General features: G+C 51.4%; 53 protein-coding genes and 1 other annotated feature (2 of these 54 only partly in view). Of the genes, 45 read left to right on the top strand and 8 right to left on the bottom strand.

Annotation, left to right across the window (positions count from 1 at the left end; translation table 11 throughout):
* The 13 genes from ftsA to ileS form a co-directional block, all read left to right on the top strand.
* Positions 1 to 73, top strand: partial view of a cell division protein FtsA gene (ftsA, locus tag EDC32_RS11420; RefSeq protein WP_132222329.1) — the end only. 1,166 nt of this gene lie to the left of the window's left edge; only the last 73 of its 1,239 coding nucleotides appear in the window; its start codon lies off the left edge, out of view; its stop codon occupies positions 71 to 73.
* Between the two features lie 51 nt (positions 74 to 124).
* Positions 125 to 1,276 carry a cell division protein FtsZ gene (gene ftsZ / locus EDC32_RS11415; RefSeq protein WP_132222327.1) on the top strand — a complete coding sequence of 384 codons (1,152 nt, stop codon included), beginning with the start codon at positions 125 to 127 and terminating at the stop codon, positions 1,274 to 1,276.
* 334 nt (positions 1,277 to 1,610) lie between these two features.
* Entirely contained in the window at positions 1,611 to 2,555 is a 945-nt protein-coding gene (gene spoIIGA / locus EDC32_RS11410) for a sigma-E processing peptidase SpoIIGA (RefSeq protein WP_132222325.1), read from the top strand.
* Positions 2,556 to 2,557: 2 nt separating this feature from the next.
* Entirely contained in the window at positions 2,558 to 3,280 is a 723-nt protein-coding gene (gene sigE / locus EDC32_RS11405; protein WP_022736449.1) for an RNA polymerase sporulation sigma factor SigE, read from the top strand.
* A gap of 71 nt (positions 3,281 to 3,351) precedes the next feature.
* On the top strand, positions 3,352 to 4,128 hold the full coding sequence (sigG, locus tag EDC32_RS11400; RefSeq protein WP_022736448.1) for an RNA polymerase sporulation sigma factor SigG: 777 nt from the start codon (positions 3,352 to 3,354) through the stop codon (positions 4,126 to 4,128).
* Positions 4,129 to 4,270: 142 nt separating this feature from the next.
* A complete protein-coding gene (locus EDC32_RS11395) occupies positions 4,271 to 4,552 on the top strand; it encodes a YlmC/YmxH family sporulation protein (RefSeq protein ID WP_223247953.1) in 282 nt (93 codons plus the stop codon).
* Positions 4,553 to 4,652: 100 nt separating this feature from the next.
* Positions 4,653 to 5,474, top strand: a complete 822-nt coding sequence (gene pgeF / locus EDC32_RS11390; protein WP_132222323.1) for a peptidoglycan editing factor PgeF — start codon at positions 4,653 to 4,655, stop codon at positions 5,472 to 5,474.
* A gap of 5 nt (positions 5,475 to 5,479) precedes the next feature.
* Positions 5,480 to 6,181, top strand: coding sequence for a YggS family pyridoxal phosphate-dependent enzyme (locus tag EDC32_RS11385; RefSeq protein WP_132222321.1), 702 nt, complete (start codon positions 5,480 to 5,482; stop codon positions 6,179 to 6,181).
* Positions 6,182 to 6,202: 21 nt separating this feature from the next.
* Positions 6,203 to 6,625, top strand: a complete 423-nt coding sequence (locus tag EDC32_RS11380; protein ID WP_132222319.1) for a cell division protein SepF — start codon at positions 6,203 to 6,205, stop codon at positions 6,623 to 6,625.
* Positions 6,626 to 6,636: 11 nt separating this feature from the next.
* Complete coding sequence (locus EDC32_RS11375; RefSeq protein ID WP_022736443.1) at positions 6,637 to 6,897, top strand: YggT family protein; 261 nt, start codon at positions 6,637 to 6,639, stop codon at positions 6,895 to 6,897.
* 4 nt (positions 6,898 to 6,901) lie between these two features.
* The gene (locus EDC32_RS11370; protein ID WP_132222317.1) at positions 6,902 to 7,687 is read left to right on the top strand and encodes a YlmH family RNA-binding protein; all 786 of its coding nucleotides are present in this window, start codon (positions 6,902 to 6,904) and stop codon (positions 7,685 to 7,687) included.
* A 99-nt stretch (positions 7,688 to 7,786) separates the two neighbouring features.
* Positions 7,787 to 8,761, top strand: a complete 975-nt coding sequence (locus EDC32_RS11360) for a DivIVA domain-containing protein (protein ID WP_375163203.1) — start codon at positions 7,787 to 7,789, stop codon at positions 8,759 to 8,761.
* Between the two features lie 48 nt (positions 8,762 to 8,809).
* Positions 8,810 to 9,042: a binding site (T-box leader), on the top strand.
* A gap of 117 nt (positions 9,043 to 9,159) precedes the next feature.
* Entirely contained in the window at positions 9,160 to 11,934 is a 2,775-nt protein-coding gene (gene ileS / locus EDC32_RS11355) for an isoleucine--tRNA ligase (RefSeq protein WP_132222315.1), read from the top strand.
* 229 nt (positions 11,935 to 12,163) lie between these two features.
* On the opposite strand, the gene EDC32_RS11350 is transcribed toward ileS, so the two are convergent.
* The gene (locus EDC32_RS11350; RefSeq protein ID WP_132222313.1) at positions 12,164 to 13,513 is read right to left on the bottom strand and encodes an amino acid permease; all 1,350 of its coding nucleotides are present in this window, start codon (positions 13,511 to 13,513) and stop codon (positions 12,164 to 12,166) included.
* 242 nt (positions 13,514 to 13,755) lie between these two features.
* Between EDC32_RS11350 and EDC32_RS11345 the strand changes: the two genes are divergently transcribed.
* The 11 genes from EDC32_RS11345 (at position 13,756) to pyrE (ending at position 26,158) form a co-directional block, all read left to right on the top strand.
* On the top strand, positions 13,756 to 14,460 hold the full coding sequence (locus tag EDC32_RS11345; protein WP_158283346.1) for a TraR/DksA C4-type zinc finger protein: 705 nt from the start codon (positions 13,756 to 13,758) through the stop codon (positions 14,458 to 14,460).
* 93 nt (positions 14,461 to 14,553) lie between these two features.
* Positions 14,554 to 15,039, top strand: coding sequence for a signal peptidase II (lspA, locus tag EDC32_RS11340; RefSeq protein ID WP_022736437.1), 486 nt, complete (start codon positions 14,554 to 14,556; stop codon positions 15,037 to 15,039).
* The gene (locus EDC32_RS11335; RefSeq protein WP_246026933.1) at positions 15,040 to 15,978 is read left to right on the top strand and encodes an RluA family pseudouridine synthase; all 939 of its coding nucleotides are present in this window, start codon (positions 15,040 to 15,042) and stop codon (positions 15,976 to 15,978) included.
* 178 nt (positions 15,979 to 16,156) lie between these two features.
* Positions 16,157 to 16,714, top strand: a complete 558-nt coding sequence (gene pyrR / locus EDC32_RS11330; protein ID WP_375163150.1) for a bifunctional pyr operon transcriptional regulator/uracil phosphoribosyltransferase PyrR — start codon at positions 16,157 to 16,159, stop codon at positions 16,712 to 16,714.
* A gap of 140 nt (positions 16,715 to 16,854) precedes the next feature.
* Positions 16,855 to 18,222, top strand: coding sequence for a uracil permease (uraA, locus tag EDC32_RS11325; RefSeq protein ID WP_132222307.1), 1,368 nt, complete (start codon positions 16,855 to 16,857; stop codon positions 18,220 to 18,222).
* A gap of 62 nt (positions 18,223 to 18,284) precedes the next feature.
* Positions 18,285 to 19,214 (top strand): aspartate carbamoyltransferase catalytic subunit, encoded by a 930-nt coding sequence (locus tag EDC32_RS11320; protein WP_132222305.1) that lies wholly within the window; start codon positions 18,285 to 18,287, stop codon positions 19,212 to 19,214.
* A complete protein-coding gene (locus tag EDC32_RS11315; protein WP_132222303.1) occupies positions 19,211 to 20,488 on the top strand; it encodes a dihydroorotase in 1,278 nt (425 codons plus the stop codon). Before EDC32_RS11320 ends, EDC32_RS11315 begins: the two co-directional genes overlap by 4 nt.
* 34 nt (positions 20,489 to 20,522) lie before the next feature.
* Entirely contained in the window at positions 20,523 to 21,617 is a 1,095-nt protein-coding gene (gene carA / locus EDC32_RS11310; RefSeq protein ID WP_054096034.1) for a glutamine-hydrolyzing carbamoyl-phosphate synthase small subunit, read from the top strand.
* Complete coding sequence (carB, locus tag EDC32_RS11305) at positions 21,610 to 24,828, top strand: carbamoyl-phosphate synthase large subunit (protein ID WP_054096005.1); 3,219 nt, start codon at positions 21,610 to 21,612, stop codon at positions 24,826 to 24,828. The genes carA and carB overlap by 8 nt, the downstream gene beginning before the upstream one ends.
* Before the next feature lie 22 nt (positions 24,829 to 24,850).
* On the top strand, positions 24,851 to 25,567 hold the full coding sequence (gene pyrF / locus EDC32_RS11300) for an orotidine-5'-phosphate decarboxylase (RefSeq protein WP_132222301.1): 717 nt from the start codon (positions 24,851 to 24,853) through the stop codon (positions 25,565 to 25,567).
* Between the two features lie 12 nt (positions 25,568 to 25,579).
* Positions 25,580 to 26,158, top strand: a complete 579-nt coding sequence (gene pyrE / locus EDC32_RS11295; RefSeq protein ID WP_022736428.1) for an orotate phosphoribosyltransferase — start codon at positions 25,580 to 25,582, stop codon at positions 26,156 to 26,158.
* Positions 26,159 to 26,190: 32 nt separating this feature from the next.
* On the opposite strand, the gene EDC32_RS11290 is transcribed toward pyrE, so the two are convergent.
* The 4 genes from EDC32_RS11290 to EDC32_RS11275 all read right to left on the bottom strand — a co-directional run bounded on the left by EDC32_RS11290 (position 26,191) and on the right by EDC32_RS11275 (position 29,457).
* Positions 26,191 to 26,610: a GNAT family N-acetyltransferase gene (locus EDC32_RS11290; protein WP_022736427.1), complete on the bottom strand. Its 420-nt coding sequence runs from the start codon at positions 26,608 to 26,610 to the stop codon at positions 26,191 to 26,193.
* A 54-nt stretch (positions 26,611 to 26,664) separates the two neighbouring features.
* Positions 26,665 to 27,351 carry an SdpI family protein gene (locus EDC32_RS11285; protein ID WP_132222299.1) on the bottom strand — a complete coding sequence of 229 codons (687 nt, stop codon included), beginning with the start codon at positions 27,349 to 27,351 and terminating at the stop codon, positions 26,665 to 26,667.
* Complete coding sequence (locus EDC32_RS11280; RefSeq protein ID WP_022736425.1) at positions 27,309 to 27,581, bottom strand: autorepressor SdpR family transcription factor; 273 nt, start codon at positions 27,579 to 27,581, stop codon at positions 27,309 to 27,311. Before EDC32_RS11280 ends, EDC32_RS11285 begins: the two co-directional genes overlap by 43 nt.
* 139 nt (positions 27,582 to 27,720) lie before the next feature.
* The gene (locus EDC32_RS11275; RefSeq protein WP_132222297.1) at positions 27,721 to 29,457 is read right to left on the bottom strand and encodes an Rqc2 family fibronectin-binding protein; all 1,737 of its coding nucleotides are present in this window, start codon (positions 29,455 to 29,457) and stop codon (positions 27,721 to 27,723) included.
* A gap of 97 nt (positions 29,458 to 29,554) precedes the next feature.
* On the opposite strand from EDC32_RS11275, the gene EDC32_RS11270 reads away from it, so the two are divergent.
* Complete coding sequence (locus EDC32_RS11270; RefSeq protein WP_132222988.1) at positions 29,555 to 32,362, top strand: calcium-translocating P-type ATPase, SERCA-type; 2,808 nt, start codon at positions 29,555 to 29,557, stop codon at positions 32,360 to 32,362.
* Between the two features lie 18 nt (positions 32,363 to 32,380).
* Complete coding sequence (gene dapF / locus EDC32_RS11265; protein WP_132222295.1) at positions 32,381 to 33,217, top strand: diaminopimelate epimerase; 837 nt, start codon at positions 32,381 to 32,383, stop codon at positions 33,215 to 33,217.
* Between the two features lie 55 nt (positions 33,218 to 33,272).
* On the opposite strand, the gene EDC32_RS11260 is transcribed toward dapF, so the two are convergent.
* A complete protein-coding gene (locus EDC32_RS11260; RefSeq protein WP_132222293.1) occupies positions 33,273 to 33,956 on the bottom strand; it encodes a DUF3153 domain-containing protein in 684 nt (227 codons plus the stop codon).
* Between the two features lie 431 nt (positions 33,957 to 34,387).
* Between EDC32_RS11260 and EDC32_RS11255 the strand changes: the two genes are divergently transcribed.
* From EDC32_RS11255 to bcaP, 5 genes are all read left to right on the top strand, one after another.
* The gene (locus tag EDC32_RS11255; protein ID WP_132222291.1) at positions 34,388 to 34,900 is read left to right on the top strand and encodes a GNAT family N-acetyltransferase; all 513 of its coding nucleotides are present in this window, start codon (positions 34,388 to 34,390) and stop codon (positions 34,898 to 34,900) included.
* Between the two features lie 182 nt (positions 34,901 to 35,082).
* The gene (locus EDC32_RS11250; protein ID WP_132222289.1) at positions 35,083 to 36,435 is read left to right on the top strand and encodes a glucose-6-phosphate isomerase; all 1,353 of its coding nucleotides are present in this window, start codon (positions 35,083 to 35,085) and stop codon (positions 36,433 to 36,435) included.
* Between the two features lie 233 nt (positions 36,436 to 36,668).
* Positions 36,669 to 37,874: an ROK family transcriptional regulator gene (locus EDC32_RS11245; protein ID WP_132222287.1), complete on the top strand. Its 1,206-nt coding sequence runs from the start codon at positions 36,669 to 36,671 to the stop codon at positions 37,872 to 37,874.
* Positions 37,875 to 38,283: 409 nt separating this feature from the next.
* On the top strand, positions 38,284 to 39,357 hold the full coding sequence (locus EDC32_RS11240; protein ID WP_132222285.1) for a M42 family metallopeptidase: 1,074 nt from the start codon (positions 38,284 to 38,286) through the stop codon (positions 39,355 to 39,357).
* 365 nt (positions 39,358 to 39,722) lie between these two features.
* Positions 39,723 to 41,135 carry a branched-chain amino acid transporter BcaP gene (gene bcaP / locus EDC32_RS11235; protein WP_132222283.1) on the top strand — a complete coding sequence of 471 codons (1,413 nt, stop codon included), beginning with the start codon at positions 39,723 to 39,725 and terminating at the stop codon, positions 41,133 to 41,135.
* Positions 41,136 to 41,181: 46 nt separating this feature from the next.
* Here bcaP and EDC32_RS11230 read toward each other — a convergent pair whose 3' ends face one another.
* Together EDC32_RS11230 and EDC32_RS11225 are read right to left on the bottom strand one after the other, a co-directional pair.
* Entirely contained in the window at positions 41,182 to 41,640 is a 459-nt protein-coding gene (locus tag EDC32_RS11230) for an Hsp20/alpha crystallin family protein (RefSeq protein ID WP_132222281.1), read from the bottom strand.
* A gap of 135 nt (positions 41,641 to 41,775) precedes the next feature.
* The gene (locus EDC32_RS11225) at positions 41,776 to 43,407 is read right to left on the bottom strand and encodes a putative polysaccharide biosynthesis protein (protein WP_132222279.1); all 1,632 of its coding nucleotides are present in this window, start codon (positions 43,405 to 43,407) and stop codon (positions 41,776 to 41,778) included.
* Positions 43,408 to 43,573: 166 nt separating this feature from the next.
* Between EDC32_RS11225 and EDC32_RS11220 the strand changes: the two genes are divergently transcribed.
* The 14 genes from EDC32_RS11220 to EDC32_RS11155 all read left to right on the top strand — a co-directional run.
* A complete protein-coding gene (locus EDC32_RS11220) occupies positions 43,574 to 44,473 on the top strand; it encodes a YicC/YloC family endoribonuclease (RefSeq protein WP_022736413.1) in 900 nt (299 codons plus the stop codon).
* A 118-nt stretch (positions 44,474 to 44,591) separates the two neighbouring features.
* Positions 44,592 to 44,858 carry an extracellular matrix/biofilm regulator RemA gene (gene remA / locus EDC32_RS11215; RefSeq protein ID WP_029071822.1) on the top strand — a complete coding sequence of 89 codons (267 nt, stop codon included), beginning with the start codon at positions 44,592 to 44,594 and terminating at the stop codon, positions 44,856 to 44,858.
* A 12-nt stretch (positions 44,859 to 44,870) separates the two neighbouring features.
* Complete coding sequence (gene gmk, locus EDC32_RS11210) at positions 44,871 to 45,473, top strand: guanylate kinase (protein WP_022736411.1); 603 nt, start codon at positions 44,871 to 44,873, stop codon at positions 45,471 to 45,473.
* Between the two features lie 16 nt (positions 45,474 to 45,489).
* Positions 45,490 to 45,693 carry a DNA-directed RNA polymerase subunit omega gene (gene rpoZ, locus EDC32_RS11205; protein ID WP_022736410.1) on the top strand — a complete coding sequence of 68 codons (204 nt, stop codon included), beginning with the start codon at positions 45,490 to 45,492 and terminating at the stop codon, positions 45,691 to 45,693.
* Between the two features lie 149 nt (positions 45,694 to 45,842).
* Positions 45,843 to 47,051, top strand: coding sequence for a bifunctional phosphopantothenoylcysteine decarboxylase/phosphopantothenate--cysteine ligase CoaBC (coaBC, locus tag EDC32_RS11200; RefSeq protein ID WP_035951773.1), 1,209 nt, complete (start codon positions 45,843 to 45,845; stop codon positions 47,049 to 47,051).
* Positions 47,038 to 49,533 (top strand): primosomal protein N', encoded by a 2,496-nt coding sequence (priA, locus tag EDC32_RS11195; RefSeq protein ID WP_132222277.1) that lies wholly within the window; start codon positions 47,038 to 47,040, stop codon positions 49,531 to 49,533. Before coaBC ends, priA begins: the two co-directional genes overlap by 14 nt.
* An 84-nt stretch (positions 49,534 to 49,617) precedes the next feature.
* Positions 49,618 to 50,094, top strand: a complete 477-nt coding sequence (def, locus tag EDC32_RS11190; RefSeq protein WP_022736407.1) for a peptide deformylase — start codon at positions 49,618 to 49,620, stop codon at positions 50,092 to 50,094.
* A 23-nt stretch (positions 50,095 to 50,117) separates the two neighbouring features.
* On the top strand, positions 50,118 to 51,038 hold the full coding sequence (gene fmt, locus EDC32_RS11185; protein ID WP_035951855.1) for a methionyl-tRNA formyltransferase: 921 nt from the start codon (positions 50,118 to 50,120) through the stop codon (positions 51,036 to 51,038).
* The gene (rsmB, locus tag EDC32_RS11180; RefSeq protein WP_022736405.1) at positions 51,038 to 52,402 is read left to right on the top strand and encodes a 16S rRNA (cytosine(967)-C(5))-methyltransferase RsmB; all 1,365 of its coding nucleotides are present in this window, start codon (positions 51,038 to 51,040) and stop codon (positions 52,400 to 52,402) included. The genes fmt and rsmB overlap by 1 nt, the downstream gene beginning before the upstream one ends.
* Positions 52,403 to 52,583: 181 nt before the next feature.
* Positions 52,584 to 53,282, top strand: coding sequence for a pirin family protein (locus EDC32_RS11175; RefSeq protein WP_132222275.1), 699 nt, complete (start codon positions 52,584 to 52,586; stop codon positions 53,280 to 53,282).
* A 193-nt stretch (positions 53,283 to 53,475) separates the two neighbouring features.
* On the top strand, positions 53,476 to 53,724 hold the full coding sequence (locus EDC32_RS11170) for a hypothetical protein (RefSeq protein WP_022736403.1): 249 nt from the start codon (positions 53,476 to 53,478) through the stop codon (positions 53,722 to 53,724).
* Between the two features lie 111 nt (positions 53,725 to 53,835).
* Positions 53,836 to 55,410 (top strand): spore germination protein, encoded by a 1,575-nt coding sequence (locus EDC32_RS11165; RefSeq protein WP_132222273.1) that lies wholly within the window; start codon positions 53,836 to 53,838, stop codon positions 55,408 to 55,410.
* A complete protein-coding gene (locus EDC32_RS11160) occupies positions 55,407 to 56,570 on the top strand; it encodes a GerAB/ArcD/ProY family transporter (RefSeq protein WP_158283345.1) in 1,164 nt (387 codons plus the stop codon). Before EDC32_RS11165 ends, EDC32_RS11160 begins: the two co-directional genes overlap by 4 nt.
* Positions 56,551 to 57,671: the 5' portion of a Ger(x)C family spore germination protein gene (locus EDC32_RS11155; RefSeq protein WP_132222269.1), read on the top strand. The gene runs 1 nt beyond the window's last position; only the first 1,121 of its 1,122 coding nucleotides appear in the window; the start codon lies at positions 56,551 to 56,553; only part of the stop codon is in view: it crosses the right edge, with 2 bases visible at positions 57,670 to 57,671. Before EDC32_RS11160 ends, EDC32_RS11155 begins: the two co-directional genes overlap by 20 nt.

Raw genomic sequence — 57,671 nt, 5'->3', positions numbered from 1 at the left:
TCCGCGACAGAAAGGGAAACGGCCGCCTTCTGCGTTAGAGAGAGTGAAGAGTTGGTTAAGTGAATTCATCTAGGTCATTTGATTATTGTTACATCAGTAGAGATTGTATTGGAGGGACAAGATCATGTTAGATTTTGATCTGGAAATGGAACAAATCGCCCAGATTAAAGTGATCGGTGTGGGTGGTGGCGGTAGCAATGCGGTTAACCGCATGATCGAAGCGGGAGTGCAAGGAGTCGAATTCATCGCCGTTAACACTGACGCCCAAGCGCTCAGCCGTGCCAAAGCCCCTATCCGTTTGCAAATCGGGGAGAAGCTGACACGTGGCTTGGGGGCTGGTGCCAAGCCGGAGATTGGCAAAAAAGCGGCCGAAGAGAGCCGGGAGCAGCTTGAAAATGTATTGAAAGGCGCAGACATGGTGTTTGTTACTGCGGGTATGGGAGGCGGAACAGGAACGGGGGCTGCACCGGAAATCGCTTCGATCGCTCGGGAGTTGGGCGCACTTACCGTCGGCGTGGTCACCAAGCCGTTTACCTTTGAAGGAAGACGGCGGGCGAGCCAAGCTGAACAAGGGGTGGCCGCGTTGAAAGAGAACGTGGACACGTTGATCGTCATCCCCAACGACCGGTTGTTGGATATTGTCGACAAAAACACGCCCATGCTGGAGGCGTTCCGTGAAGCGGATAACGTCTTGCGGCAAGGTGTGCAAGGGATTTCCGATTTGATTGCCGTTCCTGGCTTGATTAACTTGGACTTCGCCGACGTGCGTACGATTATGACTGAACGTGGTTCCGCACTGATGGGTATCGGGTCGGCAACGGGCGAGAGCCGCGCAGCGGAAGCAGCCAAAAAGGCGATTTGCAGCCCATTGTTGGAAACATCTATCGATGGTGCACGCGGGGTACTGATGAATATTACCGGTGGAACCAACTTGAGTTTGTACGAAGTGTATGAAGCGGCCGATATCGTGACGCAAGCCTCTCATCCGGAAGTTAACATGATTTTCGGTGCGGTGATCAATGAAGACTTGAAAGATGAGATTTTGGTTACGGTGATCGCGACGGGCTTTGACCATGAGCAACAAGAGAAACACATTTCGATACAACCCCCCAAATCAAGCAAGCCGATGTTTGTCAATCAGCAATCGCAAAAAGAAGAGCCGACTTTCTCCCCATTTAGCCGTGTTGAAAAGGAAAAGCAAAACACAAATAATGATTTCATCGATCCTTACGGGCATTTGGAGGTACCGACATTCTTGCGCAACCGCAAAAAATAGCAGAGCGAGCCAAGACGGGAAGCTTTGCATCAAGTGGGAGTGTTGTTCCAGGAAACGACCACGGCTCGCCCGGAATCAGGCTGCTTGTCAATCAGCGAGGAGATACCTTAAACAGGTATCTCTTTTTTTGTTGGGCTTTTCCAATCTTGAGTGCAGGACGAAGCTGGCACGTTAGCAGAGGTTCCCAGCATGACATGAGCAGGGATGCCGGCAGGAGTTGGCGGTGAACCACAGCGTTCGACGAAACAAGTCAAAGAACCAATCCAAGAAGCGACAGACTTTGAACCAAAGCTTGGGATATACTGATTTCACTTCAATCTGAAGGGGGAAGGGCATGGTTGTTTACGCCGATATGATTTTCCTCCTCAACGGAACCATTGATTACTTGCTGTTGTGGTTGACGGCGGGTATTCGCAAACAACCGACCAAAGTTTGGCGGTTGTTGCTGGCCGCGTGCGTGGGTGGCGCCTATTCGATGTTGCACTTATGGCCGCAATTTGCGTTGGCGTATTTCTTTCCAGTCAAAATCTTGGTTTCTTTGGCGATGGTGGGGATCGCGTATGGATTTCATCACCCGTTGGCGTTTATTCGCAATCTCGGGGTTTTTTACTTGGTTTGCTTTATCGCCGGCGGAGCGATGATCGCTTTTCATTATGTCATTACAGGAGACAGCCAAGTGGCTGGTGGGCTGTTTTTGACCCACTCTGCTCAGGGCTGGGGTTCTCCTGTATCATGGGCCCTCATTTTGTGTGGATTTCCGCTTGTGTGGCTGTACACCAGGTTTTCGTTGCGTTCATTGAAGGAAAATCATCGGATTCAACAGTACATGACCGAAGTTCGCATCCATCTCAACCAGCACTGCTTGGAATGTGTCGGGCTTGTTGACACCGGAAACCAACTGCGTGATCCAATTACCCGGACGCCGGTGATGATTGTGGAACTGGATCGGTTGAAAGTTTGTTTTCCGGAAGAATTAGAACAGATGTTGCGCCAGTGGGATTGGGAAGCGGGCTGGTCCAATTTGCCGGCGGCTTGGATAAACCGGATTCGAGTCATCCCATATCGGGCCGCGGGGAAAGAACAGGAGATGATGATCGCCATCAAACCGGATGTTGTGGAAATTTTGCAGGGGAATCAGTGGCATAAAATCAAAAAAATTCTCATAGGTATAGATGTCGGGCGCCTTTCGTCTGATGGGACTTACCAAGCGATTATTCATCCGTCCTGTTATGATCTTGAGCCGCGGGAGCAGATAGAACAAATCGTTGGGGGGGTATGAGGATGTTTGTCAAATGGAGATTGGCGGTGCAATTGTTTTGGTACCGTCTACTTATGCAAATCGGCTTGAAAGGGGAAGAAGTTTATTATATCGGCGGGAGTGAGGCCCTGCCTCCGCCGTTGACCCGGGAGGAAGAAGAACATCTGTTGGAAAAGTTACCGAGCGGGGATTCCGCTGTTCGGGCTTTGCTCATTGAGCGCAATCTGCGGCTGGTGGTCTACATTGCACGCAAATTTGAAAACACCGGGATTCACATTGAAGATCTGGTCTCGATCGGCACGATTGGCCTGATTAAAGCCGTCAACACCTTTGATCCCACCAAGAAAATCAAGCTGGCTACCTATGCTTCCCGATGCATTGAGAATGAAATCCTCATGTTTTTGCGGCGCAACAACAAAATTCGTTCAGAAGTTTCTTTTGATGAGCCGCTTAATACAGACTATGACGGGAATGAATTGTTGTTGTCAGATGTGCTAGGCACAGAGAATGACACTATCTACCGCGACATTGAAGATGAAGTAGATCGCAAGATTTTGCGGACGGCGCTGTCGAATCTATCAGATCGGGAGCGTAAAATCATGGAGTTGCGTTTTGGGTTAAATGGCGGCGAAGAGAAGACCCAGAAGGATGTAGCTGACATGCTCGGGATATCGCAGTCTTACATTTCCCGTTTGGAGAAAAGAATTATTAAGAGATTGCGTAAAGAATTCAATAAAATGGTTTAATTTCCTTCTTATTATAAATCCCCTTCCTCAGGACATACTGAAAATTAGTTCCAGCCTGAGGAGGGGAATTCATGGCGCGAAACAAAGTGGAGATATGCGGCGTTGATACTTCTAAACTCCCCGTTCTTAAAAATCAGGAGATGCGGGTGCTGTTTCAACAGCTGCAAGCGGGTGACCGTTCCGCGCGCGAAAAACTGGTCAATGGGAATCTACGCTTGGTATTGAGTGTAATCCAACGCTTTAACAATAGAGGGGAATGCGTGGATGATCTGTTTCAGGTTGGTTGCATCGGATTGATGAAAGCGATTGACAACTTTGATCTCGGCCAGAACGTCAAATTTTCTACCTATGCCGTGCCCATGATTATTGGCGAGATCAGAAGATACTTGCGTGATAATAATCCGATCCGTGTGTCCCGATCGTTACGAGACATCGCTTACAAAGCGTTGCAAGTTCGGGATTCGTTGACAAATCTGCATTCGCGTGAACCCACGATTTTGGAAATTTCACGTGCGTTAAACGTGCCTAAGGAAGATGTGGTGTTCGCATTGGACGCCATCCAAGATCCGGTTTCTTTGTTTGAACCGGTGTATCAGGACGGTGGCGATCCCATTTTCGTCATGGATCAATTGAGCGATGAAAAGTCCAGAGATGCCCAGTGGCTGGAAGGAATCGCTTTAAATGAAGCGATGAGCAAGTTAAATGACAGGGAAAAAATGATTTTGTCCATGCGCTTTTTTGAAGGTAAGACGCAGATGGAAGTGGCTGAAGAAATAGGGATTTCCCAAGCTCAGGTTTCTCGCCTGGAGAAAGCGGCCATTGCTCAGATGAACAAGTTTATCACCTAAATAGAATAGATTCGCAAGCCTATGCTTGCTCAAAAGCCCAATCGCCTAAGATTGGGCTTTTGTATGGAAATAGGCCGTACATTTACGGGAATCCGCACATATACATATAGAAATAACCATTGTGCGGAAAGTGGGGAGACGTGTGAAAATATCAGAGTTGCAGGCGAAAGATGTCGTCAATATTGCTGATGGTCGTAAATTGGGCCAAATCTACGACTTGGATTTGGATTTGCGACGGGGCGTGATTCATGCCATTGTTGTGCCGGGTGAAAGCAAATGGTTTGGTTTTGTTAGCAGTGGCCACGAATGGGTCATCCCATGGCGGCAAATTGTGAAGATCGGTTCGGATGTGATTTTGGTACGTTTGGAAGAGAGTGTCGAGCGGCGCGGTTATTATTTGCCGGATGAGGCCGCTGTCGATTAAAAGTTGCAGCGGGCCGGGAAAAGCGCTGGAGGAGGCGGATTGCGCCTCCTTTGTTGACAATGGAAGATATGGTAATATGAAACGAAGGGGGGGGGAGTGTATGGAACCATTTCAATACCGTGACAACAAAGTGCCCATGTTTGAGCTGACCGCGTGGCAGAATCAATTTCCGCACCTCCGTGTCGGTTTCAGTGCGAGAAGGGCGGGCGAAGATGCCGACTGCCGCAATTATGCACTCCACGTGGGAGATCGGCCGCGGCAAGTGGTGGACAACCGCCGGGAATTGAGCGAAGAACTGGACTTTTCCTTTGATGCTTGGACCTGCGCGGAACAAGTCCATGGCGTACATATTGAACAAGTGTCGGCGGCGGATCGCGGCAAAGGGAAGGACGGACGCCAAACCGCCTACCAAGAGACTGACGGCCTTTTTACCCGTGAGCCAGGTGTTTTGTTGGCAGCGTATTTCGCCGACTGTGTGCCTTTGTACTTTTATCATCCGCAATCAGACTTGGTGGGAGTGGCTCATGCCGGCTGGAAAGGGACGGTTGGCCAAATTGGCGCCCACATGATTAAACGTTTTTGTGAACAAGGCGCGAAGCCAGAAGAGATATGGGTGGCTATCGGTCCGTCGATCGGGCCTTGTTGCTATGAGGTTGATGAACGGGTGATAGGCCCGATGCGTGAAGCGATACACAGCCAAGAGGCGCTGGAGCGGATTGCGGTGAGTCATGTTCCCGGCAGGTGGCAATGTGATTTGAAGCGAGCCAATGCCGAAATTTTTTTGCAGGCGGGGATATTGCCTGAGCATATGGCTGTAAGCAAATGGTGTACGAGTTGCGATCATTCCTACTTTTACTCCCACCGCCGGGACAAAGGAAAAACGGGACGGATGGTCGCTTGGATCGGAAAGCAGGAAAGGTGATTCTCATGAACGAATTTGGTAAACATTGGGAAAAGGTGCAAGAGCGTATTCAAGCAGCTTGCCGGCGGGCTAACCGGGATCCGCGCGAAATCGGGGTGGTGGCTGTCACCAAATACAGCGATGTGGAGGATACCGCCCGCTTGCTTGACTTAGGCCTAACCCATGTCGGGGAGAATAAGGTACAGGACGCTGTTCCCAAATGGAAAGTGCTCGGCGACCGTGGCACTTGGCACTTCATCGGACACATGCAACGCAACAAAGTAAAAGAGATCATCGGCCGGTTCCAATACCTGCATTCACTGGATCGGATTTCCCTGGCGCAGGAGATTGACCGCCGGGTGCGTCAAAAAGAAGCTGAGCCTTTGTCCTGTTTTTTGCAGGTGAATGTGTCGGGTGAAGAAAGCAAATTTGGAATTTCCCCGAAAGAATTAGAAGAATTTGCGAAAGAAGTGGCGAATTATTCTACGATTGAGGTGGCCGGACTGATGACCATGGCGCCCATCGTCGAAAATCCGGAGGAAGTACGGCCCATCTTCCGCGAACTGAAGCGGTTGCAAAAACAATTACAACGGTTAGACCAGCCCCGTTTACGTGTGCCTCATTTGTCCATGGGCATGTCTCAAGATTTTGAGATCGCGATTGAAGAAGGGGCCACATGGGTCCGGCTTGGATCTGTGTTAGTTGGAGGAGGCAAACGGGGACGGTAGCCTTTGAAGGAGGCGAAATCAATGACTTTCATGGAGAAGATCATGGGCTTTTTCGGTGTGAGCGAAGACGACGATTCATACGATGATGATGAGCTTGAACATGAAGATGGGACAAGCCGTCATCTAAAAGGGAGGAGCAATATCGTATCCTTGCACACGCAAAAAAACATCCGCCTCGTCTTGTTTGAACCCCGTAGCTATGAAGAATCTCCCGAAATCGCAGATCACCTGAAAAGCCATCGTCCGGTTGTTGTCAATCTCCAACTCGTCCGTCGTGATCAAGGCGTGCGCATCATCGACTTTTTGAGCGGAACAGTATATGCTTTAGGGGGCAATATTCAAAAGTTGGGCAACAACATTTTTATTTGCACCCCGGCCAACGTGGATATCACGGGCTCGATCACCGATTTCCTGAAAGATGATGAGCTAAAAGATTTGAGGTGAACAGAAAGCTCATGTTGATTTATCAAGTGGTTGACACGTTATTTACCATCTACCAATTTGTGCTGATTATTTACATCCTTGCGTCATGGTTGCCGCAGGTGTATGAATCCCCCGTCGGACAATTGCTTGCGCGCTTGTCAGAACCGTACTTGTCAGTCTTTCGCCGATTCATCCCGCCGATCGGTTTTATTGACATCTCGCCGATTGTGGCGTTATTCGCCCTCCATTTCATCCGATTGGGCGTCATGACCATCATCAGTTGGGTGATCTGATAAAGTGAGACGAGAGAAGGAAACATTGTTCATGCACTTCCGCCCAGAGGAGCGGATCGTGGTTGAACGTGCACTTGATTGGGCGTGGAAAGTGGCGCATCAGCACCAAACGGTGTTGACCAATTTCCTCGATCCTCGCGAGCGGGACATTGTCAACATGGTGGTGCGGCGCCAACCCGACCTGAATGTATGGTCGGATGGCGGGCATGCGGATGCGGAGCGCCGCCGTGTGTTTATCGCACCCGACTACGTTGTGGAAGACCCTGAGATGTTTGGGCTCACGTACTTGCGCATAGAAGCAAATAGTGGAAAGAAATTGGAACACCCCGATGTATTGGGGGCGCTTCTCGGGCTAGGCATCAAGCGGGAAAAGCTGGGGGACATCCTTCCTCATGACACCGGATGCGACCTGGTTGCCGCTTCTGAACTGGAGGGATTGCTCCTGATGCAAGTTGGACAAATCGGTCGCGAGCATGTTAACATAAGAACGATTGCTCGCGATGAACTGGCTCATCCCTCGCAAAAGAAGAGGGTGCACGCGGTTACAGTTGCTTCCCTGCGCATCGATGCGGTGCTTGCCGAAGGGTTTCGGATCTCCAGGTCAAAGGTGGCGCAACTCATAAAAAGTGGAAAGTGCAAAGCCAATTATAAGATTGTAGATCAGCCTGACTTTACGGTTGCGCAAGGGGATCTGCTTTCACTTAGAGGATTCGGACGGTTATATGTCGAAAGTATTGGCGGCAATACCAAAAAAGGGCGCATTTGGTTAGACTTGGTGGAATTCGCATGAATGTCAAGTCTTTTTTGAAAGTCGCTTATAGAATTTCGGCGGGATATTTGGTAATATTGTCGAATAGAAAAGATTGTATTTGTCCAGGAGGTGCGGATGATGCCGCTAACGCCTTATGATATACACAATAAAGAGTTTAAAAGATCGTTCCGTGGATATGATGTAGATGAAGTAAACGAATTTCTTGATCAGATTATCAAAGATTTTGAATTGCTGACCCGCGAGAAGCTGGAGTTGGAACAGCAAGTGGAAGAGTTGCAAGCGGAGATCGAACGCTTGATGGAAGGCGAATCCATGTTCCAAACGGGTCCGCAACCACAACCGGTGCAGCAGGTGCAACAAATGCAACAGATGCAACCGCAACCGACGCAAGCACCGATGCCCCGTTATTCGGAGCCGATGCCGATGCAACCACCTGCGGCAACACTGGCTTCCATGGAGCAAAGCATTCACAAGTCGATTCGCGTGGCACAAGAAGTGGCGGAAGAAGTGCGCTTGAACGCCAAAAAAGAAGCCGAGTTGATCGTGCAAGAAGCGGAGAAAAACGCAGACCGTATCATCAACGAGGCGTTGCAAAAAGCCCGCGCCATTCACAGCGAATTGCTTGATCTCAAACAGAAAGCGACAGTATACCGCGCCCGTTTCCGCACCTTGGTGCAATCCCATTTGGATATCTTGGAAAACTCCGATTGGGAATCCTTGGAGGAATTGGAGCAAGGTTTGGAAGAGAAAGGGAAGCAAATCGAGCAGTATGCCGAGAGCCAACCAACGGAGCTTCTGTTGGAGCAACCATCCCATGGGTACCAAGAGTATGCAACGCAAGAATTTGACAACAATGATTTCCATACAGGTCAGGACTTCCATACAGGTCAACAGGATTTCCATACAGGTCAGGACTTCCACGCAACGCAAGAGTATCACACCAATGAATTCCATAACATGGAAGATACCAGCGTGATTGACAACAGCATGTTGGATGAAGTGGCAGCCACCTATATGGATGAAGAGGAAGAGCCGCGCCGGGAGTTGCGCAGCAGAAAATCCCGTACATTAAAGAAAAAAGCGATGTTTTAACTGGCTTAACCTGCCACCGTTCGATGAAATTACTCAAATAAATAGAGTCCAACGGTAAGGAAAGGGAAGAGTAGATAGATGTGCTCGCGTTCCAGCGAATTAGGGGTGGTGAAAGCCTAATCCGAGTATCTATCGAAAATCACCCTGGAACTGTCACCTGAACCTTGGAGTAAGGTCGACCGCGTCATTCACGTTACGGATGTGCAAGTGGCTTTGTTGTCTGTTGAGCCAGGACATAAAGCTAGTAGGGTGGTACCGCGGGAAACCTTCTCGTCCCTTGAGGATGAAGAAGGTTTTTTTTATTGTCAGAACCGATCTGAACCTGGGATATTCCAATGAATGGCGCAAGTCGTTGTCCAGAGAGAGAAACGAAAACAGAATAAAAGGAGTCATGTTCTATGGCAGACTACAGCAAAACAGTCAATCTACCGAAAACTGAATTTCCGATGCGGGGAAACCTCCCGAACAAGGAGCCAGAAATGCAAAAATGGTGGGAAGAAGTGAACATCTACCAACAAGTGCTTGATAAGCGGAAGGGAAATCCTAGCTTTATTCTGCATGACGGCCCCCCATATGCCAACGGCGACATCCATATCGGGCATGCTTTGAACAAAACGCTGAAAGATTTTATCATTCGTTACAAGTCGATGAAAGGGTATTATGCCCCCTATGTTCCCGGATGGGACACCCACGGATTGCCGATTGAACATGCGGTGGTGACCAAGAAAAAAGTGGATCGTCGCAGTGTGGATCCGGTGGAGTTCCGTGAGAAATGCAAGGAGTACGCGCTTTCCTTTGTCGAGAAGCAAAAAAGTCAGTTCAAGAGATTGGGAGTCCGGGGAGATTGGGACAATCCGTACATCACCCTGTTGCCTGAATATGAAGCGGCGCAAATTCGCGTATTTGGTGAGATGGTTAAGCAGGGTCACATCTATCGCGGCATGAAGTCGATCTATTGGTCCCCCACTTCGGAAACCGCGTTGGCGGAAGCTGAGATTGAGTACCATGATAAGCGTTCTGCCTCCATCTATGTGATGTTCCCGGTGAAACAAGGTAATGGTGTGTTGCCTGTGGACGACACCTATGTGGTGATCTGGACGACGACGCCTTGGACGATTCCGGCCAACGTGGCGATCTGCCTAAATGAAGAATTGGAGTATAGTTTGGTTGAAACCGATGGCCGCAAACTCTTGATGGCTACTGCCTTGGTTGAAGAAGTGATGAAAGTGGCGGAGCTGACAGAGTATAAGACGGTTGCACAATACAAGGGAAGCGATTTGGCCGGTGTGGTATGCCAGCATCCTTTGTATGATCGGGAAAGCCCGATTGTGTTTGGTGACCATGTGACGGTGGATGCGGGAACCGGTTGTGTGCATACGGCTCCTGGACACGGTGAAGAGGACTTCCGCGTTGGCCAAAAATACAATTTGGAAGTGCTGTGCCCTGTAGACGACAAGGGTCGGCTGACGGCGCAAGCACCCGGATTTGAAGGGCTGTTTTATGATGACGCCAACAAGCCGATCACGGAGAAATTGGCGGAACGTGGCTACCTGTTGAAGCTGCAATTCATCACGCATCAGTATCCACATGATTGGCGCACCAAAAAGCCGGTCATCTTCCGGGCAACAGAGCAATGGTTCGCTTCGGTTGATGGGTTCCGTCAGGCGATGCTCGATGAGATCAAAAAAGTGAAATGGACGCCGGCCTGGGGTGAATTGCGCATTCACAACATGATCGCGGACCGGGGAGACTGGTGTATTTCCCGGCAACGGATCTGGGGAGTGCCATTGCCGATCTTCTACTGTGAGAAATGTGGCGAGCCCCATATCACAGAAGAGACGATTGAATTTATTTCCGACCTGTTTGCACGCGAAGGCTCGTCCGCTTGGTATGCCAAAGATGTGCATGAATTGATGCCGGAAGGACAATCCTGCCGGGCTTGCCACGGTACGGAGTTCCGCAAAGAAACCGACACGATGGATGTGTGGTTCGATTCAGGTTCCAGCCATAAGGCGGTGTTGGAGGGTCGTGAAGATCTGAGTTGGCCTGCTGATCTGTACTTGGAAGGTTCCGACCAATATCGTGGATGGTTCAACTCTTCCTTGTCCACCGCGGTAGCGACCAAAGGGCAGGCTCCTTATAAGCAAGTGCTCAGCCATGGGTTTACGATGGATGGTGAAGGGCGCAAGATGTCCAAGTCATTGGGCAACACCATCGAACCTGCCAAAGTGATCAATATGTATGGGGCCGATATTCTGCGCTTGTGGGTTGCTTCTAGCGATTATCAATCGGATCAGCGTCTGTCGGATGCCATTCTGAAGCAAATCGCTGAAGTGTATCGCAAACTCCGCAACACCTTCCGTTTCTTGCTGGGGAATTTGCATGGCTTTGATCCAGCTACAGACCGTCTGCCATATGAGCAATTGACCGAGCTGGACCGCTTTGCCTTGGCGAAGTTGCAACGGTTGATCGACCGGGTGACCAAAGGGTATGACGAGTATGACTTCCATCAGGTATATGTGGACTTGCACACCTTCTGCAATGTGTTCTTGAGCCAGTTTTATCTGGATGTATTGAAAGACCGCCTGTACGTATTGCCAGATGATGCCCCAGTGCGCCGTTCCGCGCAAACCGTGCTTTATGACATGTTGCAAGCTTTGGTGACGATGGTGGCACCGATCATCCCGCACACTGCTGATGAAGTGTGGAAACACGTGCCAGGCGTGACAGAGATCAGTGTGCAATTGGCCGATTTCCCAGTCAGCAATCCTGCGTATGCAGATGAAGCGTTGGAGGTCAAGTGGGATCGCTTGCTTGAGTTGCGCGATGTGGTGTTAAAGGCGTTGGAAGAAGCACGGGCCGCGAAATTGATCGGCAACTCGCTGGGGGCCAAAGTGGTGTTAACCCCGAATGAGGAAGTGGCCACCCTGCTGGCTGAATCTGAAGAATTGGATCAACTCTTCATCGTATCGCAAGTGGAGTTGAAGCCAGCTTCGGCGGATGTAAGCAAGGAAGCGAAATTGCACGTTGAAGTAGAAGTGGCTGAAGGGGAGAAATGCGACCGTTGCCGCATGATCCTGCCGTCTGTCGGCACACACGCTGACCATCCGGAGTTGTGCAGTCGTTGTGTGGACATTGTGCGTGAGCATTATCCTGATGTGACTGCCGAATAAAATATGCTGGCCTTACGCATGCTGGGAGCATGAGAATGGGCTAAGCAGGATATTGTCAACAAATGAAAGACCCCATTAGAACATGGGGTCTTTTTTATTTGGCATCGGCGCTTGTTAAAGGCAGGATAGGTTGTAAAGGCGTGAAGAAGCAGCCAGAAGGGTAAGCCCCGGCGATGCAGAAGCAATCAAAAAAACGCACCCCCACGGCGGGGATGCGTTTTTGCTTTTGTTATGAGCGGACCGTTTGCGATGCCGCTTTTGGCCTAATAAACAAGGAGGCCAGCGTCAGCACAACCACCACGCTGAGGTAGACGGCATTGTTGACCAGATTTTTCGGATCAGCCAGAATGAAGCCGAAGATGACGAGCAAAATCAGCACCGTCAGCCCAGTCAAATAAGGGAAGAATGCAACCCGGTATTTCAATTGTCCGTCATATGTGGGTCGTAACTTGAGTTGGGCTAGGCAGATCAAGATCCAAATGAGCAAGACTGTCAGCCCAGGAATGCCCATCAGATATTGAAAGACAGAGTCTTTGGCGATGAAGGCCGCGACAGCGCCCAACAAAAGGCCGACGCCACTGATCATCAGCCCGAATACGGGCACCCCTGTCTGACTGGTTCGGGTAAACAGCGCTGGGGCTTCCCCATCCCTCGCCAACGAATAGATCATGCGCGAGGTCGCGTACATGCCCGAGTTGGCTGCGGAGATAACAGCAGTCAACATGATGAAGTTCATCACATGGGCTACGCCTTTAAGTCCTACCGCAGAGAGCACTTGCACAAACGGACTGGCTTGTGAGCCTACTTGATCCCATGGAACCAGCATGGTGATCAACAAGATTGGCAAGGCGTAAAAGAGGCAAATGCGATAGATGACGCCTTGCATCACTTTGGGAAGGGTGTGGTCGGCGTCTTTCATTTCGGTGATGGAGAGCCCGACCAGTTCGGTGCCACCATAGGAAAAGATTACGATCAATAACGACGAAATCACACCCATCCAGCCGAGTGGAATGAATCCGCCGTGAGCTGTCAGGTTACTTGCCGATGGTGGATCGGCAACAGGGATGAGGCCCAAGATCAACGCGGCACTCAACAAAATGAAGACAACCAGCGTGACCACTTTGATCCCTGTAAGCCAAAACTCGATTTCTCCGTATAAGCGCACGCTAAACAAATTGATGAAAATGACAAAGAGTGCGGAAAACAAGCTGAGCGCCCAAACGGGAACATTGGAAAACCAATAATGCAAAAAGGTGCCGGCTGCAACGATTTCCAGCGCCATCACGATGATCCAGAGAAAAAAGTAAAGCCAACCGACGATAAAGGATGTCCGGTAACCAAATGCACGGTGAATAAATCCACGCAAATCGACGCCTGGAATAGCCATCCCCATTTCAGCCAAGGCGCTCATGACGATGAAGAGGAGGCCTCCGGCAGCAAGATAAGCGATGATAACCCCGGGGCCGGCGGCGGAGATGGTTTCCGAACTGCCTTGAAAGATGCCTGTACCGATGGCACCACCTAATGCCATCATTTGTACGTGTCGGGGCAGCAGTTGTTTTTTTAATTGATTGCCCATGTTTGTCCACCCTTTCGCTTCATTGCCTAAAAGCATAACAGCAATAAAGTATTTTGGGAAGGGTGTAATTAAAATAAAGTTAATTGGAAATAATCTAATACCTATTGAGCATAAATGGTCGTGATGGTGATTGTTGCTCACCCGCTTCATTTTCTCTTTCCATCCTCCCATTTCCAGAGGAAATCGAACCGACTCGGGACAGCATAAACAGTAAGCAAATTGACTTGATGGGAGGCATGAATATGAACGGGCAACAGTTGGGCCTATTGCGGCAACAATTGCTACAAGAAAAGCAAGAAATCGAAGAGCGGATGGCGCATAATGACAACTATGGCACGGCAACGGGGATGAACGCCTCAGTTGGAGAATTGTCTGGCTACGATAACCATCCCGCCGATTTGGGAACGGAGATGTTTGAGCGTGGCAAGGATTTGGCTTTGAATGAAGCGGATGAACGTCATCTGCAAGAGATTGAAGAAGCCCTCAACCGGATGGAACAGGGCACGTACGGAATTTGCAAACAATGTGGTCAAGAAATTCCGTTTGAACGACTGGAAGCCATGCCGACAGCTGAATATTGTGTTGAACACCGTCCACATCCCCACATCTCTGCCAAACGTCCGGTTGAAGAACAGGTGGTGCAACCAGGACATCACCATCACGACGAAAGTGACTACAATTTTTATGACGGTGAAGATGCTTGGCAGGAAGTGGAACAGTATGGGACGTCGAATCCGCCGGATTTTTTTGCAGAAGCCCGCAGTTACAATGAATTGACAGTCGACCACAATGAACAGCGCGGGTATATCGACTTGGTCGAAGGCTTTGCGATTACTGATATGGATGGGAATTCAGCCGAAATCACCGAGATTACTCACAACCAGGCATACCGCCAAAAAGATCGCGAAGAGACCCTTCGTGACCCAGACCAAGACTTTATCGGTTAAAAGGGTGTCTCAACTTGTTCGGACAGATTGCCCTGTGCTACAATCAGATGGAAAAAGGAAACTGTTCGACTGTGGGAGACAGGAGGAAGACAGTTGAGATATTTTTTTACCTCACTCGGCATTTTGATTTTGGACCAATGGACAAAGTGGTTAGTGGTTCACCATATGAGCTTGTATGAATCGATTCCGGTGCTCCAAGGCTTTTTTTACATCACCTCGCACCGCAATCGTGGAGCGGCGTTTGGGATTTTGCAGAACAAGCAGTGGTTATTTATCATCATCACTTTTATCGTGATCGGTTTTGTGCTGTATTATTTATGGCAACTGAAACATGAGCGTCCAATCATGTCCTTCTCGTTTTCCTTGATATTGGGAGGAGCGATCGGCAACTTGATCGACCGGTTGCGGAGTGGGGAAGTGGTCGACTTTTTGCATTTCCAATTCGGCTCTTATCAATTTCCTATATTTAATGTTGCCGATTCAGCGATTGTGGTCGGTGTGATCGTGTTGATCATCCTCACTTTGATCAGCCCCACGGTTGAACCGAATGAATCGTTGTCTGAAGCGAGGGACTCTTAAATGGCAGAAACAATGGACATCGTGGAGCGCCACGAGTGGGAAGTTACAGAGGAATATGAAGGAGAGCGGCTGGATAAGTTCCTGCCGTCTTTTCATGAGGAGTGGTCTCGGGCGCGGGTGCAAGATTGGATCCGCGACGGGCTTGTCCGAGTAAACGGGCAAGTGAAGAAAAGCAATTACCGTTTGAAGCAGGGCGATCAGGTTGTGTTCGATGAACCGCCCATCGCGGAATTGGAGGTGGCCGCGGAAGCGATCCCGCTGGATATCCGTTATGAGGATCAAGATGTGATTGTGGTCAACAAGCCGCGCGGCATGGTGGTTCATCCTGGAGCTGGAAACGAGACGGGGACACTGGTCAACGCATTGTTGGCCCATTGCAAGGGAGAGCTGTCCGGCATTGGCGGGGTGGCTCGCCCAGGCATCGTCCATCGGATCGATAAAGACACCTCTGGTCTGTTGATGGTGGCTAAAACAGATTTGGCTCATCAGTCCTTGGTGGAACAGTTGAAGGAACACTCCGTTGAACGGGTGTATGTCGCTGTGGTGCACGGGGTGATCCCGCATGAGCATGGCACCGTAGACGCCCCGTTGGGACGTGATCCTAACCATCGCCAGCGGATGACGGTCATTCATAAAAACAGCAAGCACGCCGTCACGCATTTCACTGTGCTGGAACGGCTGAAAAATGCTTCATTAGTGGAGTGCCGCCTGGAAACGGGGAGAACGCATCAGATTCGTGTCCATATGAAGTACATCGGTTATCCGCTTATCGGCGACCCCGTATATGGACCGAAAAAGAACAGTCATCCGATTACGGGGCAGGCACTACACGCCAAGGTGATCGGTTTCACCCATCCTCGGACAGGTGAACGGATTCGCATCGAAGCAGAACTTCCAGCGGATATGGAAAATTTAATTCGTACATTAAAGATGAAATAGAACCATTTTCTGTTGACAACCGCTTCCAACTGATGCATAATACATCTAAGCGAAGGGAACCTTTAAATCCAGTCCAGAGAGGCTGGCAAGGGCACGGTTTAATATGGGTGCAGTATGTCTTCCAGTGCTTCTTGTCCAGCGATGGCCAAGAAGCTTTTTTTGTGCCCTGTAAGATCAGATGAAAGAGGGGGAAACCGGTTTGGAAAAAGAAAAAGTGATTCTGGATGAAGCGGCGATCCGCAGGGCGCTAACCCGGATTGCCCATGAGATCTTGGAACGCAACAAGGGCATTGACCATTGCATCTTGGTCGGCATCAAGACTAGAGGAGCGTATCTCGCCCAGCGTTTGGCGGAACGGATTCACCACATCGAAGGAAAAACGATGCCGATCGGTGAATTGGACATCACCTTGTACCGGGATGATCTTACTGAAAAGCATGAGCATCCTCAAGTGAAAGAGACGGATGTGCCGGACATCACTGGCAAAAAAGTGATTTTAGTGGATGATGTACTCTACACGGGGCGCACCGTGCGGGCGGCGATGGATGCCTTGATCGACCGGGGCCGGCCGCAGATGATCCAGTTGGCGGTGCTGGTCGATCGCGGACATCGTGAGCTGCCGATCCGTCCCGATTACGTCGGCAAAAACGTGCCGACTTCCCGCACGGAGTTGGTATCTGTCTGCTTAAGTGAAGTGGATCAAGGAGAAGATCGGGTAAGCATTACAAATCGATAAGTAAGTCCCTTTTAATTCGGTCCCGTGAGGCCGGCAAAGGGAACGCGGAATTGCGCTGTCATTACAGGTATGCTGCGTCTCTTTGCCATGCGGGCGAAAGAGGCGCTTTTTTTATGGAACTGGAAAAGGAGTGGAGTGAGATGAAAGACAAGACAATACGAATGGATGTGCATGAACGTCCCGCATGGTATGAATGGATCATGCTCAGCTTTCAACATTTGTTTGCCATGTTTGGAGCAACGGTGTTGGTTCCGCTGTTGACTGGGATGAACCCGGCAGTCGCCCTCTTTACGAGCGGAGTGGGGACGCTTGCCTACATGATTGTGACCAGAGGGAAAATACCGGCTTATCTCGGTTCTTCATTTGCTTTCATCGTTCCCATCCTGACGGTCTCGCAAGGTGGCAAGAACATGGGGGAAGCGTTGTTCGGCTGTTTTGCGATCGGAATTATGTACGGGGTGGTCGCGCTGGTCGTCTACAAGTTTGGTATCAAGTGGCTTGACCACCTGTTGCCACCGGTGGTGATCGGTTCGGTGGTTATCGTGATCGGACTAGCCCTCGCTGGCACCGCGGTTGATATGGCTAGCCAAAAAGATGTGATTCAAAACATGCCGCAAACGGCGCAAGAATGGCAGAACATTCAAGGCACAATCAAAACTGTCGACCCGGAGCAGGGTACGGTGACGGTTCACACCTACTCGCTGGAGAACTTTTTGGTGGCTTTGGCTACTTTGGCCATCGCCATTGTTACCAGTATGTTTGGCAGGGGATTCCTCAATATCATCCCCATCTTGGCCGGGGTGGTCGGGGGATACCTGATCGCCATCGCGGCGGGCATGGTCGACTTTACGCCTGTGAAAGAAGCGGCATGGTTTGCGGTACCCGCATTCACCAAGCCGGTTGTATCCTGGCATGCGGTGTTGGTGATGCTGCCGGTTACGCTGGTGGTGCTGGCCGAACATATCGGGCACCTGATTGTAACAGGGAACATCATGGATCGGGACTTGACTCGCGATCCCGGATTGCACCGCTCCCTGTTGGGTGATGGCATTGCGGTGAGTGCGGCGGCTTTGATTGGTGGCCCTCCCTCCACGACTTATGGGGAAAATATCGGTGTTATGGCGATCACTCGCGTGTTCAGTGTCTGGGTGATCGGGGGCGCAGCGGTGCTGGCTATGAGCTTTGCCTTCATTGGGAAATTGTCCGCGCTCATCCAAACCATCCCCACCCCGGTTATGGGTGGTGTATCGATCCTCTTGTTCGGCATCATCGCCTCAGCGGGCTTGCGCATGCTGATTGAACACCGGATCGACCTGGGAGAACGGCGCAATCTGGTCATCGCAGCAGTCGTACTGGTGATCGGCATTGGCGGTGCGGTTCTGCGCTTTGCCGACATCCATTTGGAGTTGGAAGGAATGGCGCTCGCGACAGTGGTAGGGATTGTGCTCAATGCAATCTTGCCGCGGCAACAAAGGCAAGCGGGTGCGCAAGAAGCGGAAGTAGCTTAAATGTGTAACTACAAGTTGGGGGCGTTTGCTACCCGCCACATTGACAGAAAGAGGGAGATCAGATGGCGTTGATGACGCAGGAGTGGAAACGGGAACATTTGCTGGATACGAGCCAGCTCACCCTGAATGAGTTGAAAGCCATTTTGGCCCGCGCCCGGTATTGGGAAGAAAATTGGCGTCCGGGCATGGGGCCATACCGCGGCCGGTTCGCAGCTAATTTGTTCTTTGAGCCCAGCACCCGCACACGGTTTTCTTTTGAAGTGGCTGAGAAAAAGCTGGGAATGGAAGTGGTAAACTTCACCCCTGACGTTTCTAGCACCGCCAAGGGAGAATCCCTGTATGATACCGTCAAAACCTTAGCAAGCCTTGGGGTGGAAGTGGCCGTTATTCGGCACTCTGATCCGGAGCAAATGAAAGCTCTGGCAAGGCAAGAAGTAGGTTGCAAAATCCTAAATGCTGGGGCGGGTCATTGGGCCCATCCCACCCAAGCGCTGTTGGATTTGTACACGATGCTCAAACATTTTGGCGACTTGTCCGGCAAGACGGTGGCGATTGTGGGGGACATCGCCCACAGCCGTGTAGTGCACTCCAACATGTGGAGTTTGAAGCGGTTCGGCGCCCATGTGATCTTGAGCGGTCCGCAAGCGATGCGCGACCGTGACTGTGAACGGGAAGCTCCCTATGTGCCGTTTGAAGATGCGTTGCAGACGGCGGATGTGGTCATGATGCTAAGGGTGCAACTGGAACGGCATCAAGAAAAGTTGTTCACATCCAAGCAGGACTACCATGAACGATATGGATTGACACTTCAGCGTCTTCGCTTGATGAAGCCCGAAGCAATCATCATGCATCCGGGCCCGTTTAACCGAGGCGTAGAAGTGGCCGATGAAGTGGTTGAACATCCGCGGTCGAAAATTTTTGAACAGAAATCGAACGGTGTGTGGATTCGCATGGCGGTACTGGAACACGCACTGGAGGGGGAGAAAGCATGAAACGGATCATCAAAAACGGATGTTTGCTCGACCTGCAGACGGGAACGATAAATAAACGCGATATCCTGATTGACAACGGCTTGATTCAAACGATAGCAGAGAATGTGAGCGATCCTGAAGCGGAAGTGATCGATGTTGCCGGCAAATTGGTCGTTCCGGGATTGATCGACATGCACGTTCACTTTCGTGAACCCGGGTTTGAGAAGAAGGAAACGATTGCGACGGGTAGCGCGGCCGCGGCCAAAGGCGGTTTCACCACGGTGGCCTGCATGCCGAACACCCGGCCAGTGATCGATTCGCCGGAGACGGTGCGGCAAGTGTTAAGCCGTGCCCAAGAGGCTGGATTGGCGCGAGTGCTCGTCTACGGTGCGATCACCGTGCGAGAACTGGGCCAAGAGTTGACAGACATGGAAGGATTGAAAGAAGCTGGTGTGTTTGCGGTTACGGATGACGGAGTTGGGGTGCAAAGCAGCCGCATGATGAAAGAAGCGATGCGCCGCGCTCACAGTCTGGGGTTGCCGGTGGTCGCTCATTGCGAAGACGACACGTTGGCCAAAGGAGGCTCAGTCCATCAGGGGGTATTTGCTGCCAAGCACGGTTTGAAAGGTATCCCTTCCGAAGCGGAGGCGATCCATGTCGGACGTGACATCTTGTTGGCGGAAGACATCGGAGTTCACTACCATGTGTGCCACATCAGCGCTGAGCAATCCGTACGCTTGGTACGGGAAGCGAAACAGCGTGGGCAAAAAGTGACGGCAGAAGTGACGCCTCATCACTTGCTGCTGTGTGACGAAGATATACCGGAACCCAATGCGATGTGGAAGATGAATCCGCCGCTCAGATCCAAGCAAGACCGGCAGGCCCTGATTGAAGGCTTGAAGGATGGCACGATCGACATCATTGCCACCGACCATGCGCCCCACACCAGTGAAGAGAAAGCGTGGGACATGGAGAAAGCGCCGTTCGGTATCGTCGGCTTGGAGACGGCTTTCCCTCTCCTGTACACCCACTTGGTGCAAAAAGGGGTGTTAACCCTGGCGGAGCTGGTGGACAAAATGACGCGGAAACCGGCTGAGATCTTCGGTTTGCCGTATGGGGAATTGGCTGTCGGCAAACCGGCGGATGTAACGGTGATCGATCTGGAAGCGGAACGGGAGATCGACCCAACCACATTTAAGTCACTGGGCCGAAACACACCCTTCGCCGGTTGGAAGGTAAAAGGATGGCCGGTTTTGACCCTGCTCGAGGGTGAAATCACTTGGCGGGAGATCTGAGCTTGCGCTGGCATGACAAGGAGGAGATGAAATGATGAAAGCAAGATTGCTTTTGGAAGATGGAACATTATTTACCGGCACTTCGTTCGGCGCTGAAGGGAACTCCCTGGGAGAAGTTGTTTTCAACACCAGCATGACCGGATATCAGGAGATATTGACCGACCCCTCTTATTGTGGGCAGATCATCACAATGACCTATCCTTTGATCGGCAATTACGGGATTTCCCGGGATGATAATGAATCGCTCCGCCCGTACGCCCATGGTTTGGTAGTGCGGGAAATCGCCGAGTATGCCAGCAATTGGCGCAATGAAATGCCGCTTTCCACCTTTTTAAAGGAATATGGCATCATCGGGATCGCTGGCATTGACACGCGCATGCTGACGCGCAAGTTGCGCCAGAGCGGAGTGATGAAGGGCATTATCACTACCGGGGATGAGACGATTGAAGCGCTGATGGAGCAGATGGGCACACCGCTGATGCGCGATCAGGTCGCCCGCGTGAGCACCAAGAGCATCCACATTGCGCCAAGCTATGGCAAACGCGTGGTGTTGGTTGACTTCGGAGCCAAGCACAATATCCAACGCGAGTTGGTAGAACGGGGTTGTGAAGTGATCTCCGTGCCGTACAACACGCCAGCAGAAGAGATTCTCCGCTTCCGCCCCGACGGGATCATGCTTTCCAATGGCCCTGGAGACCCCAAAGATGTGCCAGAAGCGATCACCATGATCGGCAAACTGTTGGGGAAAGTGCCAATGTTCGGCATCTGTTTGGGGCATCAGCTGTTCGCCTTGGCCTGTGGAGCGGATACGGTAAAAATGAAGTTCGGCCATCGCGGTGGCAATCATCCGGTCAAAGAATTGGCGACGGGCCGCACAGTCATCACCTCGCAAAACCATGGGTATGCCGTCAATCCGGAGTCATTGAAGGGCACCGGGTTGGAAATCAGCCATATCGCCTTGAACGATGGTACCGTGGAAGGGTTGGTGCACCAGTCGCATCCGGCTTTCTCAGTGCAGTACCACCCCGAATCGGCGCCCGGTCCGCTTGATTCCGGATACTTGTTTGACCGATTTGTCGAAATGATGGATACGTTCGCCGCGCGGAAGGGAGAGGGAGTCCATGCCTAAAGATCCAACACTGAAGAAAATTCTCGTCATCGGTTCTGGGCCGATTGTTATCGGGCAGGCGGCCGAGTTTGACTATGCCGGTACGCAAGCATGCCAAGCGTTAAAAGAAGAAGGGCTGGAAGTGGTTCTGGTAAATAGCAATCCAGCCACGATCATGACTGACACCAACATGGCTGATCGGGTGTATATTGAACCGCTCACCGCTGAGTTCATTACGCAAGTGATTCGCAAGGAGCGGCCAGACGGCTTGTTGCCGACGTTGGGCGGGCAAACGGGACTTAACCTGGCGGTCGAATTGGCGAAGCAAGGGGTGCTGGAACGAGAAGGTGTACGCCTGTTGGGGACTGACCTCCGAGCCATCACCAATGCCGAAGATCGCGACTTGTTCCGCAGTTTGATGAATGAATTAAATGAGCCAGTGCCAGAAAGCGTGATTGTCCAATCTGTTGAAGAAGCGGTGAACTTCGCCGAAGAAACGGGTTACCCCGTGATCGTGCGCCCCGCATACACCCTTGGCGGAACCGGTGGCGGGATCGCCCACACCGAAGCGGAATTGCGGGAGATCGTCGATAACGGCTTACGCTACAGCCCAATCAGCCAATGCCTGATCGAGAAAAGCATCGCTGGGTATAAAGAGATCGAATATGAAGTGATGCGGGATGCCAATGATAACTGCATCGTCGTCTGTAACATGGAAAACTTCGATCCGGTCGGTGTGCATACGGGAGATAGCATTGTGTTTGCGCCAAGCCAAACCTTGTCCGACCGCGAATACCACATGTTGCGCACGTCTGCGCTCAAGATTATTCGCTCTCTGAATATTCAAGGGGGATGCAACGTGCAGTTTGCACTTGATCCGCACTCCTTCCAGTACTATGTGATCGAAGTGAACCCGCGCGTGAGCCGCTCCTCCGCGCTGGCATCGAAAGCGACGGGTTACCCGATTGCGCGGATCGCAGCCAAAATCGCCATCGGTTATACCTTGGATGAACTGAAAAATCCGGTGACCGGTGAGACCTACGCTTGCTTTGAGCCGACCTTGGATTATGTGGTGAGCAAAATCCCGCGCTGGCCGTTTGATAAATTCGTATCGGCCAACCGCAAGTTGGGTACGCAGATGAAGGCAACGGGCGAAGTGATGGCGATCGGGCGCACCTTGGAGGAATCGTTGTTAAAAGCGGTTCGGTCGCTGGAAATCGGTTTGGATCACATCGCGTTGCCAGACGCAGGGCAACTTGACGATGCCACCTTGCGCGAGCGGATTCGCGTGGCCGATGATGAACGCCTCTTCCTCTTGGGAGAATGGTTCCGCAGAGGGCACACGTTGGAGGAGGCGCATCAACTCAGCAAAATCGACCGCTTCTTCTTGCACAAACTGGAACGGATCGTCAAACTGGAGCAGCAAGTGGCCGTAGCAGAGGTTTTGGATGTGGATCTGCTCCATGCGGCCAAACGCATGGGCTTCACGGATAAAACCATCGGCCGCCTGCGCAACCAATCTGAGAAAGAGATCCGCACCTTGCGTTTGACGCATGGCCTACAGCCAGTATACAAAATCGTGGACACGTGTGCAGCCGAGTTTGAAGCGGAAACCCCTTACTACTACTCCACTTATGAACAAGAAGATGAAGTGCGTAAATCTGAGAAAAAGAGCATCGTCGTGCTGGGCTCCGGACCGATCCGCATCGGGCAAGGGGTGGAGTTCGATTATGCTACTGTGCATGCGATCTGGGCCATCCGGGCTGCGGGATATGAAGCGGTGATTATCAACAATAACCCGGAGACGGTATCGACTGACTTCAACACTTCGGATCGCCTGTACTTTGAACCGCTTTACAAAGAAGATGTGCTCAACATCATCGAAAAAGAAAATCCCCTTGGCGTGATCGTGCAATTTGGGGGGCAAACTGCTCTCAATCTGGCGCGTGATCTGCGGGAAGAAGGCATTAAGATATTGGGAACCTCCTTGGAAGAGATCGACCGAGCCGAAGACCGCAAGAAATTTGAAAAGCTGCTGAACGATACCCAAATCGCTCAACCGCCGGGCGCGGCAGTTACTTCTGTCGAAGAAGCGGCCCAAGTGGCAACCCGCCTTGGCTATCCTGTGCTCGTGCGCCCATCCTATGTCTTGGGTGGACGCGCGATGGAGATTGTCTACAGCGAAAGCGAACTGCGCTCTTATATGGAAGTGGCGGTACAGGTCAATCCGGAACATCCGGTACTGATCGACCGGTACTTGCTCGGTAAAGAGTTGGAAGTGGACGCCATCTGCGATGGTGAAGACGTGCTGATCCCGGGCATTATGGAACATATTGAACGGGCCGGGGTACACTCTGGCGACTCGATTGCTGTCTACCCACCGCAATCCATCACACCGGAACAAAAGGCGCGGGTGATCGAGATCACGACGCAAATCGCCAAATCATTGCATACCAAAGGATTGATCAATATCCAGTTTGTCCTCTTCAAAGGCGACATCTATGTGCTGGAAGTGAATCCGCGCGCTTCTCGGACTGTGCCGTTCTTGAGCAAAGTGACCGGCATCCCGATGGCGCAAGTGGCTACCCGGATCATGTTGGGCGAGTCACTCCAAGAGCAGGGGTATGCCAACGGCTTGTGGCCGGAAAGCAAGGAAGTGGCGGTGAAAGTGCCGGTCTTCTCCTTCGCGAAGTTGCGCCGCGTCGATATCACGCTGGGACCGGAAATGAAATCAACCGGCGAAGTGATGGGACGGGATCGCGATTATGCCCGCGCGGTGTACAAAGGGCTATTGGCGGCAGGCATCTCCTTGCCCCGTTTTGGTACGGTGGTGGCGACCATCGGGGACAAAGAGAAAGAGGAAGCCGTTTCGCTCATGAGACGGTTCCATCAGCTGGGATACAAGATCGTCTGCACCAGTGGAACGGCGGACATCTTGGAAGCGGCGGGCCTGCCGGTTGAGCGTGTGAACAAATTGCGAGAGGGCTCCCCACACATTCTGGACTTGATTCGCCAAGGCAAAGCGGACTTGGTAGTCAACACTTGGACGCGTGGGCGTACACCGGAACGGGATGGGTTCCGGATCCGGCGTGAAGCGGTAGAGAACGGCATCGCCTGCCTTACCTCGCTGGATACGGTCGAAGCGCTGTTAATCACATTGGAGTCGATTCACATGAGCGCAGACCCGATTGGCCAACCTGCTGTCGGCGCCCGCTCGGCAGTCTTGGTTTAGGGCGAAAGGGGAGAGAGTGGACATGGTAGTGGACGAACGCATTTTCATTGCCTTGGATTATCCGGGAGCAAAGGAAGCGGAACGGCTGTTGGCACATTGGGCGGGCACAGCCAAGCCGGCCATCAAGGTGGGGTACCAACTGTTTTACGCGGTTGGCCCCCAGTGGGTGGCGGCCCGCAAAGAGGAAGGGTACACCGTTTTTTTGGATTTGAAATTGCATGATATCCCCAACACGGTTGCCAAAGGTGTGGAATCGCTCAGCAGTTTGGGGGTTGATTTTCTCACGCTCCATGCCAGTGGCGGCCGAGCCATGATCTCGGCGGCGCGGGAGATGGCTGAGAAGAAAAGCGGAGTGGAAGGACGCATGCGTTTGCTCAGCGTGACGCAACTAACTAGCACGGATCAAGCGATAATGAATCAGGAAATCGGCATTCCCGGTACGGTGAAGGAGTCTGTGACGCATTATGCGAGGTTGGCTTACGAAGCAGGAGCAGACGGGGTGATTTGTTCGGCTCATGAGGCTGGCGATGTGAAGGCAGTAACTGGCTCTCAGTTCTTGGCGGTTACGCCGGGGATTCGCCCCGCCGGAGTGAACGCAGATGACCAAAAACGGATTATGACGCCAAGCGGGGCCATCCAGCGTGGAGCGGACTACTTGGTGGTCGGGCGGGCAATCACTACGGCAACTGATCCGAAGCGGGCTTATGAAGCCATTGTGGCAGAAATCAACCAAGGATAGGGAGAGGTTTAGATGAGTTGGTCTTTGCAAGAAGCGATTGAACGGACAAGCGTATTGAAAGAGGGGCATTTCTTGCTTTCTTCTGGACGCCATAGCGCCCAATATATGCAATGTGCGCAACTGTTGCAATACCCTCATGACGCGGGCAAGGCAGGCGAAGCAATCGCGGAGCTGTTCCGCGACGAAGCCATCGATGTGGTGGTCGGTCCGGCTCTGGGCGGGGTGATCATCGCCCATGAAGTGGCGAGGGCACTCGGAGTACGCTGCCTGTTTACGGAACGCAAAGAGGGTGTCATGGAAATGCGGCGCGGGTTTGCGGTGAAGCCAGGTGAACGCGTTTTGGTCATTGAAGATGTGGTGACAACGGGTGGGTCGGTTAAAGAAGTGATCGCCCTGTTGGAAGAAATGCAGGCGGAGGTCGTGGCGGTTGGCTCCATCGTGGACCGGACGGGCGGACATAATCCATTTGCCTGTCCGTACCGCGCACTGACAGAAATTAAGATTGAGAGCTATACTCCGGAAGAATGTCCGCTTTGCCGGGAGGGCATCCCCGTAGTTAAACCGGGTAGCCGCACCCCGGCCAAAGGATGAGAGGGTAGCAAAGGAGCGGCGAGCAGCAGTTATTAGGCCGGCGATGACAAATCGCTGGCTTTTTTGTGTTGAAACAGCCAGGTGCCTGTGTCTTTGCGCACATCCGTGCCACGGTCGGTAAGCAGGTCGCGGGCGCAGAGGAGATGGATGATTTCCACTTGCTTCAATTCCTTTAGCAAATGGTTGATTAACTTCTGGCCGATGCGGGTTTGAGGATAGCGCTTGTCTACCACCACCTCTTTAATGTATGCACACAGGCGTCCAACTGTTACCGCCCGGGAGAAGCCAATCAATTGCTGGTCTGCCCAGACTCCGACTGTAAGCCCTTCTTGGAGCATGAGTTCGGTCTGGGCGATGGTACGGGCATCGGCTGCGGCTTGCTGGTTGCAGAGGGACAAGATAGCGGCAGGGGAGATCGGGCGTTCATGATGAAAGGCGATTTGGATACTCATATAAATCCTCTCCTTATAAATGGATGAAATAGGGGAAAGATAGCTCTTTCCCGGTTAAGTTCTGTTATGTTTGTACAAACGATAGGAGTACCAGTAAATGATAGCCAAGCCAATGATGATGGCGGCAAACGGCAGGATGGATCTAAGCGGTACTGGCAAGAAGAGGCTGATGATCATAAGCAAACCGATGAAGAATAACACCTTGCCGCCAAACCGGTGGGTGAGTCGCCAATTGTCTTCAGACGTGATGGACCACGGTGTGCGGATACCGAAAAAAAACGTTTGTCGCACTTGCGGCAGGTAATTGCCTATCGCCATTAACAGAATGCCGATCAGCAATTGGATGAGGAGAGGGATATTTATCGGATAACCCAAGGTGATCGCTAAGATGGATAAGAACACGGCGCACAAGACAACGGTGGAATACAAGAGCAAGATGGAATATGCTTTGCTATGCATGACATAACGGTCGCGGCGTGGGTCCCAGTTGGGCAGGAAGGTGAGTAACAGATTTATGCCCAAGGGTATGAGGCCGAATAGTAGCAGCATGTTTTTTGAACCGTATCTGTCGATTTGTCCTTTGATATTCCAGTGCAAGGGCACCCGGTCTGGCAACAGGTCATGGCAGTACAGGAAGACTCCCAACGTTACAAGGGCGATGGCCCAGGATAAGATAAGATATGGTTTGTGCAAATGTTTCATGGTGTTTCGTTCCCCTTTCCGCTCACATTGATGAGCCATGTGATCACATCCTGAAACACGGTGGTGTTGAGGGAATACACGATGTATTGGCCTTTCTTTTCGGACATGACCAAGTCAGCGCTTTTCAGGATGTTCAGGTGGTTGCTGATAGATGGTTTAGAGATATCGAAGTGATCTGCGATTTCTCCTGCAGTCAGATCCCCTTTTTTCAGCAAATCCAAGATTTGACGGCGGGTGGGATCTGCTAACGCTTTAAAGACGGTGTTCACTTTTCACACTCCGTTAGATAATTAGATAATTAACTAAATAACTTATGATCTAACTATATCATGAGTGGATAAATAAAACAAGAGAGGAAGGTGCCCGGTTTTTGCGCATAAATAAAGCCCCAGCCAACATTTGCGTTGGTTAGGGCTTGGCTTGCTTCATCTTGCTTTTTTCCGTTTGCAACAACTGCTTGATCGTATCTTCGTCTGGTGTGACGTAAATGGTCTGCTGTTGTTCATAGATCACGAAGCCGGGCCGGGCGCCTGACGGTTTTTTCACATGCTTGATCAGTGTGAAGTCCACGGGTACTTGGCTGGATTCTCGCGCTTTGCTGTAATAGGCAGCCAACATCGCCGCTTCCATCAGGGTTTCTTCGCTGACTGTTTTGGCACGGATCACCACATGGGAGCCGGGAATGTCTTTCGTATGCAACCAAGTGTCGGTCGCGCGTGCCAACTGGTGCGTCAGATAATCATTTTGCTTGTTGTTTTTTCCAATCAGAATGGTGGTGCCGTCTGAGGCTTGAACGGCAAGCGGAGCCGGAACCTCTTTTTTCTTCCTCTGATTTTTTTTCGGTTGAGCTCTGAGCCAGCCTTCTTCCACCAACTCCTCACGAATTTGTTCTACTTCCCGCAGGGTTGAGTTTTCTAACTGTACCAATACTGACTCCAAGTAAGCTTTATCCTGTTTGGCTTTTTCGATTTGCTCTGCGTTCCATTTTTTAGCCGCTTTCAGCTTGTTGTACTTTTTGAAATAGCGTTGCGCGTTTTCGGCAGGGGTTAACAACGGGTCTAACGCAATGGTTGTTTCCGGCGCTCCTTCTTCATAATAGTTAACTACGCGGACTTCCGTGTCGCCCCGCTTGATTTGATGCATGTAAGAAGTGATCAGTTCCCCGCGGATGCGCCAAATATCCGCTTGGTCGGCTGAGGCTAGTTCGTCTGTTAAAATAGTGATTTTCTTTTCGTGTTTGTCAATTTCGTTTTTCAATTTGCGGATCAAGTCGACGGTTTGTTGCCGCACTCGGTCTCGCTCCGCTTTGCCGAAAAAAAAGTGTTCCAAACATGCGCTCATCGTCGGGTAGCTTTTGGCTTCCCCTGTCACATGGGTCAACGGCCACAAAGAGAAGAAGCTCTTGTCGGCTGTTTTCGTGATGGTGGGTGCATACTGGTGTCTCCTTGCTTTGTCCATCACTTCGTCAAATGCGCGCCATAACTGGTCACGGGTGGCCATCCCAGCCATGTGGATGATTTCTTTGGCGATCAAAGGACCTAAGCCGGTGAATCGTGCTACCATCTGTTTGTCCAGGCGGCCGCTATTGTAATCGAAACCGGCAATAAATGCTTCATGGCCGATGGATAACGGATCGGCCTTGTCTTGGGCTGGTGGAGCTACATAAGCCGCGCCAGGGTAGATTTGGCGATGCTGGCTGACGGCGTGGCCAACCCGTTTGATTCCGTCGATAATCGTATGGGTGGCGGGGTCGATTAGGATGATGTTGCTGTGTCTCCCCATGATCTCGATGATGAGACGCCGTGTCACTTCATCCCCCAATTCGTCGCGGGAACGGAAATCGAAATGGATAATCCGTTCCATGCCCACTTGTTTAATCGCTTCGACAATCCCACCTTCACTGTGCTTGCGCAGAAGCATGCAGAACATGGGCGGCTCCGGGGGATTCTCCTGTGGAATGTCCGTCAACTGCACCCGTGCGTATGCGGGATGTGCGGATAAGAGCAATTTATGGTTTTTTCCTTGCGAGCGGATGTGCAGTACCAATTCCGCCTCGCCCGGTTGATAAACTTTTGTGATCCGTCCACCAATCAATCCCTGTAATTCGTGCGTAATTGCATGCGTAACCAATCCATCAAATGACATGATTCGTTCATCCTTTTCTTTTTCATACCATCCATTGTATCACAAATTGCGGGAGAGCTTGCCAGGGTATAACAACGGGATGCCGCTTTTTTGTTTCATGTTTGCGTGCTTGTCTGAATACATTGTTCAAAGAAGAGTGGACAAAGGGGGAAGAACGTTGTCAGAACGAGCTCGTTGGGTGGATTGGGAAGTCGAGCGAGTGGCTGCTCATTTCAAAGTGGATCTTGCAAGCGGACTCAGCGACAAAGAGGCCAAAGAGCGGTTGAAGCAAGTCGGTCCCAACCAGCTGGCTGAAGGGGAAAAAGCCTCCTGGTTGTCGTTGTTTATCGAGCAATTTAAAGATTTCATGGTGTTGGTGCTGTTGATCGCCACGCTGATCTCGGGATTGCTGGGGGAATATACGGATGCGATAGCTATTATCGCCATTGTGCTCTTGAATGCCGTATTGGGTTTTATTCAGGAGATGCGTGCGGAAAAGTCGCTCAGCGCGCTGAAAAAGTTATCCGCACCGACAGCAAAAGTGTTGCGTGAGGGCGAATGGAAGCGGGTGGATGCTTCTCAACTGGTGCCCGGAGATGTGATCATGTTAGAAAGCGGGGATCGTATCCCAGCGGATGTCCGGTTCGCACAAACAGAAGGATTGTATGTGGAAGAATCAGCGTTGACCGGTGAATCGGTGCCGGTGACCAAGCAGTCTTCCAGCTTGCCTCGCGCCGAAGTGGCATTGGGTGACCGCAAGAACATGGGGTATATGGGTACCATGGTAGTGCGCGGGAACGGCTTGGGGATTGTTGTTCACACCGGCATGGCGACAGAAATGGGGCGGATCGCGCACCTTTTGGAAAACACCGAGACGATGGACACGCCGCTGAAACGACGGTTGGAGCAGTTGGGCAAAGTGCTGATCGTGGTTGCTTTGCTGTTGACGGCTTTAGTTGTGTTCACGGGCATTTTGCACGGCCATGATGCGTACAAGATGTTTTTGGCTGGGGTGTCTCTGGCAGTGGCCGCTATCCCTGAAGGATTGCCTGCGATTGTCACCATTGCGCTCGCACTTGGCGTGCAACGGATGATTAAGCGGCGAGCGATTGTCAGGAAGCTGCCTTCTGTCGAAACTCTTGGTTGCGCCACGGTGATTTGTTCGGACAAGACGGGGACGCTGACGCAAAACAAGATGAGCGTCACCCATCTATGGGCGGATGGCAAACGGATACAGGTAAGTGGGAGCGGGTATGTACCAGAAGGGGAATTTCAAGCCGATGGCGCCACTGTGAAAGTGGAGAAGGAGCCCGCTTTGCGGCGGTTGCTGGAAGTAGCAGCTTTATGTAATAACGCCCAGCTGATACAAAAAACAGAGAAAAACGGCTTGCTCAAGAAGTCGGAAGCGTGGGTGGTTAACGGCGATCCGACCGAAGGGGCGCTGTTGGTTGCGGCGGCCAAGGCGGGACTCGACAAAGAGCACCTGGCTGGGGAATGGGAAAGGATCAAAGAGCTTCCCTTTGATTCAGAACGGAAGATGATGTCAGTCATTCTGGAGAACAAAAGCAAAGGGCGCGTGGTGTTTAGCAAAGGTGCTCCCGATGTGTTGCTGACAAAATGTACCCATCTGTTGGAGCAGGGGCGCAAAGTGCCGTTGACCGAAGCCAAGCGGGAACAGATTCTGCGCCACAACGAGGAATTGGCAAGCATGGCTTTGCGCAACTTGGGCTTCGCTTACCGGGAATTGGATAGTCGGCATACAACCCTGAAGGAAGAGCAGTACGAGCAGCAATTGGTTTTTGTCGGCTTGGCGGGGATGATCGACCCTCCACGGGCGGAAGTGAAAGAAGCGATCAACGTTTGCCGGAAAGCGGGAATCAAAACGGTGATGATCACAGGCGACCACCAGACTACGGCAGTAGCCATTGCGCGGGAACTGGGAATCAAGCGCCCACAGGGTTTGACACTCACCGGACAAGATCTCTACAATATGAGTGATGATGAATTTCAAAAGAAAGTAAATGACGTCGATGTATATGCTCGTGTTTCGCCGGAACACAAATTGCGGATTGTGAAAGCATTGCAACAGGCGGGCCAAGTAGTGGCGATGACAGGGGATGGGGTGAATGACGCTCCGGCCATCAAATCGGCTGATATCGGTATCGCCATGGGTATTACCGGAACGGATGTCTCCAAAGAAGCTTCCTCCCTAATCCTGGCAGATGACAACTTTTCAACGATCGTGGCAGCGGTGGAGGAAGGAAGGAACATCTATGAAAACATCCGCAAATTCATCAGTTATTTGCTGGCGAGCAACGTAGGCGAGATTTTGATTATGTTTTTGGCTATGTTGGCCGGTTTACCTTTGCCGCTGGTGCCCATTCAGATCTTGTGGGTTAACTTGGTGACCGATGGCTTGCCTGCAATGGCGCTCGGTATTGACCCGGCCGAGGAAGATACCATGGTGCGTTCGCCGCGCAACAGCCGTGAAAGTGTGTTTGCGCGCGGTGTGGGCTGGAAGATCGTGACGCGAGGGCTCTTGATCGGAGCGTGTTCGTTGATGGCTTTTTGGGTTACTTACTTAGAGACGCCGGACGATTTGGTGCGGGCGCAGACGGTTGCCTTCGCTACATTGGTGTTCGCCCAGCTGATCTATGTATTTGATTGCCGTAGCCAAGGGACGATATTCCAACGCACTCCGCTGGACAATCTGCCGCTGGTATTGGCGGTGCTGTCATCCGCTGTCCTGTTGTTGGCAGTGATTTATTATCCGCCGTTACAGCCCGTATTCCATACGGTTTCGCTCGGTGTGCGCGAGTGGATTTTGGTTATAGTTACATCGACGCTTCCTGTCATATTGGCGGGCATCCTTGACTTGCTCCGCCCCATGGCCAGACGTACCCAAAGAATGATGCACAGCTCATGACCTGAGAGGAGAGACAGAATGAAGTTCACCAAGATGCATGGCTTGGGCAATGATTTTGTGGTGATTCATATGCCCTTCGCCCCCGACTTCACTGAGCTTGCCGCGTTGGCGCCGCGTATTTGTGACCGCCACACCGGGGTGGGGGCGGATGGAATCGCCGTGTTGTACCCATCCACGGCTGCCGATATCGCCATGAGGATTATTAACAGTGACGGTAGCATCGCCGAACAATGCGGAAATGCGATGCGATGTGTGGCCAGATATGTTTATGAGCGGATGAATGGTTTGCGGAAGCAGTTTACGATTGAGAGTAAGATCGGTGTGCAACCGGTTTGGATCGAAGCCGAAGCAGGCGTAGTTAGCCGGGTGCGCATCGACATGGGACAACCGGTGTTGACGCCTCGGGAGATTCCACTTGAGCTTCCAGGGGAATCTGCGATTGAACAAACGCTTTCGGTTGAAGGGCGGTCGTTTGTTTATACAGCGGTCAGCATGGGCAATCCCCATATGGTGATTGCTGTGGAGGATGCAACCGCATTTCCAGTGGCAAAGTGGGGACCGTTGCTGGAGAAGCATCCACTTTTTCCCAACAAAACAAATGTTGAATTTGTGACTTACCATTCTTCGGATGAAGCGACCATGCGGGTATGGGAACGGGGGGTAGGAATCACCCTGGCCTGCGGTTCCGGTGCATGCGCTACCGTTGTGGCTGGTGCGTTGGCAGGGAAATGCGGGCGAAAGGTATTGGTGCACTTGCCTGCGGGGGACTTGTTTATTGAATGGTGTGAGGAAGATGATCGCGTATACATGACCGGGCCAGCGTCATTTGTATATGACGGGGTTTGGCTGGGCTGATGTCAATACGTGTAGGCACCCTTTTCTGGTGAAGAGGGTGCCTTTCGTTTTATGTTTAACTTTGTTGGAACGAATCGGACGGTGTGCCTTGCCGCCTGCTTTTCTTTTTGACGACCCACCACGCCGCGCCAGCAAGGATCAAAATCAGAAGGGTGACACCCCAGCCGATGAAGTTTGGGTATTTGACGTTCAAATCGATCGGTGTTACTTCACCGGGTGCGATTTGCCAAGTAAGTGTTTTGCCATCTTCGCTGACAGTTGTAGCATTATGCGTTTGAGGCTCAATCGGCAACGTCAGGATGAAACGCAGATTAGCACTATCATTCAGCAAGGGGAGGTTCATGCCGTTCATGTCCACCTTGGTGTGCAGTTGCATCTGATGAAACCACAAACCTTGCTGTTGCGTGAATTGAGGTGCGTCTACTTTCAGGAGGGCAATAGGTGAAATTGTTTTAAACTCGGGGCCGGGTGGATGGGCTTTTAAGTTATCCACTTCCTTGCGAGCGATCCACCCCACCTTGTCGCCCTGTTTGATCTCTGTCAGATGGTAGCCGTATTGTTCCAAGCGTTCGCGCAATTGGGCGAATTGAGAGAGCAACAAGGGGTTTGTTTCCACTTTCAGTTCATAAATTCCCGAACCGTCGGAGTGAACCGTTAGATGAAAATGCCCATTAACGCAACCGCTCAGCGTTAACAAAAGTATGCACAGGCAACTGAGAGTAAGTAGTTTTCGAGGCATGAATCCACCTTCTTTCAAGCAATCTATTAAGTAGCCTTACTATATCTATTTACCAGACATCTCTTTGCCTGTCAGTTTGCCTGCATACACTAGATCATACTAGAAATCAGCGGGTGATGCATCCCTGATGAGAAGAAAAAGAAATCATATGTTTGTGTGGTGGATTTTTTATTGGTTTATAGCAAGGGATGATGCTACATTTAGAAGAGCGAGGTTCTGAAAAGGTAGAAACGGGGTAGGATATAGACGGATATATTATTAGATTTTTTTTATTTTTCGGTTATCTGTCCGTTGGGTGGGACATCAGCATGCTCTCTAAAAGAAGGAGGCAAGCTGTTTTGTGGGGCAACTGTGCCCAAACGGTTTACCGCTTAAGGAGCATGTGGGTGGTGTTCCAAAACAGCCGTCGGAGTTAACAGAAAGGAGCTATCATGCGATTTGATACAAAACGAGTCATGGTGATCCCGTTCACGGCAGAACGGATGAAACAGGCAATCCGTAACAAGGAAAAGTTGGCTGAATCCCTTCATATTCACATTCCAGATGACTGGCCGCATCCCGATTTGGCGGAGGCCTTGCCCGTCGTGTATGAACAAACGCGTTTGCAATCAAACGAACGGGTTTGGAATGCGTTGGCGATTGACAGAGAGGCGAACAGCTTGATCGGAGATGTGGGATTCAAAGGTGGACCGGATGCTTCGGGTGTGGTCGACATCGGCTACAGTATTGTCCCTGCCTATCAGGGACGGGGCTATGCCACGGAAATCGCTCTAGCGGCTGTAGATTGGGTGAAGCGGCAACCGGGGGTCAAACGGATCACCGCCAAGTGCGACATGGAGAACAAAGCGTCTGTGCGCGTGCTGGAGAAATCGGGGTTTGTCCGCGTTGGACAAGACGGAATCTGGTTGAAATGGATGTGGAAAAAGGCGAAACGGAACGAGTAAGAACCCCGTTTTGGTTCATCCTAAGACAAGGTGCACCGCTGATGGGCTCCCTGCTTTCAATGGTAACGATTTCACCTAGCTTCGCGCCGGTTTTCGCTTTTGAAATTGGAAGATGATTAGGGTAAAATGTGTGATGATTTGGCAACTGTTGCTTCAGTAAATGAAAAATGGATGGTGAAAAAATGAATCTTTTATCTTTCGACTATTCCAAAGCACGTTCTTTTATACAAGAACATGAAGTTAGCCAATTGGGTCCAGCGATTCACTTGGCGCATGACATGTTACATAACAAAACGGGTGCGGGTGCGGATTTCTTAGGATGGGTTGATTTGCCACGCGATTATGACCAAGAAGAGTTCGCCCGCATCAAACGGGCCGCCGCCAAAATCCAGTCCGACTCTGATGCCCTCGTCGTTATCGGTATCGGCGGTTCTTATCTGGGAGCGCGGGCAGCGATCGAGATGCTGACCCATACATTCTACAACCAGTTGCCGAAGGGCAAACGGAATACGCCAGAAATTTATTTTGTCGGCCATCACATCAGTTCGGTCTATGTGGCTGAATTGCTGGAATTGTTGGAGGGCAAAGAGGTGAGTGTCAACGTCATTTCCAAATCAGGCACCACGACGGAACCCGCCATCGCTTTCCGCATCTTCCGCGAGTACTTGGAATCCCGCTACGGCAAGGAAGAAGCGCGCCGTCGCATTTACGCTACAACGGACCGCGCCAAAGGGGCATTAAAGAAATTGGCTGAGGAAGAAGGGTATGAGAGCTTCGTTATTCCCGACGATGTAGGCGGGCGTTATTCCGTCCTGACTGCGGTGGGTCTGTTGCCGATCGCAGTGGCGGGCATTGACATTGATGCCATGATGGCCGGGGCACAAGCCGGTATGCAACTGTATGGAAACGCAGATTTGGAGCAGAATGAGGCTTATCAGTATGCAGCCGTGCGGAATGCGTTGTATCGCAAGGGCAAAACCACGGAGTTGTTGGTCAATTACGAGCCTTCCCTGCAGTATTTCAGCGAGTGGTGGAAACAGTTGTACGGTGAGAGCGAGGGTAAAGATTACAAAGGCATCTTTCCGGCTTCGGTCAACTTCACCACGGACTTGCATTCCATGGGTCAGTACATCCAAGAAGGCCTGCGCAACATCTTTGAAACGGTTGTTTTTGTGGAAAAATCGGCCAAAACGATGGTGATCAAAGAGGATGCAGAGAATCTTGACGGCCTGAACTACTTGACAGGTAAAGATCTTGATTTCGTTAATACCAAAGCGTTTGAGGGAACCATGTTGGCCCACACCGACGGCGGGGTGCCCAATTTGGTAGTGAAAGTGAAAGAACTTTCCCCCTTCGCGTTTGGACAGTTGGTTTACTTCTTTGAAAAGGCTTGTGGCGTGAGCGGTTATTTGCTCGGTGTGAATCCGTTTGACCAACCAGGAGTGGAAGCGTACAAGAAAAATATGTTTGCTTTGCTCGGCAAACCTGGTTTTGAAGCGGAGCGCGAAGCGTTGTTGCGCCGATTGGAGAAGTGACTTGTGAAACATGGCGGCTATCCTGCTGCCATGTTTTACTTTTGTAGTATGCGTGCTGGGTCTAATTGGCAAGATGGATTGGAAAGGGATTTTTTATTTTTGCGTCAAATAAAATATATGTTTCACTTGAATAAAAATATAGACAAGTGGTCATTTTGCGCCTAGTATGAACGTTGACCACCCCACATCGCGTGGAAGTCACTCTGTTGATCCAGACTGAAAGGGGGAAGCGAATGCAGACGGGAAGTTTCCAATGGATGAAATCATTGAATAAGTCAACAATTTTGAACATGGTCCGTGTGCATGGCCCTATCTCGCGGGCGGAAATCGCGAAGTTGACCAAGTTGACGCCACCAACCGTGACCAATATTGTCAATGAACTGTTGCAAGATGGCTTGATTGTGGAAAGCAATTTGGGTGAGTCGACTGGTGGACGTAAGCCGATCATGCTCCGCATCAATGCGTCTCGATTTTATGTGATCGGCGTGTACGCCCGTTTGGAAAGGCTGGATGCCGCAGTTGCTCACCTTGATGGCAGGATGGTTCACCAATGTGCCCAGGAATTGCCCTTACAAATGGATCAATCAGCCTTCATGGAAGCGTTGAAAGCGATTGTGAAAGAGGCATTGGCCATGGCTGGCGCAGATGGGCAACCTGTCCTCGGCATTGGAGTAGGAGTGCGCGGGCTTGTCAATCCTCGCTTGGGAGAGTTAGTGTTCGCACCCCATTTTAATCTGAAACACGTACCGATCAAAACGATGTTGGAAGAGACTTGCCAGTTGCCGGTGGAAGTGGAGAATGATGTACGGGCGATGGCTTTGGCGGAAAGCTGGTTCGGTCAAGGGAAAGAACTGGACAATTTTGTCACCGTCTATGCCGGAGCTGGGATTGGCTCGGGCATCATCTTGAAAAATGAATTGTACCAAGGCGTCTCATATGGGGCAGGAGAGATTGGTCACACCACGATTGACATAGCCGGCCCGTTATGCCGGTGCGGCAACAAAGGGTGCCTTGAGGCGCATGCATCTACCCCGGCTCTCGTCAAGCGGGCTCGAAACATGATGGAAGGCGGCAGAAAGAGCGTTTTGCACGAAATGGTGCAGGGAAAGTTGTCCCAATTGACTGAAGAGCACCTTTTTGTGGCACTCAAGCAGGGAGATGAGTTGGCTAGAGAGATATTTGTTTATGCTGGGGAATGTTTGGGAATTGGCTTGGCGAACTTGATTAACATCTTTAATCCTTTACGTATCATTGTCAATGGGAGCCTGACCCGTGCAGGCGCATGCTTGATGGAACCGCTCGCGCACACCGTAAAAAAACACGCATTGTCCTCATCGGCGAACAATTTGTCGATCACGGTATCCGATTTGGGGAACCGGGCGGCATTAATCGGCGCATACACACAGGTGTTGCGCAAGATTTTCGCACCGAGTGCGTAAAATGTGATAAGTAGGCCCAAAGGCTTGCGATGTTTGCTCTCAAGCAGGTTCAAATAAGCGCGGAAGGTTGTGAATATTCTTATCATCAGTGGGGCCTGTATGTTTGGGAATCCGAGTTGTGATCGTGAACGAACATGGGTAATGAATTAAAAAAAAGTAATTAGAAACAAAAGATAATCAAGAGATAAAAGAAAAAATAGATTGAATCATAAGTAAAAATTATGAAATAATAAAAAAGGCATACTGTTTCGTATGTCGAAAGAGAGTGCTTCTGAGGTACATTACATAGGTGAATCTAATCTTTTTTCAAAAACATACTTCGGCCCGGTGGGGCAAGTTAGATGGGACAATGGCTGGACGTCTTGATATTTGGCCATCTGTCACTTGCGCACGATAAGGAGGAATCAATATGGACCGGTTGGAGCAATTGATGAAAGAGCTGAGTGAAGCGAATGGTGTGCCAGGGTTTGAACGAGATGTGCGCATCAAGATGGAACACCATCTAGCTCCTTTGTCTGAAGAGATTTTGCGTGACCGGATGGGTGGGATTGTAGCCAAAAAAACGGGTGATGCCAATGGCCCCCGCATTTTGCTGGCTGGCCATCTGGATGAGATCGGTTTTATGGTGACGCAAATCACAGACAAAGGTTTCTTGCGGTTTCAACAATTGGGCGGATGGTGGTCGCACAATGTGTTAGGGCATCGCGTGACTGTTCAGTCTCGCAAAGGGGATTATGTCGGCATCATCGGTTCCAAAGCGCCACATGTGTTGGGTGCGGAGGAGAAAAACCGCTTGGTTGAACTTAAAGAGATGTTTATCGACGTGGGCGCGACGAGCAAGGAAGAAGTGGAAGAGATGGGAATCCGCTTAGGTGATCCCGTGGTGCCGGTGTCTGACTTTTTTATGATGCGTGGCGGACAATGGTGGTGCGGCAAGGCCTTGGACAACCGTGCTGGTTGCGCTTTGGCGATCGAAGTGTTGCGGGAACTGCAAGGGCAAGATCATCCCAACACGGTTTATGCCGGCGCGACCGTACAAGAAGAAGTAGGTATGCGGGGAGCCTCTGCCTTGGCTCAGTTGGTGCGCCCAGATGTGGCGTTTGCGCTGGATGTTGGCCTGGCTTATGATACACCAGGGTTTGAGAGCTATCCGGCCAAAGCCGATTTAGGGGAAGGACCGACGATGTTTTTGTTGGATCATTTTATGATCGGTCATGGCAAGTTGCGGGACTTGGTGCTAGATACTGCCGAAGAACTGGGGATTCATGTACAAATGGACGCGCTAATGGGTGGCGGAACCGACGGCGGCAAGTTTCATCTGCACGGCATCGGTTGCCCCACGGTGGCCATCGGCTTCCCAACCCGTTATGTACACAGCCACAACTCCGTGATGGCCCGGAGAGATTTTGAACAAGCGTTGCAATTAGTCACGGCTGTGGTGAAAAAGTTGGATAACAAACGATTGGAAGAGATTTGTTATTAAACCAAAATTTAAAAAAATATAAAGCGGCTTTTTTTACTGAAAGGGGTTGAAAAACCCCTTTAATTTTTTTATGATAGTAATCACATTAAGAGTTTTTTTATCCCATTTCAAAATGCCTTTTGTAATAATTTGCACGCAAAGACTTGAATTGTTTAAAAATTCAGGAGGGGGAGAAAACCCAAAGCCAATCACGGCTTAGAGAAAAGGGGATATCCAGCTAAAAAAGAAAAAACCACAATACCCTGCGGAATATTTTTGTAATCTTAAATTTTCACAATACATCAACAAAAGGGTTTGTTTCTGATATTTTTGGCTGGATAGAAAAATCGTAAGATTAACACTGTTTGGTAGGGAGGGAGTTTGGTATGAGTTTATTGCGAACTAAGGATATTGGCGCGCTATTAAAAGAGGCGCAGAGCAAAGGCAAGCTGAAACGGGATTTGGGAGCTTGGGATTTGACGCTCCTGGGGATTGGCGCAATTATCGGAACAGGGATTTTTGTATTGACCGGTGCAGGCGCGCTGACAGCCGGACCCGCCTTAATCCTTTCGTTTATCATCGCCGGCGTTGCCTGTGCGTTCGCTGCTTTGGCTTACGCAGAATTCGCTTCTTTGGTGCCGATTTCCGGATCGGTTTACACTTACAGTTATGCGACATTGGGTGAATTGATCGCTTGGATCATCGGTTGGGACTTGGTGTTGGAGTATCTTTTCGCCGTGAGTTCGGTGGCTGTTGGTTGGTCAGGGTATTTTCAGTCATTGCTGGGCGGCTTCGGCATCCATCTGCCAGAAGCGTTGACTGCCGCACCTGGCGCCAAAGAGGGCGTTACCAGCTTCTTTAACTTGCCGGCATTTTTGATCGTGATGCTAATCACATTCTTGCTTTCCCGCGGTATCTCCGAATCCAAAAAGGTAAACAACATCATGGTTGTGATCAAAGTAGCCGTGGTGCTCCTCTTCATCTTTGTCGGAGTGGGCTATGTGAAGCCAGCAAACTGGGAACCGTTTACACCGTTTGGATTTGAAGGCGTTTTCCAAGCTGCGGCGCTGGTGTTCTTCGCTTATGTCGGTTTTGACGCTGTTGCGGCCGCTGCGGAAGAAACCCGCGACCCGAAACGGGATCTCCCGAGAGGATTGTTGTGGTCGTTGGGGATTTGTACACTCCTTTATGTAGTTGTTACAGCCATTATGACTGGGGTTGTGCCATTTGCCCAATTCAAAGGCCATGAAGATCATCCGGTTTCCTTGGTGTTGCAAATGGCTGGACAAGATTGGGTTGCCGGTTTGGTTGACTTGGGTGCGATTTTGGGGATGACCACCGTTATTTTGGTCATGCTGTATGGACAAACCCGGATTTTCTTCTCCATGTCCCGGGACGGGCTGTTGCCAAAAATGTTTTCACAGGTTCATCCCAAGTATAAAACGCCGTTTACCAGCACATGGATTTTGGGAACTATTGCTGCATTCATCGCTGCGTTGCTGCCGTTGCAAAAACTGGCAGAATTGGTGAACATCGGTACATTGACCGCCTTTACGCTGGTGTCTGTCGGGGTGATTGTCCTGCGCAAGACCCAACCTGATTTGCCACGTGCCTTCCGGTGCCCGGGCGTGCCGGTCATTCCGTTGATTGCGATTGGAGCTTGTCTGTTCCTGATCTCCAAGTTGGCGGTTATCACTTGGATCGCGTTTGGCGTATGGTTGCTGATCGGATTGGTGGTATACTTCACCTATTCCCGCAAGCATTCGCTGTTGAATGATTCCTCTGCATCAGGCAAATAAGAAATGATGACAGACAAAAGCATCCCCTAAGTTGGGGGATGCTTTTTTACGTGTCAGTCTTACGTTGTTTGATTTCAATGCGGCGGGGGGTTGGAATGTCATGTTTCGGCACGGTGACTGTCAGCAACCCGTGCTCGTACTCAGCCGTGACGTGATCCAGGTTGGCGGTTTCCGGCAAGGTGATCGAGCGGTGAAACGAGCTGTATCTGCGCTCAGCTTGATGCATGTTCTCCCCTTGTGATTGAGTAGTTTGCTTATGTTCCCCTTTGATGATTAATGAGCGGCCGTGCGCTTCGATTTCAACCACGTTGGGGTCAATTCCAGGAAGTTCGGCTTCGATCACAAACCGATCCGTTTCTTCCTTGAAGTGGATGGCGGGTATCTGTGGCATGGGGTGGGTGAACAACGGGTTTTCAAAAAAACGCTCAAAGGTGCGGTTGATTTCTTGATGCAATCGAGTAATGGGATGATGGGTGGATGGAAGATTTTGTCCGCTGATGCGCATGAAGTCACCTCCTTTTTTCGCGTCGGTTGTTTTGTGCTTAGTATGGAGCGGTATACGTCAAATATGCAAGCAAAAAGCTGCACCTTTTCCAAAAGAGTGCAGCTTTTATCTTTTTCAAGATTTGTTGCCCTATTCTCACGCAGGGATATCCGATTTGGAAGGGCGTAACAGCTTCAATTTGGTAAACAGCCGGATCAACCGGGTTCCCATGGGGAACATTCGCAATTCTTGTTCGGTGATCGTTTTGCTGATAATCAGTGCGATGATGTAGATCACGCCCGCAACAACGCACAGGCTGAGCGCAGCCAAGGTGTTCGTCAGTCGGGAAGCGTGCTCCAAATCCATGGTGTCGTTGATGAAAAGGTAAGCACCGGTCAACGCAATCCCCATGATCAGAGTGCTGAAACCAGGTTTGATAAATTGGCGAGTCAGCGAGAGCTTCACTCCCGTCACACGAATGACCATCCACATGTTTAGCGCACAGACAACCAGGTAAGCCAGCACCATGGCTAAGGCTGAACCAGCAATGCCCATGATCGGAATAAAGATGAAGTTGCCGATGACTTTGCAGACGGCGCCGATCAACAAATGGCGTACTGGCACTTTGTTGTGTCCAAGGCCTTGCAAAATGCCCGAACTGGTCACAGCTAATGTGCTGAAGATGGCTGAGAATGCCAAGACGGACAGCGTGACGGTTCCGGCGTCATCCTGATACATCATCACGTTGAGCGGACGCGCTAGAATTGCCAACATTACACAGGAGGGTAAGCTGATAATTGTGGTCATTAACCACGCTTGTTGCGTCTTGTGCTCAACCGCCGCCATCTCTTGTTTGGCGACATGGGCCGAGATGGCTGGGATCAAAGCCAATGTCAGAGAGGAGGAGAAGGTAGAGATCACATTGACAAACGGCTCTCCTCGACTGTATATGCCAAACAGCGTATTGGTCATGCTGGCTGTGTTGCCTTCCGCCATCAGCAGGCGGGGGACGGTGAACGAATCGATCAGCCCGATCAAAGGCAACACCAAGGACGCAAGCGAAATCGGGATAGCGTACCGCAAGATTTTTTTGGCCAGCGGAAACAGTGGTTCCTTCGTATTGGTCGCATTTAGACCAGCTTGTCTGGCCATTTTCAGATCGCGGCTATTGTACCACATGACAACCACCAATCCGGCGATGGCGCCAGTCAAAGCACCGGAGGTCGCTCCCGCCGCCACCGTCTCTTGCGGCAAGTTTGCTTGGACCATCCAGTAAGTGAGCCCGATCACCGTTCCCACTCGTACCACTTGCTCGACGACTTGCGAGACCCCGGTCGGCATCATTTGTTGGTGGCCTTGAAAGTACCCGCGGTAAACAGCCATGATCGGTACAAACACGATGGCACACGCCAGTACCTTCAGCGAGGATTCGGTATCCGGGTTGTTCAGCATCACGTTGGCGATGAAATGAGACCCGAAGAACAAGAGTGAGAAGGCGATGAAGCCGCTGATGCTCAAAATCAGCGATGCTGCCTTCAACACCCGGCGCGCTCCCGCATGATCGTTGTTGGACAAACGTTCAGCCACAAACTTGGATACAGTGATCGGAATGCCGGCTGAAGCGATCATGAGCAGAATCGTATAAAACGGAAATGAAATACGATAGAGCCCAACGGTTTCATCACCGGCGATGTTCTGAAACGGCGCCCAGAACAAACTGCCGATGATTTTCGTGAACAATGTTGCTACACTTAAGATAACAGTTCCTTTTACCAATTTGTTTGACATGTCGTCAACATCCTTCTATTCCTTTGTCTACAATGCACTATTCTATCAGGAACGGGCGATAAATTCGACCTGCAGGAATTGAATGCATTGTAAAGAATAGGGATGATCCCCTTGATTTTGGAGATAATTGGGATGGAAATGAGAGAAGAGAGTGTGGGGTTTAGCGATGACAACACAAGAGAAGCTGACTGCAATGAGCATGACAGGATATGGGAGGGGAGAAGTGGAGACGGCGGAATGCCGCGTCACAACTGAGATTCGCTCGGTGAACCATCGCTTTTTAGATGTGGTGGTGCGTCTGCCACAAGGATGGATGTCTTTGGAGGAAGATATCCGGAGACTTGTGCAATCCGTGGTACGTCGGGGGCGAGTGGATGTCTTTGTTTCGCTGGAGGGGATGGCACCGCCGGAGCGAAAAGTGGAGATCGATTGGCAATTCGTTGAAAGTTTTATGGCGGCAGGAAGCGCGTTGCAACACAAATGGGGAATCGAACCTCAATTGACTTTGGCTGACCTGATACATAAACCGGAATTCTGGATAATAGAAGAAGTTAAACGGGATGTGGAGGAATATAAGGATATTTGCCTTAAGGCCGTGGAACAGGCATGCATCCGCTTGAAAGAAATGCGCATGCGAGAGGGATTGCGGCTGGCGGAAGATGTGTCCGCAAGACTGGCAGAGCTGATGAAAATAGTCGGGCAGATTGAAGCCGAAGTGCCACAGATCAAAACGCATGTAGAGTCCCGGTTGATGGCGCGGTTGTCAGAAATGCTGGCTGATGTGGATACCCCTCCGGAGCGGGTGGTGGCAGAGGTGGCGATCTGGGTGGATAAAGCAGACATCACTGAGGAACTGACCCGTCTCAAAAGCCACGCTGAACAATTTCAAGCGGCCTTAAAACAATCGGAGCCGGTGGGCAGACGTCTCGATTTCCTGGTGCAGGAGATGAACCGCGAAGTGAATACGATCGGCTCCAAAGCCAATCTCCACACCATTAGCGCTTTCGTGGTTGATTGCAAGAGCGTTCTTGAAAAAATGAAAGAACAGGTGCAAAATATGGAGTAAAACATTGATTCTCGTCAAAAAAGTGTCTAAAATAGCGTAGTAGGATCAAGAGATGCTTGAGAGAAGATAGCAACCCCATTTGACAAATATGAGACAATGGGCGAGGAGGTACTCACGCTTGGGGATCAAATTAATCAATATCGGTTTCGGAAACATCGTTTCAGCGAATCGCATCGTTTCGATTGTGAGCCCCGATTCTGCGCCGATTAAGCGGATCATTCAAGAAGCGCGCGAACGCGGGGTGCTCATCGACGCAACCTATGGCCGGCGCACACGGGCGGTCATCATTACCGACAGCGACCATGTGATCCTGTCGGCCGTTCAGCCGGAGACGGTGGCGCACCGGTTGGCAAGCAAAGAACAACATGAAGAGATCGTAGAGTAGGAAGGACTAGCTATGAGAGCCGATTATCAAAAAGAAGGACTATTGCTTGTAGTTTCAGGTCCATCCGGCGTGGGGAAAGGAACGGTTTGCGCGGCGTTGCGCAAACGGATGCCCGAGCTTACGTATTCCGTATCGGCTACAACCCGGGCGCCGCGTGAAGGGGAAGTGGACGGGGTCAATTATTTTTTCAAGACCGTGCCCGAATTCCAAAATATGATTGAACAAGATGAATTGATCGAGTGGGCCCAGTATGTTGGCAATTATTACGGAACCCCGCGCCGGGTGGTGGAAGAGACGCTGGCTTCTGGCCGCGATATCCTGTTGGAAATCGAAGTGCAGGGTGCCCTGCAAGTGAAGGAGAAATTTCCACAAGGCATCTTCATCTTTCTCGTTCCTCCCACCTTCGAAGATCTGCGCAAGCGGATTGAGGGGCGAGGGTCCGAGACGGAAACTTCTTTAAACAGCCGCTTGCATGCCGCGAGCGATGAATTGAAACAAATTGAACACTATGATTATGTGGTCATTAACGACAAAGTGGAAAAAGCGTGTGAACGGATTCAGAGCATCATCCTCGCCGAACACTGTCGAAAAGACCGACTGGTCATTAGTGAATAGATGGGAGGGAAATCGATTGCTGTATCCATCTATTGACCTGTTGATGACAAAAGCGGACAGCAAGTATTCGTTGGTTGTTGTCGCTTCCAAGCGGGCGCGTCAATTGTTGGACGGCCATGAACCGCAATTGCAGCCGCGTTCCAAAAAGTACGTGGGCGCCGCTTTGGAAGAGATCGCTGCGGATTTGCTTGTTCCAACCAACCGCACACCAAACAAATAACTGTTGAAAGACGGGGACGTTTCCAGACGATGCTAGTTGGAGGCGTCCCCCTGCTTCCGTTTCGAGAGTGGACGGCTCACACCTGTCCGCAAACGCAATGTTTTTAGCGGCGTTTGCCGCAAGGTATCGCATCGATAGAAGAAAGAGGGATGCTCATGCGAGGGAAACGCGTGGTTTTGGGAGTGACAGGGGGGATCGCGGCTTTCAAGGCGGCATCGATCGCGAGCCAATTGACCCAGCGCGGGGCGGATGTTCGCGTGATTATGACGGCTTCCGCTACCCAATTCATCACCCCCCTGACAATGCAAATCCTGTCCCGCCATTCCGTCGCCGTCGACACGTTCGATGAGCGCAATCCGGCGGTGGTGAACCATATTGATTTGGCCGATCACGCCGATTTGTTTGTGATCGCTCCGGCCACGGCTAACTTCATGGGCAAGCTGGCGATGGGGTTGGCAGATGATATGCTGACGACAACACTATTGGCGACGCTCGCCCCGATTGTGGTAGCGCCGGCGATGAATGTACATATGTACCAAAATGCCGTTGTGCAGGAGAATATGAACCGCCTTCGGGCACGCGGCGTCCGATTCATCGATCCAGCGGAAGGGCAATTGGCTTGCGGTTATGTGGGGCAGGGGCGAATGGCTGAACCGGAAGAGATCGTGGCGTGGGTTGAACGCTTCTTTGATACAAACCGTCCACTGGCGGGAAAAAAGGTATTGATCACGGCGGGGCCGACGCAAGAGCCGATTGATCCCGTCCGCTATATCTCCAATTATTCTTCCGGCAAGATGGGCTATGCCCTGGCTGAAGCGGCGGTGGCTGCGGGGGCGGAAGTGATCCTCGTCAGCGGTCCGGTTTCGCTCCCTACCCCTGAAGGCGTAACCCGAATCGATGTTGTCCGTACACGAGAGATGAAAGAGGCCGTCATGCGGATGCTGCCGGAAGCGGATGTGATCATCAAGGCCGCGGCGGTGTCCGATTATCGTCCGAAAGTGGAGCTGGCCTCAAAGCGGAAAAAGTCTTCCTCCGAATGGTTGCTGGAGTTGGAGAAAACGGAGGACATCGCGAGTGAAGTAGGCAAACGCAAACGGCCCGACCAGTTGTTTGTCGGCTTTGCCGCGGAAACGGATCGGGTGGCGGAGTATGCGAAATCCAAGCTGGTGCGCAAGGGGCAGGACTTGGTTGTGGCTAATGATGTCACTCTGCCGGGAGCCGGCTTTGGCACCGACACCAATATTGTCACCATCTATGACCGGGATGGGGAAGTGTGCGCTCTGCCTTTGCTCAGCAAACGCGAAGTGGCCGAGCGGATTATCCAGTTGATCGGAGAGCGATTGCATGAACGGCGGTAAGTGCATTGCCCAGGTGATCGTAGATGTGCCGACCAAGGCGACGGACCGGCCCTTCGATTATCTGGTTCCCGAAAGCTTGCGTGGGGAAGTGCGGATCGGTTGCCGGGTTAAGGTACCGTTTGGCCCGCGCAAAGTGTTGGGGTATGTGGTCGATTTGAAGGATGAAGCGGAAACACCCCGCCTCAAAGCCATATTGGATGTGCTGGATTTTGTGCCCCCCCTGACGCCGGAATTGGTGCAGCTGGGCTTTTTTATGGCTGATGAGTACTTATGCCATACGATGACAGCGCTCGCTTCCATGGTGCCGGCAGTGTTGAAGGGGACTTATGCAAAAGTGGTGAGCCTCGGGCCAGAGGCTTCTGCCGAGACAGATTCGCTGATCGACCTGCCGGCGGTACCGCTGTTTGCCCGATTGCGTGAAAACAAAGAGTGCTCATGGGATGAAGCCTTGGATGCGGTTGGTGGTGATGCTCGCTTGTTGCGCCGATTGGCAGAAGCGGGCCGGATACGAGTGGAAGAGCGAATCGGCGACCGGGTGACGAGGCAAAAAGTGATGTGGGTTTGGCCTAAGCAATCGAGGGATGAGCTTAATCGGACATTGGAGCGGCTATCAGGGCGGGCCAAACGGCAAAAAGAGGTGCTTCGCTATTTTGCGAAACAACCGGAGGCCATTCCTCTGCCCACTTTGCTGGCGGAATTGCGAGTGGCGCGCTCCACCGTCCAAAAGCTGGTGGAGATGGGGGCGTTGGCATGGGAAGAACGGGAAGAATACCGTGACCCATTTAAACACCGGTCGTTTCAGCCTACCGAGCCATTGCCGCTGACACGGGAGCAGGCGGCGGCACTGACGGCGATCGTAAAGCCGATTCATGAACGTCGTTACCACTCCGTGCTGTTGCAAGGCGTCACAGGAAGCGGCAAGACGGAAGTGTATTTGCAAGCGATCGCTGAAACGCTCAACCAGGGGCGTGAGGCGATTGTACTCGTGCCGGAGATTTCGCTCACACCGCAGATGGTCGAACGGTTTAAAGGGCGATTTGGAGATCAAGTAGCCGTTTTGCACAGCGGATTGTCCAGCGGCGAGCGCTTTGATGAATGGCGCAAAATCCGACGCGGAGAAGTAAAAGTGGCTATTGGCGCCCGGTCGGCTATCTTCGCTCCGTTTAAACAAATTGGCCTGATTATCATTGATGAAGAACATGAATCTTCCTACAAACAAGAGGAAAACCCTAAATACCACGCCAGGGAAGTAGCCGCGTGGCGGGCACGGCACCATGGAGCTACCCTGGTGCTGGGATCGGCTACCCCCTCGTTGGAAACGCATTACCTTGCTGACTCCGGGACACTTGAACGAGTGGTGCTTCGGGAGCGAGTCCACGGCCGACCCTTTCCGGTAGTGACGATTGTGGATATGCGGGAGGAATTGCGCAAGGGAAACCGCACCATGTTTAGCGGCACGTTAAAAGAAGAGTTGTTGGCGTGCGTTGAGCGCGGGGAGCAAGCGGTGTTGTTTTTGAACCGTCGGGGTTTCTCCACGTTCGTGATGTGCCGGGAGTGCGGGGAAACGTTGATGTGCCCCCATTGTGATATTTCGCTCACTTATCACCAAACGAACCGCACGGTGCGATGTCATTATTGCGGCTATGCAGAACGGGTTCCCAAAGAATGCCCCTCCTGCCAGAGTCCGCACATTCGCCACTTCGGCACAGGAACGCAACGCGTGGAAGAAGAGTTGGTACGCCGTTTCCCTGGCATCCGTGTCATTCGGATGGATGTGGACACGACCAGCCGAAAAGGGGCGCATGAACGTTTGTTGACTTCGTTCGGCGAAGGAAAGGCTGATGTGCTGCTTGGCACGCAGATGATCGCCAAGGGCCTCGATTTCCCCAAGGTCACCCTGGTTGGCGTCATCGCGGCGGATACGATGTTGCACTTGCCTGATTTTCGCGCTGCTGAGCGGACATTCCAATTGCTGACGCAAGTGAGTGGGCGGGCGGGGCGGCATGAGAAGCCGGGAAAAGTAATTATCCAGACCTACTCCGCCGAGCATTACAGTATTGAGCTAGCCGCATCTCATCAGACGGAAGCGTTTTACCGTCAAGAGAGTTTCATGCGCAAACAGCACGCTTATCCGCCGTATTGCAGTTTGTTTACCATTTTGCTCAGCCATCCCGACCAAGTGACCGTGATGCGTGCAAGCCAGGAGATGGCCCGAGTGATTCAAAGGGGGATGCCGGCGGAGTGCCAGTTGCTCGGTCCGGTTCCTGCACCAATCCCCCGTTTAAAGGATCGTTATCGGTTGCAAATGCTGGTGAAATATCAAGCGGAACGGGGTGACGGGGACAGGCTGAAACCGTTGCTTAAGGAAGCAGTGGCGATGTTTGACGATCCAGACCTCAGGATCAGTGTGGATCGGGATGCAGGAGAGCTCATGCAACCTGTCCGCGGAGATCGGTTCACTTTGTGGGCAGAAAGAAAATAGAGTGATGTTGAACATTTCATTTTCCATAGACCGGCTCCTGTCAAACAGCCGGAAACATAACTATTAGATAAAGGAGAGAGTCAGATGGCGATTCGCAGGATAGTGCAATACCCAGACCCGGTGTTAAAGAGCAAAGCTAAGCCAGTTACCAAGTTTCATGACCGCTTGCACAAATTGTTGGATGATATGGCCGAAACGATGGCAGATGCCCGCGGCGTCGGTTTGGCTGCCCCGCAAGTCGGGATTTTGAAGCGGGCAATCGTTGTTGACATTGGTGAAGGGTTGATTGAAATGGTCAATCCCGAAATCGTGGAGCAGCGCGGAGAACAATTGTCACCTCCGGAAGGGTGCTTAAGTATCCCTAATCTGATTGGCGATGTCCGCCGGGCCAACTATATCAAAGTGAAGGGTCAAGACCGCTATGGCCAGCCGATGGAGATTGAGGCAGAAGGATATTTGGCGCGGGCCTTCCAACATGAAATCGACCATCTGAACGGCGTCCTCTTCATCGATGTGGCGGAAAGAGTGTACCGTCCGGATGCAGAGGGGGATGCGGATTGAGTGAACAGGTGAGGATTGTGTTTATGGGAACCCCGGAATTCGCGGTTCCCTCTTTGCAAGCATTGGTAGAAGAAGGGTATCACGTAGTCGGGGTGGTGACGCAACCTGACCGTCCCAAAGGACGCAAGCGGGAGCTAACCCCCCCGCCGGTTAAAGTTGCTGCACAGGCATTGGGCTTGCCTGTGCTCCAGCCTGAGAAGCTGCGAGAGCCCGCGTCATTGGATGAAGTGCTGGCTTTGCGTCCCGACTTGATCGTAACGGCGGCTTATGGGCAGATCTTGCCGGAGCGGCTTTTAAATGCCCCGCAGCATGGATGCATTAATGTCCATGCTTCCCTCCTGCCCCGTTACCGAGGTGGGGCCCCGATTCATTGGGCGCTGATCAATGGGGAACGGGAGATGGGCGTGACCATCATGTACATGGTCAAAGCATTGGACGCGGGCGACATGATCGCTAAACGGGCCATTCCTGTGGGTCCGGACGACCATGTGGGTACGATGCATGAGAAACTGAGTCGGCTTGGTGCGGAGTTGTTAAAAGAAACGTTGCCGGCGCTGTTAAAGGGTGAGATCGAAGCAGAACCGCAAGTAGAAAGCGAGGCGACATTCGCTCCCAACATCAAGCGGGAAGACGAACGGATTGACTGGAGCCGCCCCGCGGAAGCGTTGGCCTGCCAAGTGCGCGGGCTGTGCCCATGGCCGGTGGCCTTTACAACATGGAAAGGAAAACCACTCAAGATCTGGTGGGCCATTCATACAGATGAACCTTCCGATGCGCCGCCGGGAACGGTGACGCAAGTGGACGAGCAAGGCATTGTGGTTGCGACTGGCAGTGGCTCGCTCATTTTGAAAGAGGTACAGCCGGCAGGAAAGAAACGCATGCCCGTGTCGGAGTTTGTGCGCGGCCGGCCGATGGAGATTGGTGAACGGTTGGGTGAAGCATGATGAAAAAGACGGTATCAGCCCGAGATGTCGCGCTTGATGTGCTGCTCCAGGTGGAACAGCATCAGGCATACAGCAATTTGGCGCTTAACCAGGCTCTTTACCACAGCGGACTGGATGATCGCGACAAAAGGTTGGCGACAGAATTGATCTATGGCACCGTGGCACGTTTAAACACCTTGGATTGGATTGGGAACCTCTTGGTGAAAAATGGGCTTCGTTCCCTGCAACCTTGGGTGCGCCAGTTGGTAAGAATGAGTTTGTACCAATTGCGCTATTTGGACAAGATCCCAGAGCGGGCTGCGGTGCATGAGGCAGTGCAAATCGCTAAACGGCGAGGGCACCGGGGTATATCCAGCTTGGTGAATGGCGTGTTGCGCTCGTATCTGCGCCGGCAGGATGAGTTTCGCTTGCCTGATCGCCCTGCCACCCTCAAAGAAAAAGCGCTCCGCCTTTCACATCCAGAGTGGATGGTTAAGCGGATGGAAGAAGTGTACGGCGCCGCCGAAACGGAACAGGCTCTCCTGTCTAATCTGACGCCACCTAAAGTAAGTGTCCGGGTGAATCAGCTTAAGCTGAAACGGGAAGTATTCCTCGAACAGTGGAACCAATCGGGTCTGGGAGAAGCTGTGGCATCGCCTTTGGCACCGGAGGGCGTGGTGATTCAGCGGGGCGGAAATCCGGCCTTTAGTCCGTTATTCCGGGAAGGGCTGTGTACCATCCAAGATGAGAGTTCCATGCTGGTCAGCCGGATCTTGCACCCTCAACCGGGGATGCGGGTGTTGGACGCCTGCGCCGCTCCGGGTGGGAAAACGACACACTTGGCTGAATTGATGCAGAATCAGGGGACGATTGTTGCTTGCGATATACACGCGCATAAATTGGAGCTGATCCGAAGCAACGCCGACAGGTTGGGGATTGGGATTATCGCCGAACAGCAAACCGATGCACGTGAGGCGAGTGCTTCGTTTGCGACCGCTTCTTTTGACGCCATTTTGCTGGACGCTCCTTGTTCCGGCCTAGGGGTGATCCGCCGCAAACCAGATATCAAATGGAGTAAAGAGGCGCAAGCGATTGAACCATTGGTTAAGTTGCAACGGGAGCTACTGGAGGAAGTGGCTTCTCTGCTAAAGCCCGGGGGTGTGTTGGTTTACAGCACTTGTACCTGGGAGCCACGTGAAAACAGGGAGCAAGTGGAGTCGTTTGTGAAGCGCCATCCGGAGTTTAAGCTGGATTCGACGTTTATCCAGAACTTGGCACCCGCAGTGAGGGAGCGAGCTGTCATCGGTGACGGATGGATTCAATTGTTGCCGCACCATTTCGGGAGCGATGGCTTCTTTATTGCACGCATGCGCAAAATCAAGTGAAACCGTTAGTATGTCTCGTTATTGTTTGGTCTCTTACCGCCATATCCAGCGCGGTAAGAGCCTTTTTTTCATGAATCAAGCCTTTAGCTTGCATGAACAAGATGGATTAGCGGCCAATGCGGCAGGTGTAATAATCGATTGTCATCAACATACTAAAATGGAGGTTAAAGGGGGCATAACCGTGTTTAATATTATTCGTTCAGAAGAAAGATACCAAGCTGATTATGGTTGGTTGCAGACAAAATACAGTTTTTCGTTCGGCCCATATTATGATCCGGACAATATGGAATTTGGGTCGTTGCGCGTGTTGAATGACGATATCGTGGCGCCAGGGACCGGCTTTGATTTTCATCCGCACAACAACATGGAGATCGTCACGTATGTGATTTCAGGAGAGTTACTACATCAGGACAGCATGGGCCACAAAGAGGTGATTCGGGCGGGCGAAGTACAGTGCATGACGGCGGGAACCGGCATTTATCATTCTGAAACAAATCCCTCGTCCACCCAACCGGTTCATTTGTTGCAGATCTGGTTTTATCCCGAGCAACAGGGACTCACCCCCACTTATGATCAAAAAGCATTTCCGGTCAGGCAGCAGAAAAATATGTGGATCCCAGTGGTGACTGGACACAAGACGGAGGAAGCGCTACATATCCACCAAGATGTGAGCGTGAGCATAGCCACATTGGAAGCGGGCAAAACGCTGACCTGTGAGCAAGCACCGGGACGGCGGTTCTTTTTGTTTGTCATCGAGGGTGCTTGTTTGGTAAATGGGGAGCGGTTGGAGGCTGGCGACAGCATCCGGGCGGTCGGAATCGAGCAACTTGAAGTGGCAGGGCTGAGTGATGTCCATCTGATGTGGATGGATTTGGCGTAACAATCCCATTCCAAATGGAAGCGAAACAGCGGGTTAGTCCGGTGGCGACGACTAGCCTACGTCTCCTGTTTTTTCTGTCTACCTCCAGATTATTGCTCCAGTTTGACGAAATTTCTGCACAGATTGTCACATTTTTGTCGAAATTTGTTTTATGATAAAAGAGCAACGATCGTTGGAGGAAGGGGATTGGCATATGCTGTACGGGATTTTTGGTATCCTGTTGTTTCTCGGTGGGGCGCTCGTCGGCTATGAGGCCTTTAAACTGTGGACGAGCCCGGTGCATGTAGGGATAGAAAAGGTCAGCCTGGCGGGTTGGGTGTTAGCCGTCGATGTGCCGGAAGCCGAAATCGTGAAGTATATCATTTCTTTCCTCATTTTGAGCGGAGTGTTGTTTCTCGCTTCTTTGTATCTGTTTAAACGGGCCTGGCTAAAGCAGAGCTGAAGCAGCACCAGTGGCATCTTCCATAGGGGGAACCTGATTGGTTCTCCCTTTTTCGCGTGCCTTGATGCATACCGCGCGGCTTTTGGTGAGAAGTTAACAATGGTGATGTATATGAGTAATCCATCTTTTCGCATTTGGCGAAGGAAAGAGCAGCGAAAACAAAAGAAGCTTGATGAACATTATGAAAAGCAATTGAATGCGGCGTTGGGGGATGAGCCGATCAAACCGACCGCCAAAGAAAATGCCGACTTCATCAATAAGGTGTTAGGGGATTGTTCCGATTTGGTCACCCGCTCGTTCACCATGGAGGGAGAGGTGGGGTGCGCTGTTCTGTTCATTGATGAGTTGGTCAACAAGGAAGTGGTTCACAACTTTTTGTTGCGCCCACTCATCAACAGTGAAAAGACTCGTCAGTCGGCAGACGAATTATGGACGATGATTACGAAAAACATCGTGGAAGTGGGGGAGACCAAGGAAGCAGATGATCTGAAGACGGCGGTGGACGCCATCTTGAGCGCGGACACCGTTTTGTTCATTGACGGGTTGAAAAAAGCGCTGATTGTCGGAACCAAGGGATGGGCTACGCGAGGCGTGAGTGAGCCGAGGGCGGAAGCCGTAGTACGCGGACCGCGTGAAGGCCTCAGTGAGACGATGTGTTTCAGTTTGGCGATGATTCGCCACCGCTTGCGTGATCCCAACTTCAGGGTGAAGTACCACACCATCGGCAAACGCACCAAAACCACTGTGGGCTTGCTTTATATCGAGGGCTTGAGCGATCCCAAAATCGTCAAAAAAGTGACAGACCGCCTGAAAGAAATCGAGATTGACGGGGTGCTGGAAAGCGGGTACATCGAAGAGATGATTCAGGATCAAATATGGACGATGTTTCCACTGGTGCAAAACACGGAGCGCCCCGATACCGTCGTTGCCCATCTGCTTGAGGGGAAAGTGGCCATTTTGGTTGAAGGGACGCCGCACGCATTGATTGCGCCGGCTGTGTTCACCCAATTTTATTTCAGTCCGGAAGATTATTATGAGAAATGGTACCACTCTACTTTTTTGCGGTTCATCCGCTTGATGAGCATGATTATCGCATTGTTGCTGCCTGCGCTGTACATTGCGTTTGTCTCCTTCCACCCGGAGATGCTTCCGGCCAATTTGGCGATTGCTATGGCCGCAGGTAGGGCGACGGTGCCCTTCACGGCCACTTTGGAAGCGTTGCTAATGGAGATTAGTGTGGAAATACTGCGCGAAGCAAGTATCCGCTTGCCTGGCCCGATCGGCCCCACGATTGGGATTGTAGGTGCGTTGGTGATTGGTAATGCGGCGGTCACAGCCGGTCTTGTCTCTCCGGCCATTGTGATTGTCGTTGGTCTGACCACGATCAGTTCGTATGCCAACCCCAGCTACAACGCCGCTATTGCTGTGCGGTTGCTTCGGTTCGGCTTTATCATTTTGGCAGCGATGTTTGGTTTGTTCGGAGTGATGATGGGACTGATGATCATGGTATTGCATCTGGTGCAGTTGCGTTCGTTGGGCATTCCGTACATGGCGCCGTTCTCGCCGCTTAACTTGCGGGATTTGCGCGATTCGTTGGTGCGGGTTCCATGGAGATGGATGAACCGGCGGCCGGCTGTTTACCGCTCGCAAGATCCGAGCCGCCAAGGAAAGGGGGGGGCCGAATGAGCAAACTTCGCTCCGAACCTGATGTTGGTCACACGATTTCCCCTTACCAAGCGTTCGTTCTGATGTACCAGTCGATGTATGGGGTAGGGATCTTGAGCTTGCCGCGAGATGTGGGGAAATTCACGGGGAATGATCTGTTATGGGTCATCGTGGTATCCGGTTTGACTGTGTGGGGGATCGTCATGCTTAATACCTGGTTATCCCAAAGATACCCAGGGATGACCATCATGACGTATGCTCCTCGGATATTGGGAAATGACAAGCGTGAATGGGTGGGAAAGGTGCTCACTTTTCCGATTTTGGCAGGCTTGGCGATTTTCTGGATCTTGGGGATGTCCATCAGTACACGTGTTTTTGGGGAAGTGGTGGTGACCGGGGTCTTGGTTCAAACCCCTATCGAAGCGGTGATCTTGGTGTTTCTGATCGCCAGCGCCATTGCCGGGGGCAGCCATCCCACCAATATGGCCAAGTTTAACGAGTTTATGTTTCCCTTTACCTTGATCCCCATCCTGTTGTTGGTGATTGCGCTGATTCAGCGTGGGGAGTTGGCAAATCTGTTTCCGATGGGCGAAGCCAATTGGCCGTTGATTTTGCGAGGTGTGGTCAGTGCCACTTATTCGTTTGCCGGTTATAAAATCCTGTTGATATTCAGCGGTTATTACGCGAAACCCCAAAAATCGTACAAATCCCACTCCGCTGCCTTGTTGAGTGTGACATTTATTTATTGGTTTGCCTGTTTGACTTCGCTGAGTGTGTTTGGCAAAGACGAGATTAACAACATTTTGTATCCGGTTTGGGAATCGATTAAGGTTGTCTACTTGAAAGAGCTGTTTTTTGAACGGATGGAGTCAGCGATCTTAGCGATCTGGCTAATCGCGGTGTTCTGTTCCATCTCGAACTTGTTGATGAGTTTGGTGCAGGCGCTGATGGATGCTTTCCATCTGCATGAAAAGTGGAGACGTTGGGTTTCGTTTGGCATTTTGCCCATCGTTTACTTTATTGCACTGACTCCCCAAAACATCAAAGTGGTGGGGATTTATGCTTCCCGACTGGGCATATTTGCCCTAGTGATGGCACTTTCCATTCCTGCCATCCTTCTGCCAGTCTCATTGATCCGCAAGAAGAAAGGAGAAAGCCCTAGTGAAACGACGGCTAGTTAAAGGAATACTCGCTTTGCTGGCGTTCATCCCGCTGGTCGGGTGCTGGAATGCGCAAGAGATTGAGAAGCGCACGATTGTCGTTTCCATGGCGATCGACCGTAATGAGAACGGAGAATTGACGGTTAGCATCCAAGTTCCCAATCCACGTCAAATCGCTGGTGGCGGTGGTGAGGGAGGAGGCGGAGGAGGCGGAGGAGGGGCCGTTGAAGTCTATTCGGGAAGCGGCCCGACACTGGAAGCGGCGTTTGGGGAATTGAGTCGCAAATCGATTTATCCCATGTTTCTGGGGCATATGCAAACGCTGATCTTTAGCGAGGAAATGGCCAAGCAAGGCATTGCCCCGATTCTGGACTTGCTGCGTCGTGATCCGGAGATCCGACGGCACATGTACCCGATCGTCGTGTCCGGCAATGCCAAAGATGCCTTAACGGTTCAGCCCAAATTGGAGCAAATTCCTACTTATTATGTGCGCAACTTCATTGAAAGTCAGGCTGACTTGGAGAGAGTGTACGACATGACTCTGGGGAAAGCTTTTGTCGACTTGAGCCATCCAGGTAAGCAAGTGCCGTTGTTCTATTATTTCAACGCGACGAAGGATGGCTTCAAATACAATGGAATGGCTGTTTTCCATGGCGACAAAATGGTTGGTACGCTGGATCCTAATGAGATGAACATTGTGCTCAATGTACGTGAAAAAAAGGCGGGTAGGATAGTCGTTGTCGGTTGCTCCGGAGGAAAGATCGTTTTCAGGCCATACAAAGTGAAGCGCCGATTCACCATCACCAATCAACCGAAAGCGATGATTGCCATCGAGTTGGCGGGAGAGGTGTTGGAGAGCAGTTGCAACTTCACGATCAAGGATGAACGCGCGCTTGAGAAGGTGAATAAGATCGTCGCTAGCCAGTATGAACAGATCGCTCGAAAAGTGACCGCCCGAGCTCAGCGAGAATTGAAGACGGATGTGTTCCAGCTCCGAAACCACGTTCATTCTTACTACCCTCAAATATGGAAAAGAGTTAATTGGGATACTGCGTTTCCCCACATGCCGATCCAGATGAAGTATGATGTCAATGTGAAACGAATTGGTTTGAAAGCCCAATG

Source organism: Laceyella sacchari, from assembly GCF_004343255.1.
Taxonomy (GTDB): domain Bacteria; phylum Bacillota; class Bacilli; order Thermoactinomycetales; family Thermoactinomycetaceae; genus Laceyella; species Laceyella sacchari.
The sequence above is the reverse complement of the archived record's forward strand: the minus strand, read 5'-3'. Positions and strand labels throughout refer to the sequence as shown.

Bases quoted from the DNA above. Each gene is read 5' to 3' on its own strand.
- EDC32_RS11290 (WP_022736427.1), bottom strand. From the start codon at position 26,610: ATGAGTATCCAAATCGCCTTTCATCATGAACGCCCGATCTCCCCTGCC.
- EDC32_RS11160 (WP_158283345.1), top strand. From the start codon at position 55,407: ATGAGCAAACTTCGCTCCGAACCTGATGTTGGTCACACGATTTCCCCT.
- EDC32_RS11320 (WP_132222305.1), top strand. From the start codon at position 18,285: ATGGCGTTGATGACGCAGGAGTGGAAACGGGAACATTTGCTGGATACG.
- uraA (WP_132222307.1), top strand. From the start codon at position 16,855: ATGAAAGACAAGACAATACGAATGGATGTGCATGAACGTCCCGCATGG.
- sigE (WP_022736449.1), top strand. From the start codon at position 2,558: ATGTTTGTCAAATGGAGATTGGCGGTGCAATTGTTTTGGTACCGTCTA.
- EDC32_RS11230 (WP_132222281.1), bottom strand. From the start codon at position 41,640: ATGCGCATCAGCGGACAAAATCTTCCATCCACCCATCATCCCATTACT.
- pyrE (WP_022736428.1), top strand. From the start codon at position 25,580: ATGAGTTGGTCTTTGCAAGAAGCGATTGAACGGACAAGCGTATTGAAA.
- EDC32_RS11260 (WP_132222293.1), bottom strand. From the start codon at position 33,956: ATGCCTCGAAAACTACTTACTCTCAGTTGCCTGTGCATACTTTTGTTA.
- rsmB (WP_022736405.1), top strand. From the start codon at position 51,038: ATGAAAAAGACGGTATCAGCCCGAGATGTCGCGCTTGATGTGCTGCTC.
- EDC32_RS11375 (WP_022736443.1), top strand. From the start codon at position 6,637: ATGTTGATTTATCAAGTGGTTGACACGTTATTTACCATCTACCAATTT.
- gmk (WP_022736411.1), top strand. From the start codon at position 44,871: ATGAGAGCCGATTATCAAAAAGAAGGACTATTGCTTGTAGTTTCAGGT.
- EDC32_RS11250 (WP_132222289.1), top strand. From the start codon at position 35,083: ATGAATCTTTTATCTTTCGACTATTCCAAAGCACGTTCTTTTATACAA.
- EDC32_RS11385 (WP_132222321.1), top strand. From the start codon at position 5,480: ATGAACGAATTTGGTAAACATTGGGAAAAGGTGCAAGAGCGTATTCAA.
- EDC32_RS11315 (WP_132222303.1), top strand. From the start codon at position 19,211: ATGAAACGGATCATCAAAAACGGATGTTTGCTCGACCTGCAGACGGGA.
- ileS (WP_132222315.1), top strand. From the start codon at position 9,160: ATGGCAGACTACAGCAAAACAGTCAATCTACCGAAAACTGAATTTCCG.
- EDC32_RS11380 (WP_132222319.1), top strand. From the start codon at position 6,203: ATGACTTTCATGGAGAAGATCATGGGCTTTTTCGGTGTGAGCGAAGAC.
- EDC32_RS11245 (WP_132222287.1), top strand. From the start codon at position 36,669: ATGCAGACGGGAAGTTTCCAATGGATGAAATCATTGAATAAGTCAACA.
- EDC32_RS11255 (WP_132222291.1), top strand. From the start codon at position 34,388: ATGCGATTTGATACAAAACGAGTCATGGTGATCCCGTTCACGGCAGAA.
- priA (WP_132222277.1), top strand. From the start codon at position 47,038: ATGAACGGCGGTAAGTGCATTGCCCAGGTGATCGTAGATGTGCCGACC.
- EDC32_RS11350 (WP_132222313.1), bottom strand. From the start codon at position 13,513: ATGGGCAATCAATTAAAAAAACAACTGCTGCCCCGACACGTACAAATG.
- def (WP_022736407.1), top strand. From the start codon at position 49,618: ATGGCGATTCGCAGGATAGTGCAATACCCAGACCCGGTGTTAAAGAGC.
- ftsZ (WP_132222327.1), top strand. From the start codon at position 125: ATGTTAGATTTTGATCTGGAAATGGAACAAATCGCCCAGATTAAAGTG.
- sigG (WP_022736448.1), top strand. From the start codon at position 3,352: ATGGCGCGAAACAAAGTGGAGATATGCGGCGTTGATACTTCTAAACTC.
- pyrF (WP_132222301.1), top strand. From the start codon at position 24,851: ATGGTAGTGGACGAACGCATTTTCATTGCCTTGGATTATCCGGGAGCA.
- EDC32_RS11220 (WP_022736413.1), top strand. From the start codon at position 43,574: ATGACAACACAAGAGAAGCTGACTGCAATGAGCATGACAGGATATGGG.
- spoIIGA (WP_132222325.1), top strand. From the start codon at position 1,611: ATGGTTGTTTACGCCGATATGATTTTCCTCCTCAACGGAACCATTGAT.
- EDC32_RS11360 (WP_375163203.1), top strand. From the start codon at position 7,787: ATGCCGCTAACGCCTTATGATATACACAATAAAGAGTTTAAAAGATCG.
- EDC32_RS11240 (WP_132222285.1), top strand. From the start codon at position 38,284: ATGGACCGGTTGGAGCAATTGATGAAAGAGCTGAGTGAAGCGAATGGT.
- bcaP (WP_132222283.1), top strand. From the start codon at position 39,723: ATGAGTTTATTGCGAACTAAGGATATTGGCGCGCTATTAAAAGAGGCG.
- carA (WP_054096034.1), top strand. From the start codon at position 20,523: ATGAAAGCAAGATTGCTTTTGGAAGATGGAACATTATTTACCGGCACT.
- carB (WP_054096005.1), top strand. From the start codon at position 21,610: ATGCCTAAAGATCCAACACTGAAGAAAATTCTCGTCATCGGTTCTGGG.
- coaBC (WP_035951773.1), top strand. From the start codon at position 45,843: ATGCTCATGCGAGGGAAACGCGTGGTTTTGGGAGTGACAGGGGGGATC.
- EDC32_RS11275 (WP_132222297.1), bottom strand. From the start codon at position 29,457: ATGTCATTTGATGGATTGGTTACGCATGCAATTACGCACGAATTACAG.
- EDC32_RS11270 (WP_132222988.1), top strand. From the start codon at position 29,555: ATGTTTGCGTGCTTGTCTGAATACATTGTTCAAAGAAGAGTGGACAAA.
- EDC32_RS11285 (WP_132222299.1), bottom strand. From the start codon at position 27,351: ATGGCTCATCAATGTGAGCGGAAAGGGGAACGAAACACCATGAAACAT.
- EDC32_RS11335 (WP_246026933.1), top strand. From the start codon at position 15,040: ATGGCAGAAACAATGGACATCGTGGAGCGCCACGAGTGGGAAGTTACA.
- dapF (WP_132222295.1), top strand. From the start codon at position 32,381: ATGAAGTTCACCAAGATGCATGGCTTGGGCAATGATTTTGTGGTGATT.
- EDC32_RS11345 (WP_158283346.1), top strand. From the start codon at position 13,756: ATGAACGGGCAACAGTTGGGCCTATTGCGGCAACAATTGCTACAAGAA.
- pyrR (WP_375163150.1), top strand. From the start codon at position 16,157: ATGAAAGAGGGGGAAACCGGTTTGGAAAAAGAAAAAGTGATTCTGGAT.
- EDC32_RS11225 (WP_132222279.1), bottom strand. From the start codon at position 43,407: ATGTCAAACAAATTGGTAAAAGGAACTGTTATCTTAAGTGTAGCAACA.
- fmt (WP_035951855.1), top strand. From the start codon at position 50,118: ATGGGAACCCCGGAATTCGCGGTTCCCTCTTTGCAAGCATTGGTAGAA.
- EDC32_RS11170 (WP_022736403.1), top strand. From the start codon at position 53,476: ATGCTGTACGGGATTTTTGGTATCCTGTTGTTTCTCGGTGGGGCGCTC.
- pgeF (WP_132222323.1), top strand. From the start codon at position 4,653: ATGGAACCATTTCAATACCGTGACAACAAAGTGCCCATGTTTGAGCTG.
- EDC32_RS11165 (WP_132222273.1), top strand. From the start codon at position 53,836: ATGAGTAATCCATCTTTTCGCATTTGGCGAAGGAAAGAGCAGCGAAAA.